Origin of the sequence: Corynebacterium sp. HMSC066C02 (assembly GCF_001814945.1) — a bacterium.
Taxonomy (GTDB): Bacteria; Actinomycetota; Actinomycetes; order Mycobacteriales; family Mycobacteriaceae; genus Corynebacterium; species Corynebacterium aurimucosum.
Map to the genome: position 1 here is coordinate 1 of NZ_KV818441.1, position 40,649 is coordinate 40,649.

The following is a 40,649-nucleotide window of genomic DNA, read 5'->3' on the forward strand; positions in this document are numbered from 1 at the left end:
ACGCACACCCCCAACAAACAACAAATCCCCAGTTCAACCGTGGGATTGAACCGGGGAAACGTCGCCAAGCACGGCGCCTTAGTAGAGCTCTTCCTCCTGAGTGCGCTCGATCGTGGCGCCCAAGGCCTGGAGATTCTCCACAAAGTTGGGATAGCCGCGATCTATGTGGAAGACATCGTGCACGGTGGTCGTCTCATCCGCACACAGTGCAGAGAGCACCAACCCGGCGCCTGCGCGGATATCGGAACTCCAGACATGCGTCGAAGACAGACGCTCCTGCCCGCGGATGACTACGTGGTGTCCATCAACTTGGGCATCGGCGCCAAGGCGGAGCATCTCATCGACGAAACGGAAGCGCGATTCGAAGACATTCTCCGTAATGATGGAGGTGCCTTCCGCCACGGCGGAAAGACCAATAGCAATAGGCTGAAGATCCGTAGGGAAACCGGGGTACGGCAGGGTTTGATAATCCACGGCGCTCGGGCGACCGTCCATGCGCACCCGGAAACCGTTCACATAGTCCTCAATGTCAGCGCCGGCAGACTTGAGCTTTTCCAGCGGCAGGTGCAGGTGCTTAGGAGCAATGCCACCCACCGTAATATCACCGCGAGTCATCACAGCAGCATAGGCCCAGGTACCCGCAACGATGCGGTCGCCGATAACCTCGTGCTCTGTTGGTTGCAGCTTGTCCACTCCCCGAATGGTGATGGTGGATGTCCCCTCCCCAGAGATATCGGCTCCCATCTCCTTAAGCATCGTGCACAAGTCGACGATCTCCGGTTCGCGGGCGGCATTGTGGAGTTGAGTTTCACCATCAGCAAGCACGGCGGCGGTAAGAATGTTCTCCGTCGCGCCGACGGAAGGGAAATCAAGCCGGATATTTGCCCCGTGGAGACGATCAGCTTCCGCCACCACAGCACCGTGTTCGATGCGTGTGCGCGCACCCATCTTCTCCAGCCCGGACTGGTGCATATCCAAGGGGCGGGAACCGATGGCGTCACCGCCTGGCAATGCCACCTTCGCGTGACCGCAGCGCGCGGTCAACGGTCCCAGCACACACACGGAAGCGCGGAATTGACGCACCGCATCGAAGTCCGCGTTGGAGTGCAGCTCGGCCGGGGTGGTGATGCGCACGGTGTGGCCATCAATCTCCACGGTGCAGCCAAGGCCCTCAAGGACCTTTCGCATTAGAGGGACATCGAGAATCTCAGGACAGTTGGTCAGCGTGGTGGTGCCCTCCGCCAACAGTGCCGCAGCCATCAGCTTCAGCACACTGTTTTTAGCACCGTCAACCTTGACGGTGCCCTGCAGGCGCGCCCCACCGGAGACAATAAATTGGTCTTTCACGCCCACCCAACTTACCTACAATCAGGGCAACGCGCCTATACGACGGGCCGCATTAACCGCCTCATAGCGAGTATGCGCACCCAATTTGCGCATGACAGAACGCAGATAGGACTTCACAGTTTCGGCACCAATGCCCATCTCCTCGGCAGCCTCAACGTTGGTATGGCCAAGGGCGACGCAAGAAAGAACATCGAGTTCGCGCGCGGACAGCTTGGTGGACTGCTTCACACGGACCGGAGAGACCATCTGATCACACAGTGCCTCAAGCTCCTTGCGAAGGTCTTCATCATTGACGCGGTTAGCCAGCATCCGCAGCTTGGAGTGCGTCGAGCGTACCTGCTCCCATTCGGCACCGTTCATCACATGGCCGCGCGCAGCACCACCCTTACCACCATCGGCCCGGCGCAGTGCGGAATTAACCGCCAAATCCTGCTCGAGGCAGCGGGCAGTCATGGTGACCTCCTCGATCACCTTGTCACCCAAGCGCACCGGCGAATGAACACCGACATAGAGGACTCCACGGATCTCACGCTGAACGGTAACTGGGACCGCCACGATGGAGTGCAGGCCTTCGTCTTGAATATAGCGATCATTCTCATGGCTAATCGTGGTAGCGCGGGTGTAATCGGAAACACCAACCGCGCGGCGAGTACTAACAACGCGCCCGCCGACGCCCACGTTCGCGTCAATCACCAAGTTCTGCAAAGCCGGGGTCCGCAGACCTACCCACTGGGTAATCTGCAGGCGATTATCCGGCAGCAAGGTTCCGTACATCGTGACGGGGATTCCCGTTGCAGTCTTCAGCGACGAGAGCGCTGCGCGTACGGCTTCGTCGTCATCCTTGAGTCGGTGCGGCTCCATGAGACTCTCTCTTACTCGGGGGTAACCAGCAGGTGCACCCACATTCCCCGCCTGAAACGGGGGTAGGTGAACACTATTTGCGAAGTATAACCGGCCGACGGGGGTAATTCTAAATCACGGCCCACCCTTCTCCTCCACCCCGAATCCCACATACGATGCCCGAATGCTCGGTTCAGAATTTATATACCACTCTGTCTACCGTTGGGGTGTAAGGTGTCTGCTGTACATCAGAAGTTATTTTCAAGGAGTCCACATCGTGGCTGTATATGACAACATTCTCGAGACCATCGGCGGCACCCCGCTCGTCCGCCTCAACCGCCTAACCGAAGGCCTCGGCGCTGAGGTCCTCGTGAAGGTTGAGTCCTTCAACCCCGCAAATTCCGTCAAGGATCGCATCGCCAAGGCGATTGTCGACACCGCCGTAGAATCCGGCGAGCTGAAGCCAGGCGGCACCATCGTCGAGGCCACTTCCGGCAACACCGGTATCGGCTTGGCACTCGTCGGCGCCGCCCAAGGTTACAAGGTCATCCTCACCATGCCGGAGACCATGTCCAACGAGCGCAAGGTTCTGCTGCGCGCTTATGGAGCAGAGATCGTCCTCACCCCGGGCGCTGCGGGCATGAAGGGCGCTGTAGAGAAGGCCAACGAGATTATCGCCGAAACCCCCAATGCCATCCTGGCTTCCCAGTTCGCCAACGAAGCCAACCCAAAGATCCACGAGGCAACCACCGGTCCTGAAATCTGGGAGGACGCCGAGGGCAAGGTTGACGCCTTCGTGGCTGGCGTCGGAACCGGCGGCACCGTCACCGGTGTTGGTCGCTACCTGCGCTCTCAGAACCCGGATACCTACCTCGTAGCCGTAGAGCCCTCCGATTCCCCTGTTCTGTCCGAGGGCAAGGCTGGCCCGCACAAGATTCAGGGCATCGGCGCTAACTTCGTCCCAGAGGTTTTGGACCGTGAGATCCTCAACGAGGTTCTTACCGCAACCACCGAAGAGTCCGTGTCCACCGCCCGCAAGCTGGCTACCGAAGAAGGCCTGCTCGTTGGTATTTCCTCCGGCGCCAACGTCTCTGCAGCACTCAAGCTGGCCGCTCGTGACGAGTTTAAGGGCAAGACCATCGTCGTTGTCGCCCCGGACTTTGGTGAGCGCTACGTCTCCACCATTCTCTTCGAGGACATCCGCGAAGCTTAAGGAATAGTCAACATGGCTCTCCGCGGGACGTCGCCAAGCACGGCGCCGTGATGAGCCTCCGAATAAAAGCGCCCTCTGTGCTAGGGGGCGCTTTTTCTTTCTGGATAGGATGGTTCGCATGCACATCTTGAAGATGATTCGTGAAGACCTCGCCAACGCGCGCGAGCATGACCCGGCCGCGCGCGGCGACGTCGAGAATGCCGTGGTCTATTCCGGCCTCCACGCTATTTGGGCGCACCGCATCGCCCACCGCATGTGGAAGCATGGTTGGCGCGGCCCCGCACGTATCCTGGCACAAGTAAACCGCTTCTTCACCGGTATTGAGATCCACCCTGGTGCCACCATCGGCCGCCGTTTCTTCATTGACCACGGCATGGGCATCGTTATTGGTGAAACCGCCGAAATCGGCGATGGCGTGATGCTCTACCACGGGGTCACGCTCGGCGGCCAGGTGCTCACGCAGACCAAGCGCCACCCAACGATCGGGGACAACGTGACCATCGGTGCCGGCGCCAAGGTACTAGGCCCCATCACCATCGGCGAAGGCTCCGCAGTAGGCGCTAACGCCGTGGTGACGAAGGATGTGCCCGCTAATCACACCGCTACGGGTATTCCGGCTAAGAACCGTCCTCGCAAGAAGAATGAGCGCATCAAGCTGGTGGACCCGGACTACTACATCTAAGGGCCCCAGAACCTGTCCTTAGAGGCTGCCCTCACGCTTAGTCAGACGCTGGTATTCAGGGTTCTTCTCAATAAACCGCGCTACGGCACTGCACGTTGGGATGACTTGGCGGCCTACCGTCGAGTCATCATCCAACGCCGCCTTAATGAGCGGCTTGGACAGGCCTTGGCCTTGAAAGGCCTCAGAGATTTCCGTGTGCGTGAACTCGCGCGTGGCTGCGGAGTCACTGTATTCGGCAAAACCCGCTTCCTCGCCATCGACGGTAATAACGAAGCGGGATTGATCGGTTTGGTGCGCAACAGAAGTAGTCATGCCGCCCATTAAACCAAAAAATGCACCAAAAAAGCCCCCTCCAAAAATGGAGGGGGCTATCTTGTGGCCAGAGCCAGGATCGAACTGGCGACCCCACACTTTTCAGGCGTGTGCTCTACCGACTGAGCTATCTGGCCAGAAGCCACTAGGACTTCGGCGACCCTGACGGGACTTGAACCCGCGACCTCCGCCGTGACAGGGCGGCGCGCTAACCAACTGCGCCACAGGGCCATTTTTAGTTTTCTCTTGTGCGCTGGGCACGAATAAGTACTCTACACACAGCTAGATAAGCACAGCAAATCAGCACGTCAGACTCAGTTTTACCGTGCACTAGACCTCGGTATACAGCCCACCCCACAGCACCTAGACCTATAAGCTTTCCCGCTCCACCGGCGGCATGCGCCAGCAGGATTAATCGCTGACGGAGACAAAACGACGCAAGCCCCGAGGCTTGTTTCTCTAACAATGCCTCGAGGCTTGAATATGGCGACCCTGACGGGACTTGAACCCGCGACCTCCGCCGTGACAGGGCGGCGCGCTAACCAACTGCGCCACAGGGCCATATATATTTACTTGTGTGCCAACACAAAGGTGTTGGTACCCCCAACGGGATTCGAACCCGTGCCGCCGCCGTGAAAGGGCGGTGTCCTAGGCCGCTAGACGATGGGGGCCCGTTGCCTTGAGGCAACTTTGTAAAAATATACTGGAGACATCCTTACTTAACCAAATCGCCCCGGCAGAAAGGTGAAAAACTATGACTGACCAGCGAGATACCTGTTCCTGCCATGAGCCGGGTGTACACGGCTACAACTCCAATGACGATCAAAAGGCGAAATACTTAGCGCGCCTCAAGCGCATCGAAGGGCAAACCCGCGGCATCCACCGCATGATCACCGAGGACCAATACTGCATTGACATCATCACGCAGATCTCGGCGGTAACCTCCGCGCTCGAGAATGTCTCCCTGGCGCTCTTGGAGGACCACATAGAACACTGCGTAGCGGGAGCAGCCGCAGAAGACGGGCAAGTAGCCACAGAGAAGCTCGAGGAGGCCATGCGGGCTATCAGGAAGCTCGTTAAGAGCTAGCCCTAACCCGGCCCTGCACGTGGGCCCCAAAACCAAAAAAGAGCCGCCCGAAGGCGGCTCTTTTTGTGGGCCCTGCGGGGCTCGAACCCGCGACCTGCGGATTAAAAGTCCGTAGCTCTACCAACTGAGCTAAAGGCCCAACGCCCAACCATCTTAGTAGGTCGCACTAAAGAAAACGAAATGGCCCTCACCTCCAGCGGAAAGGGCCACTACCTAGCAGAGATACGCAATTAGCCGCGCATGTCACCCTTCTCCATGAAGTTCACTTGGAAGTCAAAAGCGGTCTTCAGATCGTGCGGGGTGTGCTGGAACTTATTCGCCTTGGCACGCTCGAAGTACTCCTCCAGGAGCGGACGGTAGTCCGGGTGCGCCACGGCGATAACCTTCTCCACGCGCTCCTTCGGAGCCAGGCCACGCAGGTCCGCAACACCATACTCGGTGATGATGACCATGGTGTCGTGCTCAGTGTGGTCGGTGTGAGACACGAAAGGCACGATGGCGGAAATAGCGCCGCCCTTTGCCACCGACGGGGACACGAAGGTGGAGATGTAGGCGTTACGGGTGAAGTCACCCGAGCCGCCGGTACCGTTCATGATGCGGGAGCCGGAGACGTTGGTGGAGTTGATATTGCCGTAGATGTCGCCCTCAATCATGCCGTTGGAGGAGATCAGGCCAACGCGGCGGATAACCTCCGGGTGGTTGGACACCTGCTGTGGGCGCAGGATGATGTGCTTGGCGTAGCGCTCAGCCTCAGCGTTCATCTTGTCCGCATACTCCGGGGACAGGGCGAAGGAGGTAGCAGAGGCGACGGTCATCTTGCCGGCGTCGATAAGATCCAGCATGCCGTCCTGGATAACCTCGGTGTAGGCCTGAATGTTTTCGAACTTGGAATCCAGCAGGCCGGCCATCACTGCGTTCGGGACGTTGCCCACACCGGACTGCATGATGAACTTGTCATACTCCAGGCGTCCGGCAGCAACCTCGCCCTCGAGGAACTCAATGAAGTTCGCAGCGATCTTCTCAGAGACCTCATCCGGAGCCTTGAACGGAGCATTGCGGTCCGGGGCGTTGGTCTTGACTACAGCCACGACCTTCTCTTCCGGGATCTCAATGTAGGTGGTACCAACGCGGTCAGCCGGCTTGGTAATCGGGATCGGCTGACGGTTCGGCAGCTTCTCAATGCGGTAGATATCGTGCATGCCCTCGAGGTTGAGGGACTGCCACTCATTGATCTCAATGATGATCTTGTCGGCGGCCTCGATGTACTCGAGGTTGTTACCTACTGCGGAGGAGGGAACGATATTTCCCTTCTCATCGATACGCACGGCCTCAATAATGGCTACCTGGAAGTCACCGTAGAAACCTTCCTCCACCTGCTGGCCAGAGTGTGAGAGGTGAACATCCTGGTAGAGGGCGGAGCCATCGTTGAAGCGGCCGCGCAATGCCGGATCAGAGTTGTATGGGGAGCGGAAGCGAATGGCGTTTGCCTCAGCCAGGACGCCATCGCAGTCCGGGGCGGTAGAGGCACCGGAGAAGACGTCGATCTTGAATTCCTCCCCCGCCTCGTGGGCCGCCTTTGCCTTTTCCGCGATAGCGGTCGGCAGGGCCTTGGGGTAGCCAGCACCGGTAAAGCCGGAGATTCCCACACGATCACCGTGGTTGACGAACTGTGCGGCCTCGTCAGCGCTCATCACGAGCTTCTCAAACGGCGCGTATGCAATTCTCTCAGACATTAGTCCTCCTTTTATGTGCAGAAACGACCTACGTTACGGTCCTTTCCTATTAGTTACATGCACCACACTAGCGAATCAGTGGCGAATTTACCGCACTCTGCCCCAAACCGTGTGCACACCTCACTTTCCGCATCAGAATTTGCCACCCCAGGCTCTTTCCGCGCACAATTGGCGGCGTGACTCTTGCAATCGGAAAAATCCAGCTCAACTCCCCCGTTGTCCTCGCCCCCATGGCTGGCGTGACCAACGTGGCTTTTCGCGTGCTGTGCCGTGAGCAAGAGATTGAAAAGACCGGGACTGTCTCCGGGCTCTACGTGTGCGAAATGGTCACCGCTCGCGCCTTGGTCGAGCGCAACCCCAAGACCCTGCACATGACCACCTTCGATCCCCAAGAACAGCCCCGCTCGCTGCAGCTGTACACCGTCGATCCGGAGTACACTTACAAGGCTGCCAAGATGATCGTGGATGAGAACTTGGCGGACCACATCGATATGAACTTTGGCTGCCCGGTCCCCAAGGTCACCCGCCGCGGCGGGGGTTCTGCCCTTCCTTATAAGCGCCGCCTGTTTGGCAACATCGTCTCCGCCGCAGTCAAGGCGACTGAGGGCACGGATATTCCAGTCACGGTGAAGATGCGCGTCGGCATTGATGAAGAGCACAAGACACACCTCGATGCCGGGCGTATCGCTGTGGCGGAAGGAGCCGCAGCAGTTGCTTTGCACGGGCGCACTGCCGCCCAGCGCTACTCCGGTCACGCCGACTGGGGCGAAATCGCCCGCTTGAAGGAGCACTTGGCAGACACAGGCATCCCAGTCTTGGGCAACGGCGATATCTTCAAGGCAACCGATGCGCACGACATGATGGAGCAAACTGGATGTGACGGCGTCGTGGTGGGCCGCGGCTGTTTGGGCCGCCCGTGGCTTTTTGCGGAACTCTCCGCCCACCTGCGGGGTGAACCAGTACCGGAAGAGCCCACGCTAGGCGAAGTCACGCGCATCATGCTCCGCCACGCAGAGCTTCTAGCCCAGCATGAGGGCGAGGCTCAAGCCAGCCGCGATATTCGCAAGCACATTGGCTGGTACCTGCGTGGTTTTCCCGTGGGCGGCCAGGTACGTGCGGGCCTTTCTCGCGTCAATTCCTTGGAGGATCTGCGCGAACTGCTGGCGCCGTGGGCCGACTCGCCTGCGCTTGCCGACGACGCCGATGGTGCCCGCGGCCGCCAGGGCTCACCCGCCAAGGTAGTCCTTCCCGAGGGTTGGCTCGATGATCCGGAGGATGCCACTGTGCCGGAAGGCGCGGAGATTATGCACTCCGGCGGCTAACCGCGATTATTCAAACTTGTTGTTCGACAGGCACTAGACCAATAGTTCAGCTAAAGTACGTGGCATGCGCGCTGCTTACCGTGAACAGTTGGATAATTTTTCTCATGATCTCATCATCATGAGCACGACCGTCCATAAGCTGATGGCCCTCGCCTCCCAGGCGTTAATCAAGGCCTCCCTGCAACCGGCTGAGGAGGCTGTGTCACTGCGCGATGAACTGGATGAGGTGCGCTCGCGGTGCGAAGACCGCGCGGTCTCCCTGCTAGCCTTGGAAAATCCGATGGCCAAGGATCTCCGCCAGGTCATCTCTTCCATCTATATTGTTGAAGACTTTTATCGCATGGGCCGCCTGTCCCAGCACATTGCAACGAGTGCCCGCCGCCGCCACCCCGAGCCAGTGGTACCAGCAGACATCATGGGCTACTTCGAGGAATATGCGCGCCTCGTTCTCGATATGTCCGCGGGGCTCAAGGACATCCTCATCACCCGCGATCCGGAGCTAGCCCTTCGGTTGACCGAAGATGATGATGCCGTCGATGACATCAACCATCACCTGCTGCGCATGCTGACCCAGCGGGAATGGAAAGGAACAGTGCGCCAGGCCGTGGAAACCTCGCAGCTATCGCGTTACTACGAGCGTTTCGCCGATCATTGTGCCGCCGCTGCCGGTCGCATTATTTATCTTGCAACGGGCCTGGACCCGGACCGCTATATGCGCAAGCGTGATCAGGAGCAACGCGAAGCCGAGCTAGAGGCCCGCATGGCAGAGCTGGAGCGCCAGTTCCATCACTAGATGAGGCTCATGCTCGAAATAGCTGCCGATCCACCGCTAGTAACACCTAGCTCATCCTGAAAACACAAAAGCCGGTGCCCACTCCTAGACCTTAAACAGTCGATAGAGGGCGCCGGCTTTCGGCACTATGGCGCTATCGGTGTTTAGCCAAAGCGGCCGGAGATGTAATCCTCGGTGTCCTTCTTGGAGGGGTTCTCGAAGATCTTGGTGGTGTCATCGAACTCGACGAGGTGGCCCGGCTTTCCGGTGGCTTCTAGAGAGAAGAAACCGGTCTTATCGGACACACGGGCTGCCTGCTGCATGTTGTGGGTGACGATAACGATGGTGAAGTTTTCCTTCAGCTCGTGGATGAGGTCCTCAACAGCCAGGGTAGAAATCGGGTCAAGTGCCGAGCACGGCTCGTCCATGAGGAGGACCTCCGGTTCCACGGCAATCGCACGGGCGATGCACAGACGCTGCTGCTGTCCACCGGACAGGCCGCCGCCCGGCTTATCCAGGCGGTCCTTAACCTCATCCCAGAGGTTGGCGCCGCGCAGAGACTTTTCGGCAACTTCCTTCAGTTTCTTCTTGTTCTTCTCGCCGGAGAGCTTCAGGCCGGCAACAACGTTGTCCTCGATAGACATCGTGGGGAACGGGTTAGCCTTCTGGAAAACCATGCCGATGGTGTTGCGAACGGATACCGGGTCAACCTTGGCGCCGTAAATATCTTGGCCGTCCAAGAGGACCTCGCCCTTGACATAGGCGCCGGGGATGACCTCGTGCATACGGTTCAAGGTGCGCAGAACGGTGGACTTACCGCAGCCGGAAGGGCCGATAAAGGCGGTCACGGCCTTCGCCGGAATTTGCATGTTGACGTTCTGCACGGCGTGGAAGTCGCCGTAGTAAATGTTCACGTCATTGAGCTCAAGCTTAGACATTAGGAGTTTCTCCTCTTAAGAATGTATGGCGGAATCGAGTGTTACGGCGATCTATTTCTTGACCGAGAACTTCGCGGAGATGACACGGGCCGCGATGTTAAGGACAGCGATAAGGATAACCAGCGTCAGCGCTGCACCCCAGAGCTTATCCAGGACAGCCGGTTGTGCGCCGGCCTTGTACATATCCAGCATCATCAGCGGTAGCGAGGACTGCGAGCCCTTGAACGCGTCCCAGTTGATGATGGAGGAGGAACCAACAAGGACCAGCACCGGAGAAGACTCACCCATCACACGCGCAACCGCGAGCATGATACCGGTAACGATGCCGGACAGGGCGGTCGGCAGGACGATGCGAGCAATGGTCTTCCACTTCGGAACGCCCAGTGCATAGGAGGCCTCACGCAGGTCCATCGGGACAACACGGAGCATCTCTTCGGTGTTGCGAACCACGATCGGAATCATCAGCAGCACCAAGGAAAGCGCCACGGCGAAGCCGGAGCGGCCAAAGCCGAAGAGCGTGATCCACATAGCGAAGATAAACAGCGCGGCAACGATGGACGGCACACCGGACAGGATGTCCACCATGAAGGTGGTGGTACGGGCGAGCCAGCCGCCCTTGGAATACTCCACCAAGTAGATAGCGGTAAAGATACCGATCGGGATGGAGATGATGGAGGCTAGGACGGTTTGGACGAAGGTACCAACGATGGCGTGAGCAGCACCGCCGCCCGCAACGCTGTTCATGACACCGCGCTGGGACGTGGTCCACCAATCGGCGCTGAAGATGATGCCGCTGCCGCGGGCAAAGAGTTCCCACAGAACCCAAACCAGAGGGATCATGGCGATAATCATGGCCACCCATACCACGACGGTGGCAATGGTGTTGGTGGCCTTTCGGGAAGCCGAAATATCAAGGAAGGTAGCGCCTGCGGAGGCAGGCTTGGCGTTTGTAGTAGTAGTCATTGTGTCCTCCTCCCTACTTCTTCTTCACGATGGTGCGGGCAATGGCGTTGACCACGAAGGTCAGCAAGAACAGCATGAGGCCAGCGGCGATGTAGGCACCTGCGCGCATCTCATTACCGAACTCTGCGGATGCCAAGGCGATGGCCATGGCGAAGGTCGTACCGCCGTCGAAGAGCGAGAAGCGGAAGTCCACGAGCGGGGAGACAACCATGTACAGAGCCATGGTCTCACCCAGTGCACGTCCAAGACCGAGCATGGAGCCGGCGATGTAACCGGACATACCGAAGGGGAGCACCGTCATCCGGATAACTTCCCAGCGGGTTGCGCCCAGCGCCAAGGCAGACTCAATCTGACCAGGAGGAGTTTGGACGAAGACCTCACGTGCCGTAGCGGCGATAATCGGAAGAATCATCACGGCCAGCACGATGCCACCGGTGAAGAGGTTACGGCCGGTAGCAAACGACGGCGAGTTATCAAAGACGGTGAAAAGGAAGAACCCACCAGCCCAGGACTCCAGCCACGAGTAGAAACCGGAGAGAGCTGGACCGAGGACCTGCCAGCCCCACAGACCATAAACAATGGACGGGACTGCAGCGAGCATGTCCACGAGGAAGCCCAGCGGCTTGACCAGACGTGCCGGCGCGTAGTTAGACAGGAAGATGGCAATCGCCAGTGCAACCGGCATAGCCAGCAGCAGGGCGAAGACGGAGATAAGAACCGTAGTGCCGAACATGGTCGGGATACCGAACTTCATCGCGGAAGTATCGCCAGTCTCCCAACGGCCACCGTAGGTGAAGAACCCCATGATGCCACCGTCGTTGACGCCCAGGGCTGGCACGGCACGCCACAGCAAGAAGCCCGCAATGGCAGCAATCATGACGGTGATCAACGTGGCCGAAGCAGAAGAAAGGAATTCGAAGACTCGGTCACCCGGGCGCTTAACTCCGCTGCTGGAGTTAGCCTTGGTAAGTTCTTCGGATCCGCCGGTAGAAGGCCGCTCAGCAGCGGAGACGGAAAGCTCCGTCTGCTCGGGCGCCGTGGTGAGATTATTGTCTGCCATGAGACGTTCTAATCCTTTTCAGCGTTAAGAATGGAGTTTGTCGTTACATACCTGCGCCCCCAAAGCGCGATTCGAGTGCGGCAGTGGGGGCGAAGAGTATTTAGCTTTGTTGAGCTCTAGCGCTTACTGCAGAGCGTCAACAGCAGCCTTCAGCTTGTCCAGGTGTGCACCCTCAACCGGGATGAAGCCCTGAGAAGCAAGCTGGTCATCTTGGTGATCCAGGACGGTGGTGAAGAAGGCCTTAACCAGAGCGGAGGTCTCCTCATCGTAACCAGCGGAGCAAACAATGTTGTAGGTGGTCAGGATGAGCGGGTATGCGCCCTCGTCGTCAGACGCGAACAGAGCGTCGGAGTCAACAACCATGTTGTGCTCGGACTCGGTCTCCTTGAACTCCAGGTTCTCCAGAGCAACGTTGACGGACTCGGTGTTCAGCTCAACCGGGCCGTGGCCGAAGTCGATCTTTGCCTTCTGAACGCCGTCTGCTTCCTTCTGGTCAGCGAAACCGGACTCAACGTAGGTGATAGCACCCTTGATGTTGGCAACCTGGTCAGCAACACCAGCGGAGCCGTTGGCGCCCTCACCAACTGCATCCGGGAACTGCTTGCCCTCGGTGTCCCAGTCGCCGGTAGCGGCCTTCAGGAACTTCTGGAAGTTGGCGGAGGTACCGGACTCATCAGAGCGGAAGATGACGGTGATGTCCTCGTCCGGCAGGTCGGTGCCTTCGTTGTCAGCGGCGATTGCCTCGTCGTTCCACTTGGTGATGTCACCCTTGAAGATCTTGGCCAGGGTCTCGGTGGAGAGGTTGATCTCGGTACCCTCGAGGTTGTAAGCGATAGCTACCGGACCGATGGTGGTCGGCAGGTGCCATGCCTCGTTGCCGCCACAGCGCTCAGCAGCAGCCTCCACCTCACCGTCATCCTCCTTCAGAGCGGAGTCGGAACCAGCGAAGTCGGCCTGGCCGTTGGTGAAGGCCTCAACGCCAGCGCCGGAGCCGGAAGCGTTGTAGGACAGGGAAGCGTTCGGATGATCCTCAGAGAATGCGGTCTGGAAGTAAGACATTGCATTCTGCTGGGAGGACGCGCCGTCACCGACGAGCTCGCCGGAGACGTCAGAGCCCTCGGAGCCGCCTTCAGCGGAGCCGGAGTCGTTGGACTCGGAGCAAGCGACGAGAGCGGTGGAGGTGGCGGCGACGATGCCGAAGATAGCGGCAGTGCGCTTGAAGTTGCGAATCACGGGGAACCTTTCCGGTACGGATACAAGAGAATGATTTTTCGAGGAAATCGCCCCCAACCCTCTCCAAAGGCAAGCGCGATTAACTCACGGGAAGTAAAGCTATATGCGGAGGGTTAACCCCACAGGGATCAAGAGGTGAACAATCGGTTAACTTGTACCAAAAGGCGGTGAGACTAGTCACTTTTCGCCCAGACGCAGTGCTCCTCCGCAGTACCAAAGCCGAGCTTCTCATAGGCCTTTACTGCCGGCTCATTGTCCGCCTCGACGTACAAGATGATCTTGTCCGCACCTTTAGCCACCATGCGCTGTAAGCCAGCGGTGAGCAACGGGCCACCGAGCCCGCGCCCGCGATAGTCCTCGCTCAGCCCCACAACATAGACCTCACCGAAGGCTGGTATGTCCTCCTCATGCCATTTCAGCCAGTGAAAGCCGGCCATTGTTGGGGCACTGTGTGCACCACCATGTGAATCCCACAGGAAGAGCACGTCGGCCGGGTCGAACCATTCGGCTTCCATCCCACGGTGTAGGCGCTCTAGGTCCCACCCACCTTGCTCTGGGTGCCAGGAAAAAGCCTCGTTGTTGGCTCGTAACCACTCCGCCTCGACGTGCTCGCGCCCGAAACGCTCGACCGACTCCGTGTACGTGCAGATCTCTAGGCCCTTCACCTTTGCGGACGCTTCCTCCGACGCGCGTAGGTCCCGGCCCTCAATAGCCATCACGAGCAAGCGCCTGACGACGTCCATCCCATTGCGCTTCGCCAACGCTTGCGCTGCTGGGAGGTTGCCGTGTGCCCAGATCTGGGGGGAGGTCGGGAGGGCGTCGACAAGCGCCTGCCCCACCCCGCGCCTGCGGTGTTCGACGTCGACGACGAGCTCTACCGTCTGCCCTTCGACGGCAGCCACGCCTGCTATCTCACCGTCTTCGATTGCAAGCAGGTGGCGGTGCCCAAGGCGACCATCTCGCAGGCCGACCATAAACTGCTCGGAGAACGGCGCATAACCATCGTGCGTTTCGGCGCGTGTGGCCAACTCCTCCACGCGCTGTGCCAAATCCGGATTCTGCGGCAGGGCAAAGGTCTCAATATTCATGTTTCCCAGCTTACGTGCGGTAGTAATAGAAGGGTGACCGTCATCTATCTCAGCCGCCCCGTCGTCCGACTCGCCGCCGTCGCGGGCGTGGTCCTGACCGCATGGCTGGCGGATTCCGCGGTGGCGATGCATGCCGAGCACACCGTGGCACAGAAGGCGAAAGCCAGTTCCCAGCTGGAAAGCAGCCCCAATGTGTACATCGGCGGCGTTCCTTTTACCCTCGGCGCGCTGACCAAAGAGGTTCCTTACCTCGAGGTCAACTCCTCCGACGTGGAGGTACCCAAGCTCGGGATGGTCAACGCTTCCACGACGCTGCGCGATATCACCATTCGCCCCGAACAACTCTTCAGCGGGGACCTGGAAGGTGCTCCGGTCTCCACCTACACGCGCAGCATTAGCATCGACGGAGTAGCCCTCGGCCGCCTGCTGGGCATTACGGACCTATCCATCGCCAACCCAGATGACATGTCCCCCACTGGTGGCCCGTCTGCCGAAGCGGAGCTCACCGGCACGCTGCCAGGAGACACCACTAAGTCCACGGCGACGGTAACGCTGCGCCTCGTCGGTCCGGAGTTTCGCATGAGCGTCTACGGGACCGATGATGAACGCCTCAAGAAAGCGTTCGGGCTGGTCTTGGATACTCGTCAACTACCGTTGCCTGCCCAGGCCACCTCCGTGAAGCTGCACGGCGGCTCCATCACCTTCGAGGTGCAGCGCCGCAACATCACGTTGAAGACCGCGCAGCTCTCACCGCTGGAGATCGACGGCTCAGAAGAAAAGGCCGTCGAGGATGCAGCGCAGAAGGCACAAGACACGGCCAACCAAGTGGGTAGCGCACCAACGACTCCGCCGAGCTGGCGCCAGAACTAGTTGATTCGAATGAGGTCCCGCAGGATCCTGCGGATGCTGCGGTGCGTGGGCGGGGTCGGGTCGATGGGAGCGAATACCTCCAATGCGTCCGCTTCCGATTCCAGGTGCACTTCTGTGAAAGTGCCTTCCGACTCCCCATCCGCCTGAAAACGGTGTGGTTTCGGGCACACCAGATCCACCTCGACGGCATCCTCGAAGTGCAGCGTACGGGCATCCGTAACTTTATTCAGCCAGTGGCGGTGATCCACGCCGAAGAGGTGGAGCACACCGACGAGACCATCAATACCGCCAAGGTCTGACACCCCGAATAGGCCAAGTCCTTGGTCGAAGGAGTTGCGCGGATTGGTCACCACGGGCAGTGGGCCGAGGAAAGTCCACGGGTTGGTGTTGGAGGTGAACATGACGGGTACGTCATCAGCCGCGAAGGTTTCTCCCGAACTCGAGCGCGCACGCACGCTAATGCGCGGTGGGCGGATGCGGGCGCGCTGATAAGCCTGAAAGGTCACGGCCAAATAGCGCAACGGGGTAGCTGCAAAGCCCAACTCCCGAGCACGGTCCACGCGAGCCAGCACGTCGGCGTCCAACCCGAAACCAGCATTGACCGCGAACCATCTGTCATTCCACACACCTAAGGAGACGGTGCGACGCGTATTGCGCTCCAGCATCCGAGCCAACACGTGCGCTGCCTCGACCGGGGTATTAGGGAAACCAAGGGCGCGAACGAAGACATTGGCAGAACCAGTGGGGATCACTGCGAGTGCTGGAATCTCCTGGGGGCTGGGGCGCTCTGCGGAATCTGCAGGACCCAGCAGCCCGTTTACAACCTCATTCACCGTGCCATCGCCGCCGAAGACCAAGATGACATCGAAGTCTTCCCGCGTCATGCCGCGCACCATATCCTGCGCGTGCCCCGGGTAGTGCGTGAAGCGGGCCAGCAGCTGCAGCCCCTCCACGTCCCGAATAACGGGCAGAACCTCACGGAAAAGGGCCGAATTCTGACTCGTGGAGTTCGGGTTTGAGATCAGCAAAACGCGCATGACTCCCAAGACTACTGGAGCCTAGTGGTTACCGTGATGCCACCACGACTACGCTGGGGCAGCATGAGCGAACAGACTAATAGTGAAAACCAGACGGAAAATACCCACCCGGAGAACACCAAGATCGACGGCAACGCAGCCGTTAACCAAGCTGCTGAAGCGTGGAAGGATGCTGCCTCCCGCAACATTCCTACCGTTGATGTGGCTGATAACCCCCTGCCGGATGAGACGGCGAACCTACGCCAAGGCCCGTCACTGCACGATGGCCTCCTGGGGCTTCTCCCCCTCGTCGGTGTCTGGCAGGGCGAAGGCCAGGCTCACAGCACCGACGGCGAACAGTACGCCTTTGGCCAGCAGCTCATCATCGCCCACGACGGTGAGAACTACCTGACCTACACCTCCCGCACCTGGAAGATCGATTCCGAGGGCAAACCGGTGGGCCCAGATGTCCGCGAGTCCGGATTCTGGCGCATCTCCCTCAAGGACGAGATTGAGATGACCTACACCTCCTCCAATGGCATCAACGAGATCTTCTACGGCTCGCTGTTCAACGAGCGCGCCTGGCAGCTGGAATCTGCGTCCACCATGGTCACGGAAACTGGGCCTACCAACCTCGGCCCCGGCAAGCGTATGTATGGCCTCATGCCGAACAACAACCTGGGCTGGGTAGATGAGCGGCTTGTCGACGGCGAAATGCGCCCCTTCATGTCCGCCGAGCTCACCCGCGTGGCAGGCTAATCAGCAGGCGAGCTAGCTGAGCTAGCTAACGCTAGCTCGCAGTACGAGGGAGTCTAGCGCGCCAGGGCGGCGTCGATCAGCGCGCGTATTTCCTCCGCGTTCGCCGGCGCCTTGAGCTTCTTGCCATCGAGGCGCGTCACGCGCACCGCCGTGCGCACTGAAGACACAAGCCACACCGAGTCGGCTTCCTCGAGGTAGCGCAGGTCAAGCTCCTTCGCCTTGCAGCGATAGCCCTGATCGGAGGCGTATTCGAAGAGCGCCGCTTGCGTCGTGCCGGGCAAAATACCCTTACCCGCAGGCGTGCGCAGCTTCGCCCCCTTGACCGCCACCACGGTAGAGGTGGCGCCTTCCAGCACCAGTCCCGTATCGGGATCAGTAAAGATCACATCATCAAACCCACGCTCGCGTGCCAGGCGCAGCGTAGCCATTGTGGCCGCATAATTCAGCGTTTTCGCAGGTAGCTCCTCCGCTACTTGCCACAGGCGCGGGGTGCTCATCACCTTGACGCCGGTAGCGCGCTGTGCCACAACCGCGTCTGAAACCTCCTGAACCACCACCCAGGCCGTGGGCACACCGGTGGAGGCGCGGCCCCGGGTATAAGTCCACGTGCACTTGGCTTCTAGCGACGAGCCCTCCTCTCCATCCGCGCCGGCGGGGCCATAGAAGTCCGCGATGGCCAGCTCAGTGGCTTCTTGCCACTTGTGCATCGGCGGCTCCGGCAGATCGAGCGCGCGGGCGGAATGCCGGAAGCGCTCCGCGTGGCGGTGAAAATTAGCGGCCTTGCCATTACGGACGAGGAGGGACTCGAAGATCCCGTCGCCGCGCGTCACCGCGGCATCATCCCAATAGACCAACGGAAGGTTCGGCATATGACGCCGCACCGACCCTCCAAACGGTTCCACAACGTAGATGACCGGCTCTTTCCTGCGCTGAAGGCTCATAGACCCGATTATGCCCTACCATCGGAGGGCGTGAGTTACTCTTCGCCACTTCTTTCCCGGCCCGGAGCTACTGAGTTCCAGGGCAGCACGCTTGTCGATGTCTCCGGGGTCCCCTGGCACTATGGAAACCCCCTTGTGGAGCAGCGCGCGGTAGAGACAGGTTCCGCCATCATCGACCGCTCCCATCGCCGCGTCATCGCGGTGTCTGGCCCCGATGCCCGTGCCTTCCTGCATAACCTGCTGAGCCAGAAGCTCGACGATGTAGACAGCGGCTTTTCCGCAGGCGCTCTTGACCTCAACATTCAGGGCCACGTCCTACACCACATGGATCTGTCCTTCGACGGGGACACCTTTTACCTCGACGTGCCCACAGCACAGTTCGAGTCTTTGCGAGATTTCCTTACCGCCATGGTGTTCTGGTCCCAGGTCACCGTGGAGGAAGCAGACGCGGCGGTCATCACGGTTCTGGGGCAGTCGCTGCAGCAGCCCTCGGCGGCCTTGGTCGAGCGTTCTGTGCAGTGGCCGGGCTGTCCACGCCAGGATTTCCTCGTGCCGCGCCAGCGGCTCGATGCTGCCGTAACAGAGCTGGAGAAGCAGGGCGGAAGCTTAGCGGGTCTCATGGCATATACCGCAGAGCGAGTGCGCGCACGTGAGCCCGAACGGGCTGCTGACCTCGATGAGAAAACCATCGCCCATGAGGTTCCACAATGGATCCGGCGCAACGACGATGTGCCCGCATTCGTTCATCTAGAAAAAGGTTGCTACCGCGGACAGGAGACAGTAGCGCGCGTAGAGAACCTCGGCCGCTCTCCCCGTTTGCTGGTGATGCTTTACCTCGACGGGTCCGCTCCAGAGCGCCCCGATAGCGGCGCCGACATTACGCTCGGGGGACGGCGCGTTGGCCGGCTCGGCACCGTGGTGGAGGACTGCGATTATGGCCCCATCGCACTTGGTCTGATTAAGCGCAGCGCTCTCAACAACGGGGATCTGAACATTGGCTCTGTGGCAGCTTCGGTTGAACCAGAGTCCATCCCCACCGATGAGGGCCCCAAGGCCGGGCGCGCCGCTGTGGACCGCCTACGCGGAAAGTAGTGGCGAATTACACATTCGCCTCTTCTCCGCGGGCTAGAGCCCTTTTCGACGCGACGCTGGGGGGTAGTTCGGAATTTTTTCGTCACACAGGCTATGGTGTCTTACAGGAACATACACATATCTGACTAAGACGATGGGGCGGCCAAGAATCCCTGGACCGCCCTACACACCTCAAGGGGGTCATGCACATGGGACGCGGACGCGCAAAGGCAAAGCAGACCAAAGTTGCACGCCAGCTGAAGTACAATTCGCCCGAGATGGACCTGGATTCGCTCCAGCGTGAACTCGCCTCACAGAACTCCAAGCGCTCCCGCGATGAGGACGAGGACCCGTACTCGGAGTACGCGGATTACGAAGACTATGCGGATCGCTGGAACTCGGACGAGTGGGATGAGGATGATTCCGACGCGCGCTAAGCGCTTGGATCACTTCCCCACCGTGCACAGCACGTAAGCGAAGGGCCGGCAAGGCTTCCCTCAATAAGAGGAGGAAACTGCCGGCCCTGTTCCTTTCCCAGGTTCCTTTCCTAGGACCTAGAACCCTGGGTGCTCGCCCGTCATCAGAACGCGCGGCTCGCCTTCTTCGGCAACGCGGACGGTGCCCAGCTCCCATGCTTCAACGTGGCGGGCAGTCATCATGGCCAGTGCGCGCTCGCGATCCTCCGGCGCAACGACGGCGATCATGCCGACGCCCATGTTGAAGGTCTTCTCCATCTCTTCGAGCGCCACCTTGCCCACCGAGGAAATGGTCTTGAAGATCTGGCCCGGAGTCCACGTCGAGCGGCTCACCTCAGCGGTCAGGCCCTCCGGGATGACGCGCTCCAGGTTGCCAGCGAGGCCACCGCCGGTGACGTGGCAGAAGGTGGACACCGCGCACTCAGAGACCAGGGCCAGGCAGTCCTTGGCGTAGATACGGGTAGGCTCCAGTAGTTCCTCACCGAGAGTACGGCCCAGGTCTTCCATATAGCCGTCAAGCGGCAAACCGGCCTGCTCCAGGAGGACGTAGCGCGCCAAGGAGTAGCCGTTGGAGTGCAAACCAGAGGACTTCATAGCGATCAGGACGTCGCCGTCACGTACCTTGTCTGGGCCGAGGAGCTCATCGGCCTCCACCACGCCAACGGCGGTGGCGGAGACGTCGTATTCATCCTTGCCCATGACGCCTGGGTGCTCCGCGGTCTCACCGCCGAGGAGGGCAGCACCAGCCTGGACGCAGCCCTCAGCAATGCCCTTCACAATCTCCGCTACCTTTTCCGGAACAACCTCGCCCACCGCGATGTAGTCCTGCAGGAAAAGCGGCTCGGCTCCGCACACGACGAGGTCATCCACGCACATGGCGACGAGGTCGATGCCGATGGTGTCGTGCTTATCCATGGCCTGGGCCACGGCCAGCTTGGTACCCACGCCATCAGAGCCAGCTGCGAGGACCGGCTCCTTGTAGTCCCCCAGCTTGAACAGGCCGGCGAATCCGCCGAGCCCACCCATCACCTCGGGGCGGGTGGCACGCTTGGCGTGGGGGGTAATTAGCTCTACTGCGCGGTCGCCTTCCTCAATGTTGACGCCGGCGGCAGCATACGTGTTCTCGCTCATGAATGACTTAGTCCTTATTCCTTAGTTTGTCGTCGAGCCCTGCAGGGTGCGCACGGCCTCAGCATTCGGGTTTCCGGCGGGCAGTCCGAGTGGGTACTTCCCATCGAAGCATGCGCAGCACAGTTCGTTGCGTGGCTGTTGGGTAGCCGCCACCATCTCATCGGTGGAGACGAAGCCCAGCGAATCCGCACCGATCGCGGTGCAGATGGTCTGTGCTACTTCTTCCGGATCATCGGAGGGGTTGGCATTGGCAATAAGCTCGCCTGGCGAGGCAAAGTCGATGCCGTAGAAGCATGGCCATTTCACCGGCGGGGCGGCAATGCGCACGTGGACTTCGGCAGCGCCGGCTTCCCGCAGCATCCGGATTAGTGCGCGCTGCGTGTTACCACGCACGATCGAATCATCCACCACCACGATGGACTTGCCTTCGATGACCTCCCGCAGCGGATTGAGCTTGAGGCGAATGCCCATCTGTCGCTGGGTCTGTGTGGGCTGGATGAAGGTGCGCCCCACATAGGAGTTCTTCACCAAGCCATGCGCAAAGGTCAGCCCGGATTCGCGGGCATATCCCACGGCGGCCGGGTTGCCGGACTCAGGAACGGGGATCACCATGTCCGCATCGGGTGCTGGGTACTGGCGCGCTAGACGACGCCCAATTTCCACGCGCGTAGCGTTGACCGAACGGCCCTTGATATTGGTATCCGGCCGCGCCAGGTAGACATATTCGAAGACGCAGCCGTGGCGCTTAGTTTCTGCAAAGCGCTCGGAGCGAATGCCCGTCTCATCGATAGCAACGAGTTCGCCCGGTTCGATCTCCCGAATAAATTGCGCGCCGACGATATCGAGCGCACAGGTCTCACTGGCTACCACCCAGCCCGTGTTGAGCCGACCGAGGGCAAGCGGGCGCACGCCATGCGGGTCGCGGGCGGCGTAGAGGGTGTGCCCGTCCGTAAAGGTCAGGCAGTACGCTCCTTTCACGGTGGGCAAGAGCTGCAAAGCGGAATCGAACACGCTACTGTCTTCGCTCACGCCATCAGCCAACAAGATGGACAGACACATGGAGTCCGAAACGGACTCTTCCTGCGGTTTGATGAGCCCGCGTTCCACAGCCTTGGTGCGCAGCTCCTGGTAGTTCACCAAGTTTCCGTTGTGACCAAGCGCGATGTCGACGCCGCTGGGCGACGTCCCAAACATCGGCTGTACATTCGACCATTCCTTGCCACCCGCAGTGGAATAACGCGTGTGGCCGACGGCCACGTTTCCGTGCAGTGAGGTGAGGATGGATTCATCGAAGACATTGGAGACTAGGCCCATGTCTTTGAAGACAACAATGCGGTCATCATCCCCGACCGCGATGCCGGCGGCCTCTTGACCGCGGTGCTGGAGGGCGAAAAGTCCGAAGTAGGTTAACTTGGAAACCTCTTCTCCTGGTGCCCAAACACCGAAGACTCCGCATTCTTCGCGGGGCTCCGGATCCAGGCTGGGATCCGTAGACAGGGGCTTAGTCATGCTCTGGACGTGTTCAGCTACCACGGCGCTAATCCTAGCCGTTCCGGCCAGTGAAAACTAACGGAATCACGGGCAGGCAGCCAGCGATCTCGTGAGAACGGGAGCCGGAGGCGTCCACGCGGCCGTCGTGAAGCGCCTGCTCCCAGTCCAGGACGCCCGTGGCCAGCTGCAACCACGTCTGGGGATCCGTCTCCACCACATTCGGAGGAGTACCCCGGGTGTGCCGAGGCCCGGCGATACACTGCACTGCCACGAATGGGGGGACCCGCAATTCCACGGAGTGACCCGGCGCGTCCGCCTCCAACAGGCGAGCTGTGGTCCGAGTGGCTTTCGCAAGGGCCGGGCGACCTGGTTTTTCCACCCCTTCAGGGTCACGGATCCACTCCTCCACCGCTTCGACAGCAGCGCGGGTGGTGGCGGCATCAACAGCCTTTTTCATACGGTCAGCACGCTCCCTGATACTTTGTTATCCATGTCACCAACCATGCCACCAAGCTCCTCGGAAGAAAAGAAGCCTGTCCCAACCGGCAAGTCTCCCTCCATCACGCTGCGGTTTATGGCCGCCCCGACAGATCTCACTATCGCCGGCGCCCAAGGCATCGGCGGCGGCCGCGTTCTAGAGTGGATCGATAAGGCCGCCTATGCGTGCGCGGTCCAGTGGTCGGGCACCTACTGCGTGACAGCCTACGTGGGCCATATTCACTTCACTCGCCCAATCCCTTCGGGCCACTTGGTGGAGGTGCGCTCACGAATCGCGATGACTGGGCGATCCTCCATGCACATCGTCAACGAGGTGCTCTCCGCTGACCCTCGCGATGGCATTTTTACCCGCGCCTGCGACTGCCTCGTCATCTTCGTGGCCAAAGATACCGAGACCGGAAAGTCGGTGGCTGTTCCGCCGCTGATTCCGGACACCACTGAGCACCAGCGTGTGTGGGAGGCTGCAGAATCCCGCATCGAGCTGCGCCAGGCCATCGAAGCGGAAATGGAAAAGCAGACTTATGATGGCCCTTCCGATGCACCCCGAATGGTCAACCGCTTCTTGGCTAAGCCCACCGATGTCAATTGGGGCGGCAACGTCCACGGTGGAACGGCCATGGAATGGATTGATGAGGCCGGCGCTGCCTGCACTATGGAATGGTCGGGTGAGCACACCGTCGCGGTCTATGCCGGTGGTATTCGCTTCTACCGGCCCATTCACATTGGAGACCTCATCGAAGTGGATGCCCGCATGATGCGCACGGATACCCGCTCGATGCAGATGTCGGTCCACGTGCGCTCGGGCAACCCGCGCGGTGGCCGCGAGCAACTGGAAACCGCCATCCACGCCACCGTCTCCTACATGGCGATGGACGCCGACTGGCAGCCGCTAGCTGCCCGCCAGTTCACTCCACGCACCGAAGAGGATAAGCGCTTGTGGGAGCACGCCGGCATTCTTCGTGGCCTGCGCGGCAAGTACTCCCCGAAGCCGCTGGTGGTGGCACCACAGCACCAGCACGTAGATTAGCCTGAGGCTCACCCACCACCCCACAGCTGCTTGGCGCTAGTGCCGAGGGGCTAGTCCACTGGCTCAACCCGGCACGCCACGTGGAGGGAGCTTGGGTCCTTGGCCTTACGCAACGCAACGGTGCGGGCTCCGATCTCACTGTTTGTGGCGACGCTCGGAGCCACAAACACTCCCGTGCTCGCTGGAAGAATGACGGGCTTGTAGAAATCCGCGCTGATGCGAACAGCACCCGGAAGGGTGCCGTCGAGCACCGACAGCATACGGGCGTGCGTGTACATGCCATGCGCGATGGGCGCGGGGAAGCCGAAGAGCTTGGCGCCCACAGCGGAAACGTGAATGGGGTTCTTATCGCCAGATGCCGCCGCATAGACGCGAGTGCTCTCGGCACTAAAGCGCAGCGTTGCCGTGGGGGTTCTCACCTCATCGCCGGGGAAGTCGAGGAAACGCTCGGCCTCCGGGCGCGTTTTCACTTGCCGCGGGGTGTCCTTGGTGAATTTCGCGCCTTGGCCTAGAAAGACCGATGTCTGGCGCCAGATCTCCTCCCCCTCCACGCTGTAGGTGGTCACCATATCAATGACCAGCCCCTTGCGGTGCGGTCGCAAGTTTTCCGCATGCACGGTGATGTCGCAGCTCTCGTCGACGCGCAGCGGGCGGATCTGTTCAATGCGGTTGGACAGGTGCACCACGCCCACAGCGAGGAAAGGAAAGTCCTGGGCGGCCATCACCTTGATGGCGAGGGGGAAGGCCAGCGCGTAGAGATAAGTAGCGGGCAGCTCGTTGCCCAGACGCAGGCCCGTGGCTTGGCAGTAGCGCGCGAGGTGCTCGGTGTCTACGCGCACTCCCGCGACCCGGTAAGCAGTCTGTGGGTCGTCGACCTTGCGCTTGCCTGCCCCCAGCCCGGGGATGGGCACTGCACCTACCATCAGGCTGCGGTAGAGCGCAGGAAGATCTGGAATCTCGTTGAGTGTGGTGACGTTCATTTAGGCTCCCATGAGGTTCTGGCCGCAGACGCGGACGGTGTTGCCGCTTACCGCCGCGGAGGCCGGCGAGGCGAAGAAAGCGACGGTCTCGGCGACGTCAACAGGCAAGCCGCCCTGCTGCAGTGAGTTCAAACGGCGGCCGATCTCGCGCGGGCCGGTCGGCATCGCGGCGGTCATGGCGGTCTCAATGAAGCCCGGCGCCACGGCATTGATGGTGGAACCATTCTCGGCGAGGACGGGACGCAGGGCGTCGACCAGCCCGATAATGCCGGCCTTGGTGGTGGCGTAGTTCGTTTGGCCGCGGTTACCGGAGATGCCGGCCATGGAGGACACACCGACCACGGCCGCACCCGGTGCGAGGGATCCAGACTCCAGAAGGTTTTCGGTGATACGCACCGGCGCCAGAAGGTTAACGGCCAGGACAGCATCCCACTGGCCTTCATTCATATTGGCCATAAGCTTGTCACGGGTAATGCCGGCGTTGTGAACGATGACGTCAATAGCTCGGCCATGGCGCTCCTGGGCGTGCTGGGCAATCTTGTCCGCGGCCTGAGGGTCAGTGACGTCGAGAGGCAGCGCGGTGCCTTTGACCTTGTTCGCGGTCTTTGCCAGGTGCTCGCTGGCCTGTGGGACGTCGATACAGATAACGCTGGCACCGTCGCGCGCCAGCACTTCCGCGATGGTGGCGCCGATACCGCGGGCGGCACCGGTCACCACTGCAAGCCGCCCATCGAGTGGCTGCTCCCAGTTCTGTGTCCCACTGCTATGTCCGGAAGGAACCTGTCCCTGGGCGCTGACGCGCACAACCTGCCCATCCACGAAAGCCGACTTTCCGGAAAGAAAGAAGCGGACCGTGGACTCCACCTCTGAGGTGGCCGCGGGGTCTACCCACACCAGGTTCACAGTGCCGCCCTTGCGCATCTCCTTAGCCAAAGAACGGGTAAAGCCTTCGAGGGCGCGTGCGCTAATGCGGGCGTCGATGGTATCTGCCGCCTCCGGGGTGGTACCGACAACTACCAAGCGCGCGCATGGCAGGAGGTTGCGCATCTGGGGGTTGAAGAAGTCATAAAGCTCACGCAGCTGTTCAGGGGTGTCTAGGCCGGTGGCGTCAAAAACGAGGGCAGCGCGCTTCGCCTCTGCCGAAGAGTTGATGACCTGGTAGTCCACGGCTAGCTGGGAGCGCAAGAAGTCTGCGATGCGCCCCTGACCGCCGATGACAATGGGACCATCGAGCGCCGGTTCCCCTACCTTGTGGCGGCGCAGGGGGTACCCCTGCGGTACTCCTGCTTTGGCGGCGAGCGGTGAGTTGATGAGCTTCTCAGCAAATGTGACGTGCGGCATAGGCTGGCCTGTTCCTTTCTCGGTTCTTCACAACCTTGCAAGCCTTGATCGAGCGGTTGCAAGGTTAGTTAATTAAGTGATAGAACTAACAATATCACTTTAGTTGTGACGCGAAATAAACAGTCGGGTTGCTACCCCCTCCCACTGGGACGATTCGCACAAGACCACTCGCGAAGGAGTTTTCAATGACCAACCCCCCGCACCGCGTAGCCATCCTGGGTGGCAACCGCATTCCCTTTGCTCGCTCCAATAAGCAGTACGCTCATGCGTCCAACCAGGACATGCTTACCAGTGCGCTGGATGGCCTCGTGGCACGCTACGGGTTGCACGATGAACGCCTAGGCCTCGTGGCAGCCGGCGCAGTTCTCAAGCACTCCCGCGATTTCAACCTCACCCGCGAATCCGTACTCGGCTCCGCCCTCGATTCCACGACGCCAGCTATCGATATGCAGCAGGCCTGCTGCACTTCCCTTGCGGCAGCCATCCACGTCGGCGATGCCATCGCCCAAGGACGCATCTCCGCCGGCATCGCAGGAGGAACGGACACCACCTCAGACGCCCCGCTGGCTGTCAATGACACGCTGCGACGCACACTGCTCAACCTCACCCGTGCCAAGACCGCCGCACAGCGCGCACAGCTCGTCGGCTCCATCCGCCCATCGCAGCTGGCTCCGGAGCAGCCGCAGAATGGCGAACCCCGCACTGGGCTCTCCATGGGTGACCACGCCGCCATCACCGCCCGCGAGATGAACGTCAGCCGCGAAGCCCAGGACGAGCTGGCACTCGCCTCCCACCAGAACCTCCACAAGGCCTGGGAGGAGGGCTTCTTCAATGACCTCACCACCGGCTTCCTCGGCGTCAATCGCGATACCAACCTGCGCCCGGACTCCTCCCTGGAGTCCCTAGCCAAGCTGAAGCCAGTCTTTGGTAAACGCGATGCCGAGCAGCACGGCACGCAGGCCACCATGACCGCAGGCAACTCCACGCCGCTGACCGACGGCGCCTCCGTGGCCCTCCTCAGCTCTGAAGAGTGGGCTGCCGAACACAACATCGAACCCCGCGCCTTCCTGGTGGACTCCGAGACCGCGGCCGTCGACTTTGTCCACGGCCCAGACGGCCTTCTCATGGCCCCCACCTACGCGGTCCCGCGCCTGCTCGAGCGCAACAACCTAAGCCTGCAGGATTTCGATTTCTACGAGATCCACGAGGCCTTCGCCTCCCAGGTACTCGCCACCCTGTCTGCATGGGAGGACGAGACCTACTGTCGCGAGCGCCTCGGCCTGCAGTCTGCACTCGGCCCCATCGACCGCGCCAAGCTCAATGTCAAGGGCTCTTCTCTAGCAGCCGGTCACCCCTTCGCCGCTACCGGCACCCGCATCCTCGCCACCACGGCCAAGATTCTTGAGGAAAACGGCGGCGGACGCGCCCTCATTTCCATCTGCGCCGCCGGCGGCCAGGGTGTCGCAGCCATCGTCGAGCGTTAAGCACCGCCCTCTCAGAAAGGACCCCCATCATGGCACTCACCAAGTCTTCTTCAGACAAGAAACCCGTCTCCCCAGAGCTCAACAACCAAGCCTCCACCGACGCCCCCAAGGCCGAGGCCCGCAGCCCACACCGCCTGCCCACCACCCCGAAGCCTGCTGTTGCCACCGAACTTGCCGCGCTTCTCGACGGCCCCCACGCCGCCTTCCGCCAGGAGCTGCGCACCTTCCTCAACGATCCTTCGCTCTTCCCGAACCCGGATCTGCCCATGGCGGAGCAGCGCCAACACACCTTTGAGAACCTCTCCAAAGTTTGTGACTTCGGCGGATTCAACCACGGCCTGCGCCGCGCCAACGGCGGTGCCGGAAAGCCAAATCTCTCCACCTTCACCCTCGAAGGCTTGGCGTGGGTCGACGGTTCGCTGGCGATTAAGTCCGGTGTGCAGTGGGGCCTGTGGGGTGGAGCGCTGGATCAGCTAGGCACCGAGCGCCACCTCAAGTGGGTTGAGAAGGCCGCCAGCCTGGAGTTGCCGGGCTGTTTCGCCATGACTGAGCGCGGCCATGGTTCCGATGTGCAATCCCTCGAGACCACCGCCACCTTCGACCCGGAGACCGATGAGTTCATCATCAACACCCCCTCCGATTCCGCGGTGAAGAACTACATCGGTAACGCCGCCAAGGATGGCCGCGCCGCAGTCGTCTTCACCCAGCTCATCACCCCAGATAGCGACGGCCGCTCCCACGGCGTCCACGCCATCATCGTCCCCATCCGCGATGAAGAAGGCAACGAGCTGCCAGGCGTTACCTTGGGCGATCATGGCCACAAGGGTGGTTTGGTAGGCGTCGATAATGGCACCTTGCGCTTCGACAACGTCCGCGTGCCGCGCGAGAACCTACTCAACCGCTTCGCCGATGTGGACGAGAAGGGCAAGTACTCCTCCCCCATCGAGTCCAAGAATGCTCGCTTCTTCACCATGCTGGGCACTCTCATCCGCGGCCGCATCGGCGTATCCGGCGCAGCGGGCGCCGCCACCGAGGCTTCCCTGGACATCGCCATCCGCTACGCCAACCGCCGTCGTCAGTTCGAGGGCGCGACCGGCGCCGAGAAGCGCCTCATTGAGCACCGCCAGCACCGCCGCCGCCTGCTCATTCCGCTGGCCCGTACATACGCGCTGCACCTGCTCTACAACCAAATTCTGGAGCGCTACCAGGAGCAAAACGATCAGCACGAGGCTGGCACCTGGTCTGTGACGGAGCCGACCGAAGAGCAGAAGTTTGCCTCCCGTGAGATGGAATCCCTAGCAGCTGCCATCAAATCCGCGCAGACCCAGCACGCCACCCGCACTATCCAAGAGTGCCGCGAGGCCTGCGGTGGCGCCGGCTACATGTCCGAGAACCGCCTGACCACCTACCGCGCCGATTCCGATGTCTTCGCTACCTTCGAGGGCGATAACACTGTGCTCATTCAGATGGTGGGCAAGAACCTGCTCACCGCCTATGGTCGCGCGATGAATGACATGAGCCCGTGGGACACCGTGAAGTACGCGGCTACCACCGCCACCGATGTGGTTCGCCGCCGCTACGGGTTCACTACTCGCCTGCAAGGCCTGGTGGACCGCGTGAATCCTTCAGAGGCCTCGCTTTTCGACGCCACCTACCAGGCCAAGCTGATCGACGATCGCGCCCAGTCCATCCTCTTCTCCCTCGTGCGCCGCATCCAGCCGGCTCGCAAGGCCGATAAGGTGCAGGCCGCCGCCATCGTGGATCAGTGCCAGGATCACCTCATCGCCGCCGGCTGGGCCCGCGTGGATACCTTGTTGGTCCAGGCCATGATTGAGGCAGAAGAGCGCCTTGAGGAAGGTTCGCTGGCACGCCAGGTCTTCGAGCAGCTGCGCCACCTCTTCGTCTTCGACACCTTGGTTCAGCACGCGGGCTGGTACCAGGAGCACAACCTGATTCCGGCCGGCCGCATGAAGGCCGCCCGCGCTGCTATCAACGACCTCGTCGATTCGCTCGCACCATGGTCCGTCGTTCTCGTGGATGCCTTCGGCGTTCCGCCTGAGGTGCACAACATCCCGATGCTCACCGAGGCCGGTGTGGATCCGCTCCACGTCTAGTCACGCCACGCATCTCGAGGGCACCTCCGCCACCTGGCGGGGTGCCCTCCCTGCTTTCAACGACTGTCAGCATCACGCATCTACCATCCACAGGCATGACCACACCACACTCCATGTTCTCCAGTTCCTTCCCGCCTTCCGAAGACATCTTGGTCTCCGGAACCCTTCGCAACGACATCTCGCTGCATCTGTGCCACGGCCATTCACGCCAGGACATTCACAACGACTTCATCGAGCTTCTCGACGATCCTTCCGAGTGGACCCGCACCCGCAAGGACCCGTTCCCAGAAGATTTCGACGCCATCATCGACGAAGTTGCCGCCGATTACGCTCAAAAAGTTACAGAAAAGTCTGCTGATGCACAGCGCCTCGACGCCCTTCGGGATGAACTGCGACAGCACAACCTAGCTTTCAGCTTCGACGAGGGCTGGGACGCCTCCGACGGCGCTGAGTGCGGAGCCGAACAAGCGGAAGAAGACGATGCCGCAGGATATGTTTACTGCCATATGCAGGATATCGACAGGCTGATTCACACCGGAGAACTTTTCTTCGGTTTCGGCACCATGAAAACCGATGACGAGCTCAGCACGCCAGCAAGCGTTGGCGAGCAACTCGTCGAAGCGCTGCGCGCTGTTGGTTTCAACCCCACCTGGGATGGCAACCCTAACGCACGTGTGCTCTGCCAAGGCCTAGTTGTCGAATTTCCCCTCGCAGAGGACCTCACCAACGCCTAATAGACGCTTTCAATAGATCCTTTAAAGCTAGCCCGCAACAACCATCCAGATGGCTACCATGTGCACCACCGCCGCGGCAATCGTCGCGGTGTGAAAGTGCTCGTGGTAGCCATACCAACGTGCGTTGCGACCCGGCCACTTGAAGCCGTACATCAGCGCCCCCACTGAATAGACCACGCCACCCGCAAAAAGCAGCCACACCACGGCCGGCCCTGCGGAGTGCCACAGATTCGGCAACAGAGGCAGGATGAGCCAACCCAGCACGAGATAGACCACCACGTCCAGCCACCGCGGATGATTAATCCACACCAAGTTCAAGACAACCCCCATGGTGGCGCCCACCCACGCAGCAGTCAGCATCCATAGCGCCTGCGTGGGCTCCAGCACGATGGCACACAGCGGCGTGTAGGTCGACGCGATGAACACCGAAATCGTCGCGTGATCAGCACGCCGCCACCACTGCACAGCACGCATCGATACCCATGGCCAGCGGTGGTACAGCGCCGAGACTGTAAAGAGGCCAACCACGCCGACGCCATACACCGTTACTGCTAACCCCTGCCACCACGGCAGCGTCATCCACGCAAAGGTAATCAACACTGTCGATGCGATCAGGGAAGCAAGAGCAGCAAAGAGGTGACCCCAGCCACGCGTGAGTGGGCGCGGGCCGCGGTCCGCCATCCAGTAGGTGCGCTGAATGCGCTGCTCCATGGTGCTGCGATCACGCATAGAGCTTTCTGCAGCTGGCGATTCCTGCGGGGAAGATATGTGAGCACTAGGTGCGTTCATAGTGAGGGCCCTTGCCTTATGTGAAATGCGGGTCATGCGTAGAACGCATTCACCCCCAAAACTTACGTACCCGTAACTATACGGCCGAGCATTGCAGCAGACAAGGGTGGAGCGAAAGTTTCCTCCAGTTTTTCTTCCGATATTTGCAGTTCGAGGGCGCTGACGCCGTAAACTACCCACATTATGCTTTCCTTTGTCTCACGTTCTCGCCGCGCCGCGGCGCTGGTCGCAGCTGCCATGGTGGCACTGGGGACGGCGTCGGCAAGCATCGGCTCCGCCTCCGCCCAGTCCAGCACCATCGGCGAGGTTTCCTCGCGCGTGACCAACCCGCAGCCCTGGCTCGGCGACAAGGCCTTCATTACCGCAAAGCGTCACATGGGCGGCAACCACTGGGTGGTGGACGTCTGGTCCCCGGCCAATCATGCGGTGATTTCTAATAACGTCCTGCTCCCCGAGGGCGATAAGCCGCGCCCCTCCTTCTACCTGCTGCCCGGCGTGGAGGGCGGCCAGGCCGGCATGAACTGGATGACACACTCCGATATCCGCCACTGGGCCGTGGGCAAGAACGTCAACGTGGTGATGCCGCTTGGCGGCGCTTACTCTCTCTACACCGATTGGAATGCCGAGGATCCGATCCTGGGCGTCAACAAGTGGAACACCTACATGACCGCTGAGTTGCCCCCGCTGATCGACGCCGAATTCCACGGCACCGGCCGCGATGCCATCGGCGGCATTTCTTCTACTGGCGGCGCCGCACTCGACATCGCCGGTCACGCCCCACAGCGCTACAAGGCCGCAGCCTCCTACTCCGGCTGCCCAGTACGCTCCGGTGCGATTGGTTTCCCTACCTCCACCGCGATGATTGCCTACGGCGGCGGCTCCTCCTTCAACGCGTGGGGCCTGCCAGGCTCCCCACAGTGGTTCGAACACGACCCCAACGCCAACCCCGGACGTCTGCGCGATGTCGAGGTCTTCGTTGGCTCGGCCTCCGGCGCCCCGGGCCCCATCGATGGCACCAACAACCCCGCCCAGTGGCTCGGGCCCCGCGCGGTAGAGATGGTGGCCAACCAGTGCTCGGAGGAATTCACCCGCAACGCCCGCAACGCCGGGGTGCGAGTGAACCGTTACTTCAGCCCCCAGGGTTCGCACACCTTCAACCTCTTCTCCCACCAGATGAAGCTGAGTTGGGACCAGACCATCGCCCGCACTATCGGCGCCTAAGTTTTGACTGGTTGTCGCTTCACTGCAGACGCAAGCCCCCTTCATCACCACGACCACGAAATATACCCACTGCAGGATTTGATTCCACTAACCCTCAGCTAAACAACTAGATCTTCAAGGTTCACGTTTGCCCGAAAAAAGGGATTGACGCATGTCAAGATTCTGCGGTAAAATTTTGGTTAATAGTTCAGCCCGCCCGGTTCCCTTCGGAAACACGGAGCGGGCTGGATCTCTATTTGCGCAGTCTCGCCAACACTGTCATCGTGGCAACACATCCCACCTCTAGATTGGCTTTTCATGTCTTCTACGCTCAAGCCAGCAGCGACCATTGGCGAACACATTCTTCGCCTGCAAAGCCGCGGCATGAAGATCGACAGAGCTTTAGCTGAACAATGGTTTTCACACGTCAGCTACTACCGGCTTTCTGCCTATTGGTATCCGGCTAGACAGTTCACTGAAGACGGAACTAGCCGAATTAGCAGCTTCGTCGATGGTACTGACTTTGCCGACGTCGTCTCCTTATATGAAGCCGATCGGAAACTCCGTACCCTGATTCATGATGGTATGGAGCGAATCGAGGTTGCGATGCGCACCAAGCTCGTCGAGCTACTGTGTACTCGACACCCCAATGATCCTACTTTCTATCTCCGTTCAGACGACTTTCGGCCAAACTTTGACCACGTGTCGTGGCTGAGTACAGCGTACGGTCGGCTTGCGAGAGCGAAGAAGAGCGACGCCGTGAAGCACTACATTGATGAATACGGTGGACAGTATCCCATGTGGGTTGTGGCTGAAGTGCTCGATTTTTCGGACATTTCAAAGCTCTATGCAGGCTTAGGATCCAACGATCAACGGTCAATTTCGGAAGCGCTGAATATAAAGATCAACTTCTCTAGTTTGAATAGGAATCAGAAGCAAAGACTTACGAAGAAACATCCGCTGGCGAGTTGGCTCGAGCAGCTAACTGTCATTCGGAATACATGTGCCCACCATGGAAGGCTGTGGAATCGTTCATTTGCTCCGGCTCCAACTGAGGTTATCCGGAACAATGGAAACCTACACATCCTTCCAGAGAATCAAAGTGAGAAGTTATTCGGCGCTTTGATAATCATGGCGCATTTACTGCGGACTGTGTCTCCTGGAACCACGTGGCCTGAAAAAGTAGTGGCCTTGTTAAATGGACACTTCCTCACCAATCCTCTTGTCGAAAAAGCCAGTATCGGTATTCATGGCAACTGGGATGAAGAAACAATTTAAATGACTCGGAAAAGGAAAAGCCCGGCCGAAGCCGGGCTGATGCAGCGTCAACGCTGCTGAGCGGAACTGCGCGTTTTACTCCACGACGGAGTTGGCACCCACCGCGTGGCCGAAGAGGTCCGGCAGGGTTGCTGCCCAAGCCTCGCGTAGCTCAGAAACGGCGATGGCTTCACCGCCGAGCTCCAGCTCACCGCTGTCGGTGGTCTGGCCGACGACGACGGCCGGAACACCGCACTCCTCGGCGCGCTGCAGCAGCATGTCGACGCGGTCAGCGGTCGTTGCTACCAGCACTCGGGAGGCGGACTCAGAGAAGGCTGCCACGAAGGCGTCCTCGTGGACCTTAGACAGATCCAGGCTCAGGCCCACGCCGCTGCGCTTGGCCATCTCGAATGCGGTGACGGCGAGGCCACCTTCGGAGATGTCGTGTGCAGCGGTCAGGCCTTCGTTGCCCACGAAGAAGTCCGCGAGACGCTGCTCGTTGGCCAGGTCCACCTGTGGCGGCAGGCCATTGAGTCCCTTCTCTGACTCGTGACCTTGTTCACGAGCGCTTACCTGCTGCCAGATGGAACCACCGAACTCATCCTTGGTCTCACCCAGCAGAACAAGGACCTCCGGCTCCTCTACGCGTCCAAGCTCGTTGCCGATGGACGTGTGGACGTCGTCGATGACACCCAGGACGCCCACGACGGGCGTCGGCAAGATCGGCTCCTCGCCGGTCTGGTTGTAGAAGGAGACGTTGCCACCGGAGACGGGGATTCCGAGTTCCACGGCGCCGTCGGCAAGCCCGTGCACGGACTCGCGGAACTGCCACATGACGTCCGGGTTTTCCGGGGAGCCATAGTTGAGGCAGTTGGTGATGGCGACCGGGCGGGCGCCGGTGACGGCGACGTTGCGGTAGGCCTCCGCCAGAGCCAGGCGTGCGCCCATGTTCGGGTCCAGCTTGGTGTAGCGGCCAGACGCGTCAGCCGACACCGCGATACCGCGGCCGGTCTCCTCATCAATGCGCAGAACACCAGCGTTCGCGTGGTGGGACTGCACGGTGTTGCCGCGCACGTAGCGGTCATACTGCTCAGTGATGAAGTCACGTGAACACAGTGCCGGGGAGGCCACGAGCTTCTTGAGCGCCACAGTGATGTCCTGCTTCTCGACGCCCTCGAATTCCTGCAGCGCATCCTGCCACTCCGGGCGCGCGTAGGGGCGGTCGTACACCGGCCCCTCGTTGGCGATGGTGTGTGCCGGGGCATCGACGACGACCTCGCCCTGGTGGCGAATGATGAGGTGCTTGCCGGTGGTGACCTCACCGATCTCGGCGCAGGTGACGTCCCAGTGCGCGCAGATCTCCTTGAACTTCTCCACGTTCTCCGGGGTCACCACGGCGCACATGCGCTCCTGGGACTCGGAAGCGAGGATCTCTGCGGCGGTCATATCCTTGGCGCGCAGCGGGACGTTGTCCAGGTTGATCTCCATGCCGCCGTCGCCGGACGCAGCCAGCTCGGAGGTGGCACAGGCCAAGCCCGCACCGCCCAAATCCTGGATGCCAACGACGATGCCGGACTTGTACAGCTCCAGGCAGCACTCGATGAGAACCTTCTCCGCGAACGGGTCACCCACCTGGACGGCCGGTAGCTTGCGCTCCGCGCCATCCTCGAAGGTGTCAGACGCCAGCACAGACACGCCGCCGATGCCGTCGAGGCCGGTGCGCGAGCCGAAGAGCATCACCTTGTTTCCGGTACCAGAAGCGAAGGCCAGCTTGAGGTCCTCGACCTTCAGCGTGCCCACGCATAGCGCGTTGACCAGCGGGTTACCGGCATAAGATTCATCAAAAACGGTTTCTCCGCCAATGTTGGGCAAGCCCAAGCAGTTACCGTAGTGCGAAATGCCGTCGACGACACCCGGCAGAACGCGCTTGGTGTCGGGTGCATCCGCCGGGCCGAAACGCAGCTGATCCATCACGGCAATCGGGCGCGCGCCCATGGCCATGATGTCGCGGACGATGCCGCCCACGCCCGTCGCGGCGCCCTGGTGTGGCTCCACGTAGGAGGGGTGGTTGTGGCTTTCCACGCGGAAGGTCACGGCGTTGCCGTCTCCGATGTCCACCACGCCGGCGTTCTCACCGATGCCAGCGAGGATCTTGGAGCCCATCTCCTCGGTCATGGTTTCGCCAAAGTAGCGCAGGTGCGCCTTGGAGGACTTATAAGAACAGTGCTCCGACCACATCACCGAGTACATGGTCAGCTCGGCGTCGGTGGGGCGGCGACCCAGGATCTCGCGGATGTGCGCGTATTCGTCATCCTTCAGGCCCAATTCGCGGTAGGGCTGCTCCAGCTCAGGCTGCGCGGCTGCTTGCTCGACGGTGTCGTTGTGTACGGTCATTGTTTCTCCTTATAACCGTCGGCGCGGGTTAAGCGACGACCTTGAGGGCGGACACAAACAAACCCAGACCGTCGGTGGACGGGCCGGTGAGAAGATCGATGGCGTGCTCTGGGTGCGGCATCAGCCCCACCACGTTGCCGGCCTCATTGGTGATGCCGGCGATGCCGTTGATGGAGCCGTTGAAGTTATCGGTATAGCGGAAGACCACGCGGCCCTCGCCCTCCAAGCGTTCCACGGTCTCCGCATCCGCCTGGAAGCGGCCCTCGCCGTGCTTCGCCGGAATCAGGATTCGCTGCCCCTGCTCAAACTCGCTGGTCCAGGAGGTCTGTGCGTTCTCCACCTCGAGGTAGGTATCCACGCAGTGGAAGTGCAGGCCCTGGTTGCGAGTCAGGGCGCCAGGCAGCAAGCCAGCCTCCGTCAAAATCTGGAAACCGTTGCAGATGCCGAGCACCGGCATGCCCTTATTCGCTGCTTCCACCACCGCGCGCATCACCGGGGCCAGCGCCGAAATAGCGCCGGAGCGCAGGTAGTCACCGTAGGAAAAGCCACCGGGAACAACGACGGCGTCCACTCCTCGCAGGTCTTCATCCGCATGCCACAGGGACACGACGTCGGCGCCGGCGGTGCGGGCGGCGCGGGCCGCGTCGACGTCGTCAAGCGTGCCAGGGAAGGTAATAACGCCGATCTTCATTACTGGATGACCTCGTAATCCTCGATCACGGTGTTGGCCAGCAAGGTGGAAGCCACCTTCTCGAGTTCCTCGGCGCTGACCGAATCATCAACTTCAATTTCAAAGCGCTTGCCCTGGCGCACGTCGCTGACACCAGCAACCCCCAGGCGGCCCAGCGCGCGAACGACGGCCTGGCCTTGCGGGTCCAAAATCTCGGCCTTGGGCATGACATTGACAACTACACGAGCCATGAAAATTTTGCCTTACTGTGCGTGAGTATAGGTGCCCCGCCAGTCTATCCCGCCGGCAAGAAAGATTCGGAATCTTTGGGGGTGATGAATTCAAACCAAACGGTTGAAGAATTCTTGGGGAATCCCACCTTAACCCCCAGCTCGCCCTCTGCGCTCCGGTATCACGTGCCCCGAAACCCAGGTAGAACGAGATGCGCTGCCCTTTTCTCACCTATCCAAGGAACCTCTCATGCATTTCAAACGCATTGGCTCACTCGCCATCGCCGCCCTTGTCTCTACCTGCATTGTTGTCCCCCAGGCCAGCGCGGCGGTGGACGGCTCCAACGCCGTCATCTCTGAGGTCTACGGTGGCGGCGGCAACAAGGGTGCCGCGCTTAACCACGATTTCATCGAGCTTTATAACCCCACCTCGGCTGACCTCGACCTCACTGGCTGGTCCGTGGAGTACCTGTCCGCCTCCGGCAACTCTGGCGGAAAGCACGAGCTGTCCGGTTCCCTCCCGGCCGCGGGCCACTTCCTCATCCAGGAAGGTGGTGGCGGCACCGGTGAGCCGCTTCCTGCTCCTGATGCAGAGGGGAACCTGAATCTGTCCGGCTCCAAGGGCTCGGTGAAGCTTTACGACGCCTCCGGGGCCGAGGTAGACCTCGTGGGGTACGGGGAGGCGTCGCTCAGCGAGGGCTCCCCTGCCCAGGCCTTGAACAACTCCACCTCTGCGCAACGCGACGCCGAGGGCACCGACACCGACGACAACGTTGCTGACTTCAGCGCTACAGCGCCGACGCCGAAGTCTGCTGGCGGTGGCGCCACCGCGCCGGAGGACCCCACACCGGCCGAGCCGGGCGCATCCGTCACCATCCCGGAAATCCAGGGCACCGGCGCGGAGTCCCCGCTCAAGGGACAGAACGTCACCACCCAGGGTGTTGTCACCGCCGTGTGGCAGGGTGAGAAGTCCCTCAACGGCTTCACCATCCAGACCCCGGGCACGGGCGACACCGTACCGGCAGAGGCCTCTGAGGCTGTCTTCGTCTACACCGGCGGCACCGGCTTCTACCCAAAGATTGGGGAATCCGTCGAGGTCACCGGCACCGTTGATGAGTACTACGGCCAGACCCAAATCGCCCTGGCCCAGGGCTCCGTCCTCGACACCGCACTCGATCCCGCCACCCCGCTCGCCATCGACGCCCTACCCGAGGGAGATGAGGAGCGAGAGAAGCTCGAGTCCATGCTGCTCAAGCCAGGCGTGCACACGGTGACCGATAACTACGGCCTCAACCGCTACGGCGAGCTCGGTCTAGCACCGGGCACCGAGGCGCTGCGCCAGCCCACCGATATTGTCTCCCCTGGCACCCAGGAGCAAAAGGACATGGAGGCTGCTAACGCGGCGAAGTACGTCATCGTGGATGACGGCTCCACCCGTGACTTCACCCGCGATGGCGCGTCGGCGAAGCTGCCGTACATCATGCAGAACGGCTCGGATGTGAAGACCATCCGCACCACCAACCAGGTGGAGTTTGCCGACTCTGGCGTTATCCTGGGCTACGGCCACAACCAGTGGCGCTTCCAACCCACGTCTCTGATTACCGGTGACTCCGCCACCGCGGATCTGCCGATTACGTGGGATCCGGCACGTCCGGAGGCCCCGCAGGTAGCTGGTGATTACACTGTGGCGGCCTTCAACGTGCTTAACTTCTTCATCAACCTAGGTGAGGACAACGGCGCGAAGGCGTACAAGGACCGCTTTGGCAACGGCGTCGGCTCCGACAGTCCCACCTTCCGCGGTGCGTGGTCCGAGTCTGCATTCAACGACCAGAAGGGCAAGATCCTCTCCGCGCTGGAGGGCCTTGATGCCGATGTCATTGGCCTGTCTGAGATTGAGAACGCCGCGAACACCGTGGATGGCTCCTACGATGACGCCGTGAAGTACCTCGTGGGTGAGCTCAACTCCCGCGCGGGTTCTGAGAAGTGGGATTACGTCAAGGCCCCGGCGAACGCCTCAGCCGATACGGATGTCATCCGCACCGCGATCATCTACAAGAAGGATCGCGTGAAACAGGTGGGTCAGGCCACCTTGCTTGAGGATGAGCGTTTCAAGGGCACCGCCCGCACCCCGCTCGCCGCGGAGTTCCAGCCTGTCTCCGAGAGGTGCGCTGCTGAGGGGCCAGATTCCTTCGTGGTGGTCACCAATCATTTCAAGTCCAAGGGCTCGGTGGCCAATGGCGACGCCGATACCGGCGACGGTCAGGGCAACAACCCGAACGTGCGCAACGCCCACGCCCAGGCCGTCCTCGATGGTTTGTCCAAGCAGCCGCAGTGGCAGGAGAAGGCCACCTTCGTCATGGGTGACTTGAACGCTTACTCCAAGGAAGACGCCATCTCCGTCTTCCGCAACGCCGGCTACACCATCCCGGTAGAAGAGCTCAACGCCCAAGAGGACTGGCAGGACGTGGCCTCCTACCAGTTCTCCGGCCGCCTCGGCTCCCTGGACCACATCCTGGCCAACGAGCACGTCGACGCCCAGGCCGCGCAGACGTGGAACATCAACTCCGACGAGCCGATTGCCATGGAGTACTCCCGCCGCAACTACACCGGCGGCGATGTCTTTGAGGCCAATAACCCGTACCGTTCCTCCGACCACGACCCGGTCAAGGTGGGCTTCAACCTTGCGACGGTGAAGCGCTCTGCGGACGAGCTCGAGGGCTGCGGCTCTGTTGAGAATCCGGATCCAGCTCAAGACCAGGATCAGGCTGATGAGTCTCGCAGCATCAAGTCTGTCACCGTCAACGACGAGGGCCACCTCATCATCACCTACACCGACGGCACCACCGAAGACGCCGGCAATGTTGTCGGTGCCGATGGCAAGGATGGTACCGACGGCGAAGACGGCGCTGACGGCAAGCCAGGCAAAGACGGCCGTGGTATTGAGTCCGTGACCACCAACGACAGGGGCAAGGTCATCGTCGCCTACACCGACGGCACAACCGATAATCTCGGTCTCCTTGTCGGACCGAAGGGCGACCAGGGCTCACCGGGTAGCGACGGCAAAGACGGTAAGGACGGCGCCGATGGTCAAGACGGCAAGGATGGCCGTGGCATCGAGTCCGTGACCACTGACGCTGCGGGCAACCTCGTTGTGAAGTACACCGATGGCACTTCCGAAACCATCAAGGTAGACAGCAAGCCCGCCAGCCGAACCGGTTCTTCTACTGGCGAGCGCTGCCTGCCGACTGCCCTCGGTCTCGCCATCCCCGCAGCCCTTGCCATCCCGCTGGCCTTCCTTGGGTTTGCCAATACACAGTTCAACATCCCGGGCTTCGAGCCGGTCCGGAAGCAGATTGAGTCGATGGCCCGCAACATCCCGCGCGAAGCTCAGTACGCTGCCGGTGGTCTCGGCCTGCTGGCTGCGCTTGGCATCATCGGCGCGGCCTGCGTCCCGACCGGGTCTAAATAAAGCACTCTGCTGAGCGTATTTATTCAGTCTCGTTAAGCCCCTCATCTGAGGGGCTTTTCTCCTACCAGCCCGATTACCCCTCTAACCAGGAATTTTCTTCCTCCGGTTGCGGGGTTG

Annotated in this window: 36 protein-coding genes and 5 tRNA genes; 16 read left to right on the forward strand and 25 right to left on the reverse strand. The window is 60.8% G+C overall.

Annotated elements, in window-relative coordinates; genetic code table 11:
- Positions 1–78: 78 nt before the first annotated feature.
- Both murA and ramA read right to left on the reverse strand, forming a co-directional pair.
- The gene (gene murA / locus HMPREF2996_RS03070; RefSeq protein ID WP_070448154.1) at positions 79–1,347 is read right to left on the reverse strand and encodes a UDP-N-acetylglucosamine 1-carboxyvinyltransferase; all 1,269 of its coding nucleotides are present in this window, start codon (positions 1,345–1,347) and stop codon (positions 79–81) included.
- Positions 1,348–1,368: 21 nt separating this feature from the next.
- Entirely contained in the window at positions 1,369–2,208 is an 840-nt protein-coding gene (ramA, locus tag HMPREF2996_RS03075; RefSeq protein ID WP_010189033.1) for an acetate metabolism transcriptional regulator RamA, read from the reverse strand.
- A 253-nt stretch (positions 2,209–2,461) separates the two neighbouring features.
- On the opposite strand from ramA, the gene cysK reads away from it, so the two are divergent.
- On the forward strand, positions 2,462–3,400 hold the full coding sequence (cysK, locus tag HMPREF2996_RS03080; RefSeq protein WP_290206601.1) for a cysteine synthase A: 939 nt from the start codon (positions 2,462–2,464) through the stop codon (positions 3,398–3,400).
- Positions 3,401–3,518: 118 nt separating this feature from the next.
- Positions 3,519–4,082, forward strand: coding sequence for a serine O-acetyltransferase EpsC (gene epsC, locus HMPREF2996_RS03085; RefSeq protein ID WP_141740752.1), 564 nt, complete (start codon positions 3,519–3,521; stop codon positions 4,080–4,082).
- 18 nt (positions 4,083–4,100) lie between these two features.
- Here the strand turns inward: epsC and HMPREF2996_RS03090 are convergent, their stop codons facing one another.
- The 5 genes from HMPREF2996_RS03090 to HMPREF2996_RS03110 all read right to left on the reverse strand — a co-directional run bounded on the left by HMPREF2996_RS03090 (position 4,101) and on the right by HMPREF2996_RS03110 (position 5,065).
- On the reverse strand, positions 4,101–4,403 hold the full coding sequence (locus HMPREF2996_RS03090) for a GNAT family N-acetyltransferase (RefSeq protein ID WP_070645661.1): 303 nt from the start codon (positions 4,401–4,403) through the stop codon (positions 4,101–4,103).
- A 55-nt stretch (positions 4,404–4,458) separates the two neighbouring features.
- A tRNA-Phe gene (locus HMPREF2996_RS03095) sits at positions 4,459–4,531 on the reverse strand.
- A 20-nt stretch (positions 4,532–4,551) separates the two neighbouring features.
- Positions 4,552–4,625, reverse strand: a tRNA-Asp gene (locus HMPREF2996_RS03100).
- Between the two features lie 253 nt (positions 4,626–4,878).
- A tRNA-Asp gene (locus HMPREF2996_RS03105) sits at positions 4,879–4,955 on the reverse strand.
- Between the two features lie 34 nt (positions 4,956–4,989).
- Positions 4,990–5,065 (reverse strand) — tRNA-Glu (locus HMPREF2996_RS03110).
- Positions 5,066–5,148: 83 nt separating this feature from the next.
- Here HMPREF2996_RS03110 and HMPREF2996_RS03115 point away from each other — a divergent pair.
- Positions 5,149–5,481 carry a metal-sensitive transcriptional regulator gene (locus HMPREF2996_RS03115; protein WP_070730075.1) on the forward strand — a complete coding sequence of 111 codons (333 nt, stop codon included), beginning with the start codon at positions 5,149–5,151 and terminating at the stop codon, positions 5,479–5,481.
- Positions 5,482–5,547: 66 nt separating this feature from the next.
- Here the strand turns inward: HMPREF2996_RS03115 and HMPREF2996_RS03120 are convergent.
- A tRNA-Lys gene (locus HMPREF2996_RS03120) sits at positions 5,548–5,620 on the reverse strand.
- A 91-nt stretch (positions 5,621–5,711) separates the two neighbouring features.
- Positions 5,712–7,214, reverse strand: a complete 1,503-nt coding sequence (locus HMPREF2996_RS03125; RefSeq protein WP_070710534.1) for an acetyl-CoA hydrolase/transferase family protein — start codon at positions 7,212–7,214, stop codon at positions 5,712–5,714.
- 176 nt (positions 7,215–7,390) lie between these two features.
- Between HMPREF2996_RS03125 and dusB the strand changes: the two genes are divergently transcribed.
- Both dusB and phoU read left to right on the forward strand, forming a co-directional pair.
- The gene (dusB, locus tag HMPREF2996_RS03130) at positions 7,391–8,536 is read left to right on the forward strand and encodes a tRNA dihydrouridine synthase DusB (RefSeq protein WP_070730077.1); all 1,146 of its coding nucleotides are present in this window, start codon (positions 7,391–7,393) and stop codon (positions 8,534–8,536) included.
- 64 nt (positions 8,537–8,600) lie between these two features.
- On the forward strand, positions 8,601–9,329 hold the full coding sequence (gene phoU, locus HMPREF2996_RS03135) for a phosphate signaling complex protein PhoU (RefSeq protein ID WP_070443858.1): 729 nt from the start codon (positions 8,601–8,603) through the stop codon (positions 9,327–9,329).
- A 143-nt stretch (positions 9,330–9,472) separates the two neighbouring features.
- Here the strand turns inward: phoU and pstB are convergent, their stop codons facing one another.
- From pstB to mshD, 5 genes are all read right to left on the reverse strand, one after another.
- Positions 9,473–10,246, reverse strand: a complete 774-nt coding sequence (gene pstB / locus HMPREF2996_RS03140) for a phosphate ABC transporter ATP-binding protein PstB (RefSeq protein WP_070443861.1) — start codon at positions 10,244–10,246, stop codon at positions 9,473–9,475.
- A 51-nt stretch (positions 10,247–10,297) separates the two neighbouring features.
- Entirely contained in the window at positions 10,298–11,209 is a 912-nt protein-coding gene (pstA, locus tag HMPREF2996_RS03145; protein WP_070717291.1) for a phosphate ABC transporter permease PstA, read from the reverse strand.
- Between the two features lie 13 nt (positions 11,210–11,222).
- On the reverse strand, positions 11,223–12,269 hold the full coding sequence (pstC, locus tag HMPREF2996_RS03150) for a phosphate ABC transporter permease subunit PstC (RefSeq protein ID WP_070443867.1): 1,047 nt from the start codon (positions 12,267–12,269) through the stop codon (positions 11,223–11,225).
- A gap of 123 nt (positions 12,270–12,392) precedes the next feature.
- Positions 12,393–13,502 (reverse strand): phosphate ABC transporter substrate-binding protein PstS, encoded by a 1,110-nt coding sequence (gene pstS, locus HMPREF2996_RS03155; RefSeq protein ID WP_070443870.1) that lies wholly within the window; start codon positions 13,500–13,502, stop codon positions 12,393–12,395.
- 173 nt (positions 13,503–13,675) lie between these two features.
- Positions 13,676–14,590: a mycothiol synthase gene (gene mshD, locus HMPREF2996_RS03160; protein WP_070730079.1), complete on the reverse strand. Its 915-nt coding sequence runs from the start codon at positions 14,588–14,590 to the stop codon at positions 13,676–13,678.
- Positions 14,591–14,623: 33 nt separating this feature from the next.
- Here mshD and HMPREF2996_RS03165 point away from each other — a divergent pair, with 33 nt between their 5' ends.
- Entirely contained in the window at positions 14,624–15,460 is an 837-nt protein-coding gene (locus HMPREF2996_RS03165; RefSeq protein WP_070730081.1) for an LmeA family phospholipid-binding protein, read from the forward strand.
- Here HMPREF2996_RS03165 and HMPREF2996_RS03170 read toward each other — a convergent pair.
- A complete protein-coding gene (locus tag HMPREF2996_RS03170; protein WP_070710529.1) occupies positions 15,457–16,497 on the reverse strand; it encodes a diacylglycerol/lipid kinase family protein in 1,041 nt (346 codons plus the stop codon). The genes HMPREF2996_RS03165 and HMPREF2996_RS03170 overlap by 4 nt on opposite strands.
- 63 nt (positions 16,498–16,560) lie before the next feature.
- Between HMPREF2996_RS03170 and HMPREF2996_RS03175 the strand changes: the two genes are divergently transcribed.
- Positions 16,561–17,235, forward strand: a complete 675-nt coding sequence (locus tag HMPREF2996_RS03175) for a heme-binding beta-barrel domain-containing protein (protein WP_010189008.1) — start codon at positions 16,561–16,563, stop codon at positions 17,233–17,235.
- A gap of 53 nt (positions 17,236–17,288) precedes the next feature.
- Here HMPREF2996_RS03175 and HMPREF2996_RS03180 read toward each other — a convergent pair whose 3' ends face one another.
- Positions 17,289–18,176, reverse strand: a complete 888-nt coding sequence (locus HMPREF2996_RS03180; RefSeq protein WP_070443885.1) for an aminodeoxychorismate lyase — start codon at positions 18,174–18,176, stop codon at positions 17,289–17,291.
- Positions 18,177–18,206: 30 nt separating this feature from the next.
- Here HMPREF2996_RS03180 and HMPREF2996_RS03185 point away from each other — a divergent pair, with 30 nt between their 5' ends.
- Together HMPREF2996_RS03185 and HMPREF2996_RS03190 are read left to right on the forward strand one after the other, a co-directional pair.
- Positions 18,207–19,268: a CAF17-like 4Fe-4S cluster assembly/insertion protein YgfZ gene (locus HMPREF2996_RS03185; RefSeq protein ID WP_070645645.1), complete on the forward strand. Its 1,062-nt coding sequence runs from the start codon at positions 18,207–18,209 to the stop codon at positions 19,266–19,268.
- A 188-nt stretch (positions 19,269–19,456) separates the two neighbouring features.
- The gene (locus tag HMPREF2996_RS03190; protein ID WP_201829151.1) at positions 19,457–19,684 is read left to right on the forward strand and encodes a DUF3073 domain-containing protein; all 228 of its coding nucleotides are present in this window, start codon (positions 19,457–19,459) and stop codon (positions 19,682–19,684) included.
- 117 nt (positions 19,685–19,801) lie between these two features.
- On the opposite strand, the gene purM is transcribed toward HMPREF2996_RS03190, so the two are convergent.
- From purM to HMPREF2996_RS03205, 3 genes are read right to left on the reverse strand one after another with little or no spacing between them, the layout of a single operon-like run.
- Positions 19,802–20,854, reverse strand: a complete 1,053-nt coding sequence (gene purM / locus HMPREF2996_RS03195; RefSeq protein WP_010188991.1) for a phosphoribosylformylglycinamidine cyclo-ligase — start codon at positions 20,852–20,854, stop codon at positions 19,802–19,804.
- A gap of 21 nt (positions 20,855–20,875) precedes the next feature.
- Positions 20,876–22,363: an amidophosphoribosyltransferase gene (purF, locus tag HMPREF2996_RS03200; protein WP_210398892.1), complete on the reverse strand. Its 1,488-nt coding sequence runs from the start codon at positions 22,361–22,363 to the stop codon at positions 20,876–20,878.
- A gap of 34 nt (positions 22,364–22,397) precedes the next feature.
- Positions 22,398–22,802 (reverse strand): sterol carrier family protein, encoded by a 405-nt coding sequence (locus HMPREF2996_RS03205; RefSeq protein ID WP_070443897.1) that lies wholly within the window; start codon positions 22,800–22,802, stop codon positions 22,398–22,400.
- A gap of 33 nt (positions 22,803–22,835) precedes the next feature.
- Here HMPREF2996_RS03205 and HMPREF2996_RS03210 point away from each other — a divergent pair, with 33 nt between their 5' ends.
- Positions 22,836–23,870, forward strand: a complete 1,035-nt coding sequence (locus tag HMPREF2996_RS03210) for an acyl-CoA thioesterase (protein ID WP_070443900.1) — start codon at positions 22,836–22,838, stop codon at positions 23,868–23,870.
- Positions 23,871–23,920: 50 nt separating this feature from the next.
- Here the strand turns inward: HMPREF2996_RS03210 and HMPREF2996_RS03215 are convergent, their stop codons facing one another.
- Positions 23,921–24,850: a MaoC/PaaZ C-terminal domain-containing protein gene (locus HMPREF2996_RS03215; protein ID WP_070730085.1), complete on the reverse strand. Its 930-nt coding sequence runs from the start codon at positions 24,848–24,850 to the stop codon at positions 23,921–23,923.
- Positions 24,851–26,191 (reverse strand): 3-oxoacyl-ACP reductase, encoded by a 1,341-nt coding sequence (locus HMPREF2996_RS03220; RefSeq protein WP_070443906.1) that lies wholly within the window; start codon positions 26,189–26,191, stop codon positions 24,851–24,853.
- Positions 26,192–26,376: 185 nt separating this feature from the next.
- Between HMPREF2996_RS03220 and HMPREF2996_RS03225 the strand changes: the two genes are divergently transcribed.
- The 3 genes from HMPREF2996_RS03225 to HMPREF2996_RS03235 all read left to right on the forward strand — a co-directional run bounded on the left by HMPREF2996_RS03225 (position 26,377) and on the right by HMPREF2996_RS03235 (position 30,523).
- Positions 26,377–27,675 carry an acetyl-CoA C-acetyltransferase gene (locus tag HMPREF2996_RS03225; RefSeq protein ID WP_070710528.1) on the forward strand — a complete coding sequence of 433 codons (1,299 nt, stop codon included), beginning with the start codon at positions 26,377–26,379 and terminating at the stop codon, positions 27,673–27,675.
- Between the two features lie 29 nt (positions 27,676–27,704).
- Positions 27,705–29,789, forward strand: coding sequence for an acyl-CoA dehydrogenase family protein (locus HMPREF2996_RS03230; protein ID WP_070730087.1), 2,085 nt, complete (start codon positions 27,705–27,707; stop codon positions 29,787–29,789).
- A 95-nt stretch (positions 29,790–29,884) separates the two neighbouring features.
- A complete protein-coding gene (locus tag HMPREF2996_RS03235; RefSeq protein ID WP_070730089.1) occupies positions 29,885–30,523 on the forward strand; it encodes a DUF6891 domain-containing protein in 639 nt (212 codons plus the stop codon).
- 27 nt (positions 30,524–30,550) lie between these two features.
- Here HMPREF2996_RS03235 and HMPREF2996_RS03240 read toward each other — a convergent pair whose 3' ends face one another.
- The gene (locus HMPREF2996_RS03240; protein WP_070730090.1) at positions 30,551–31,252 is read right to left on the reverse strand and encodes a PAQR family membrane homeostasis protein TrhA; all 702 of its coding nucleotides are present in this window, start codon (positions 31,250–31,252) and stop codon (positions 30,551–30,553) included.
- 243 nt (positions 31,253–31,495) lie between these two features.
- Between HMPREF2996_RS03240 and HMPREF2996_RS03245 the strand changes: the two genes are divergently transcribed.
- A complete protein-coding gene (locus tag HMPREF2996_RS03245) occupies positions 31,496–32,533 on the forward strand; it encodes an alpha/beta hydrolase (RefSeq protein WP_070730093.1) in 1,038 nt (345 codons plus the stop codon).
- 297 nt (positions 32,534–32,830) lie between these two features.
- Positions 32,831–33,790 (forward strand): Abi family protein, encoded by a 960-nt coding sequence (locus HMPREF2996_RS03250; protein ID WP_070645627.1) that lies wholly within the window; start codon positions 32,831–32,833, stop codon positions 33,788–33,790.
- A gap of 75 nt (positions 33,791–33,865) precedes the next feature.
- Here the strand turns inward: HMPREF2996_RS03250 and purL are convergent, their stop codons facing one another.
- The 3 genes from purL to purS are packed head-to-tail and all read right to left on the reverse strand — an operon-like array spanning position 33,866 to position 37,084.
- Positions 33,866–36,163, reverse strand: a complete 2,298-nt coding sequence (gene purL, locus HMPREF2996_RS03255; protein WP_070730095.1) for a phosphoribosylformylglycinamidine synthase subunit PurL — start codon at positions 36,161–36,163, stop codon at positions 33,866–33,868.
- Between the two features lie 28 nt (positions 36,164–36,191).
- A complete protein-coding gene (purQ, locus tag HMPREF2996_RS03260) occupies positions 36,192–36,854 on the reverse strand; it encodes a phosphoribosylformylglycinamidine synthase subunit PurQ (protein WP_070645623.1) in 663 nt (220 codons plus the stop codon).
- Positions 36,854–37,084 carry a phosphoribosylformylglycinamidine synthase subunit PurS gene (gene purS, locus HMPREF2996_RS03265; RefSeq protein ID WP_039676532.1) on the reverse strand — a complete coding sequence of 77 codons (231 nt, stop codon included), beginning with the start codon at positions 37,082–37,084 and terminating at the stop codon, positions 36,854–36,856. Before purS ends, purQ begins: the two co-directional genes overlap by 1 nt.
- A 229-nt stretch (positions 37,085–37,313) precedes the next feature.
- Between purS and HMPREF2996_RS03270 the strand changes: the two genes are divergently transcribed.
- A complete protein-coding gene (locus HMPREF2996_RS03270) occupies positions 37,314–40,532 on the forward strand; it encodes an ExeM/NucH family extracellular endonuclease (protein ID WP_246822981.1) in 3,219 nt (1,072 codons plus the stop codon).
- Positions 40,533–40,649 lie beyond the last annotated feature (117 nt).

Excerpts from the sequence above, each read along its gene's own strand:
- ramA (WP_010189033.1), bottom strand. The coding sequence starts at position 2,208 with ATGGAGCCGCACCGACTCAAGGATGACGACGAAGCCGTACGCGCAGCG.
- HMPREF2996_RS03210 (WP_070443900.1), top strand. The coding sequence starts at position 22,836 with ATGTCACCAACCATGCCACCAAGCTCCTCGGAAGAAAAGAAGCCTGTC.
- purL (WP_070730095.1), bottom strand. The coding sequence starts at position 36,163 with ATGACCGTACACAACGACACCGTCGAGCAAGCAGCCGCGCAGCCTGAG.
- HMPREF2996_RS03190 (WP_201829151.1), top strand. The coding sequence starts at position 19,457 with ATGGGACGCGGACGCGCAAAGGCAAAGCAGACCAAAGTTGCACGCCAG.
- HMPREF2996_RS03235 (WP_070730089.1), top strand. The coding sequence starts at position 29,885 with ATGACCACACCACACTCCATGTTCTCCAGTTCCTTCCCGCCTTCCGAA.
- pstA (WP_070717291.1), bottom strand. The coding sequence starts at position 11,209 with ATGACTACTACTACAAACGCCAAGCCTGCCTCCGCAGGCGCTACCTTC.
- HMPREF2996_RS03115 (WP_070730075.1), top strand. The coding sequence starts at position 5,149 with ATGACTGACCAGCGAGATACCTGTTCCTGCCATGAGCCGGGTGTACAC.
- HMPREF2996_RS03220 (WP_070443906.1), bottom strand. The coding sequence starts at position 26,191 with ATGCCGCACGTCACATTTGCTGAGAAGCTCATCAACTCACCGCTCGCC.
- HMPREF2996_RS03170 (WP_070710529.1), bottom strand. The coding sequence starts at position 16,497 with ATGCGCGTTTTGCTGATCTCAAACCCGAACTCCACGAGTCAGAATTCG.
- purS (WP_039676532.1), bottom strand. The coding sequence starts at position 37,084 with ATGGCTCGTGTAGTTGTCAATGTCATGCCCAAGGCCGAGATTTTGGAC.
- HMPREF2996_RS03205 (WP_070443897.1), bottom strand. The coding sequence starts at position 22,802 with ATGAAAAAGGCTGTTGATGCCGCCACCACCCGCGCTGCTGTCGAAGCG.
- phoU (WP_070443858.1), top strand. The coding sequence starts at position 8,601 with ATGCGCGCTGCTTACCGTGAACAGTTGGATAATTTTTCTCATGATCTC.
- pstC (WP_070443867.1), bottom strand. The coding sequence starts at position 12,269 with ATGGCAGACAATAATCTCACCACGGCGCCCGAGCAGACGGAGCTTTCC.
- HMPREF2996_RS03270 (WP_246822981.1), top strand. The coding sequence starts at position 37,314 with ATGCATTTCAAACGCATTGGCTCACTCGCCATCGCCGCCCTTGTCTCT.
- mshD (WP_070730079.1), bottom strand. The coding sequence starts at position 14,590 with ATGAATATTGAGACCTTTGCCCTGCCGCAGAATCCGGATTTGGCACAG.
- HMPREF2996_RS03245 (WP_070730093.1), top strand. The coding sequence starts at position 31,496 with ATGCTTTCCTTTGTCTCACGTTCTCGCCGCGCCGCGGCGCTGGTCGCA.
- epsC (WP_141740752.1), top strand. The coding sequence starts at position 3,519 with ATGCACATCTTGAAGATGATTCGTGAAGACCTCGCCAACGCGCGCGAG.
- purQ (WP_070645623.1), bottom strand. The coding sequence starts at position 36,854 with ATGAAGATCGGCGTTATTACCTTCCCTGGCACGCTTGACGACGTCGAC.
- HMPREF2996_RS03215 (WP_070730085.1), bottom strand. The coding sequence starts at position 24,850 with ATGAACGTCACCACACTCAACGAGATTCCAGATCTTCCTGCGCTCTAC.
- HMPREF2996_RS03125 (WP_070710534.1), bottom strand. The coding sequence starts at position 7,214 with ATGTCTGAGAGAATTGCATACGCGCCGTTTGAGAAGCTCGTGATGAGC.
- pstB (WP_070443861.1), bottom strand. The coding sequence starts at position 10,246 with ATGTCTAAGCTTGAGCTCAATGACGTGAACATTTACTACGGCGACTTC.
- HMPREF2996_RS03175 (WP_010189008.1), top strand. The coding sequence starts at position 16,561 with ATGAGCGAACAGACTAATAGTGAAAACCAGACGGAAAATACCCACCCG.
- HMPREF2996_RS03250 (WP_070645627.1), top strand. The coding sequence starts at position 32,831 with ATGTCTTCTACGCTCAAGCCAGCAGCGACCATTGGCGAACACATTCTT.
- HMPREF2996_RS03240 (WP_070730090.1), bottom strand. The coding sequence starts at position 31,252 with ATGCGTGATCGCAGCACCATGGAGCAGCGCATTCAGCGCACCTACTGG.
- HMPREF2996_RS03090 (WP_070645661.1), bottom strand. The coding sequence starts at position 4,403 with ATGGGCGGCATGACTACTTCTGTTGCGCACCAAACCGATCAATCCCGC.
- HMPREF2996_RS03230 (WP_070730087.1), top strand. The coding sequence starts at position 27,705 with ATGGCACTCACCAAGTCTTCTTCAGACAAGAAACCCGTCTCCCCAGAG.
- HMPREF2996_RS03180 (WP_070443885.1), bottom strand. The coding sequence starts at position 18,176 with ATGAGCCTTCAGCGCAGGAAAGAGCCGGTCATCTACGTTGTGGAACCG.
- purM (WP_010188991.1), bottom strand. The coding sequence starts at position 20,854 with ATGAGCGAGAACACGTATGCTGCCGCCGGCGTCAACATTGAGGAAGGC.
- HMPREF2996_RS03225 (WP_070710528.1), top strand. The coding sequence starts at position 26,377 with ATGACCAACCCCCCGCACCGCGTAGCCATCCTGGGTGGCAACCGCATT.
- purF (WP_210398892.1), bottom strand. The coding sequence starts at position 22,363 with ATGACTAAGCCCCTGTCTACGGATCCCAGCCTGGATCCGGAGCCCCGC.